At 66.5% G+C, this 57671-nt stretch carries 40 protein-coding genes and 1 pseudogene (1 of these 41 running past the window's edge); 15 read left to right on the forward strand and 26 right to left on the reverse strand.

Features of this window, described 5'->3' with window-relative positions; genetic code table 11:
- Together BLR33_RS33210 and BLR33_RS33215 are read right to left on the reverse strand one after the other, a co-directional pair.
- Entirely contained in the window at window positions 1-1089 is a 1089-nt protein-coding gene (locus BLR33_RS33210) for an IS630 family transposase (RefSeq protein WP_093788578.1), read from the reverse strand.
- 217 nt (window positions 1090-1306) lie between these two features.
- On the reverse strand, window positions 1307-5194 hold the full coding sequence (locus BLR33_RS33215; RefSeq protein WP_218136756.1) for a glycoside hydrolase family 3 C-terminal domain-containing protein: 3888 nt from the start codon (window positions 5192-5194) through the stop codon (window positions 1307-1309).
- Window positions 5195-5967: 773 nt separating this feature from the next.
- On the opposite strand from BLR33_RS33215, the gene BLR33_RS33220 reads away from it, so the two are divergent.
- Window positions 5968-6804, forward strand: coding sequence for a PrsW family intramembrane metalloprotease (locus BLR33_RS33220; protein ID WP_093788582.1), 837 nt, complete (start codon window positions 5968-5970; stop codon window positions 6802-6804).
- Between the two features lie 16 nt (window positions 6805-6820).
- On the opposite strand, the gene BLR33_RS33225 is transcribed toward BLR33_RS33220, so the two are convergent.
- Together BLR33_RS33225 and BLR33_RS35505 are read right to left on the reverse strand one after the other, a co-directional pair.
- A complete protein-coding gene (locus BLR33_RS33225) occupies window positions 6821-7405 on the reverse strand; it encodes a hypothetical protein (protein ID WP_245771839.1) in 585 nt (194 codons plus the stop codon).
- A 54-nt stretch (window positions 7406-7459) separates the two neighbouring features.
- Window positions 7460-7852 carry an SsgA family sporulation/cell division regulator gene (locus BLR33_RS35505; RefSeq protein ID WP_176930741.1) on the reverse strand — a complete coding sequence of 131 codons (393 nt, stop codon included), beginning with the start codon at window positions 7850-7852 and terminating at the stop codon, window positions 7460-7462.
- Window positions 7853-8277: 425 nt separating this feature from the next.
- Here BLR33_RS35505 and BLR33_RS37050 point away from each other — a divergent pair, with 425 nt between their 5' ends.
- From BLR33_RS37050 to BLR33_RS33255, 5 genes are all read left to right on the forward strand, one after another.
- Window positions 8278-10587: a helix-turn-helix transcriptional regulator gene (locus BLR33_RS37050; protein ID WP_176930744.1), complete on the forward strand. Its 2310-nt coding sequence runs from the start codon at window positions 8278-8280 to the stop codon at window positions 10585-10587.
- 233 nt (window positions 10588-10820) lie between these two features.
- Entirely contained in the window at window positions 10821-11018 is a 198-nt protein-coding gene (locus BLR33_RS35715; RefSeq protein ID WP_218136758.1) for an Lsr2 family protein, read from the forward strand.
- The gene (locus BLR33_RS37300) at window positions 11000-11473 is read left to right on the forward strand and encodes an Lsr2 family DNA-binding protein (RefSeq protein ID WP_093788590.1); all 474 of its coding nucleotides are present in this window, start codon (window positions 11000-11002) and stop codon (window positions 11471-11473) included. Before BLR33_RS35715 ends, BLR33_RS37300 begins: the two co-directional genes overlap by 19 nt.
- Before the next feature lie 166 nt (window positions 11474-11639).
- The gene (locus BLR33_RS33250; protein ID WP_218136757.1) at window positions 11640-12689 is read left to right on the forward strand and encodes a PAS domain-containing sensor histidine kinase; all 1050 of its coding nucleotides are present in this window, start codon (window positions 11640-11642) and stop codon (window positions 12687-12689) included.
- Between the two features lie 62 nt (window positions 12690-12751).
- Window positions 12752-13114, forward strand: a complete 363-nt coding sequence (locus tag BLR33_RS33255; protein ID WP_093788667.1) for a response regulator — start codon at window positions 12752-12754, stop codon at window positions 13112-13114.
- 30 nt (window positions 13115-13144) lie between these two features.
- Here BLR33_RS33255 and BLR33_RS33260 read toward each other — a convergent pair whose 3' ends face one another.
- Window positions 13145-13804 carry a response regulator transcription factor gene (locus BLR33_RS33260; protein ID WP_093788594.1) on the reverse strand — a complete coding sequence of 220 codons (660 nt, stop codon included), beginning with the start codon at window positions 13802-13804 and terminating at the stop codon, window positions 13145-13147.
- Window positions 13805-13928: 124 nt separating this feature from the next.
- Between BLR33_RS33260 and BLR33_RS37245 the strand changes: the two are divergent.
- Window positions 13929-14144 (forward strand): annotated as a pseudogene (locus tag BLR33_RS37245) (PAS domain-containing protein); the annotation flags it as partial.
- A 264-nt stretch (window positions 14145-14408) separates the two neighbouring features.
- Here the strand turns inward: BLR33_RS37245 and BLR33_RS36590 are convergent.
- The gene (locus tag BLR33_RS36590; protein WP_245771840.1) at window positions 14409-14750 is read right to left on the reverse strand and encodes a hypothetical protein; all 342 of its coding nucleotides are present in this window, start codon (window positions 14748-14750) and stop codon (window positions 14409-14411) included.
- Between the two features lie 342 nt (window positions 14751-15092).
- On the opposite strand from BLR33_RS36590, the gene BLR33_RS33270 reads away from it, so the two are divergent.
- Window positions 15093-17441 (forward strand): FdhF/YdeP family oxidoreductase, encoded by a 2349-nt coding sequence (locus BLR33_RS33270; RefSeq protein ID WP_093788598.1) that lies wholly within the window; start codon window positions 15093-15095, stop codon window positions 17439-17441.
- A gap of 141 nt (window positions 17442-17582) precedes the next feature.
- On the opposite strand, the gene BLR33_RS33275 is transcribed toward BLR33_RS33270, so the two are convergent.
- Together BLR33_RS33275 and BLR33_RS33280 are read right to left on the reverse strand one after the other, a co-directional pair.
- Window positions 17583-18866 carry an amidohydrolase gene (locus BLR33_RS33275; RefSeq protein ID WP_407639757.1) on the reverse strand — a complete coding sequence of 428 codons (1284 nt, stop codon included), beginning with the start codon at window positions 18864-18866 and terminating at the stop codon, window positions 17583-17585.
- An 84-nt stretch (window positions 18867-18950) separates the two neighbouring features.
- Window positions 18951-19808 (reverse strand): alpha/beta fold hydrolase, encoded by an 858-nt coding sequence (locus BLR33_RS33280; RefSeq protein WP_093788602.1) that lies wholly within the window; start codon window positions 19806-19808, stop codon window positions 18951-18953.
- 90 nt (window positions 19809-19898) lie between these two features.
- Between BLR33_RS33280 and BLR33_RS33285 the strand changes: the two genes are divergently transcribed.
- Together BLR33_RS33285 and BLR33_RS33290 are read left to right on the forward strand one after the other, a co-directional pair.
- The gene (locus tag BLR33_RS33285; RefSeq protein WP_093788604.1) at window positions 19899-20288 is read left to right on the forward strand and encodes a VOC family protein; all 390 of its coding nucleotides are present in this window, start codon (window positions 19899-19901) and stop codon (window positions 20286-20288) included.
- Between the two features lie 149 nt (window positions 20289-20437).
- On the forward strand, window positions 20438-21649 hold the full coding sequence (locus BLR33_RS33290; protein WP_093788606.1) for an IS701 family transposase: 1212 nt from the start codon (window positions 20438-20440) through the stop codon (window positions 21647-21649).
- A gap of 10 nt (window positions 21650-21659) precedes the next feature.
- Here the strand turns inward: BLR33_RS33290 and BLR33_RS33295 are convergent, their stop codons facing one another.
- The 11 genes from BLR33_RS33295 to eccD all read right to left on the reverse strand — a co-directional run bounded on the left by BLR33_RS33295 (window position 21660) and on the right by eccD (window position 40266).
- The gene (locus BLR33_RS33295) at window positions 21660-22427 is read right to left on the reverse strand and encodes an IS5 family transposase (RefSeq protein WP_093788610.1); all 768 of its coding nucleotides are present in this window, start codon (window positions 22425-22427) and stop codon (window positions 21660-21662) included.
- A gap of 382 nt (window positions 22428-22809) precedes the next feature.
- Window positions 22810-23211, reverse strand: coding sequence for a cupin domain-containing protein (locus BLR33_RS33300; protein ID WP_407639756.1), 402 nt, complete (start codon window positions 23209-23211; stop codon window positions 22810-22812).
- Window positions 23212-23460: 249 nt separating this feature from the next.
- Window positions 23461-32598 (reverse strand): WXG100-like domain-containing protein, encoded by a 9138-nt coding sequence (locus tag BLR33_RS34895; RefSeq protein ID WP_143031805.1) that lies wholly within the window; start codon window positions 32596-32598, stop codon window positions 23461-23463.
- A gap of 44 nt (window positions 32599-32642) precedes the next feature.
- Entirely contained in the window at window positions 32643-32951 is a 309-nt protein-coding gene (locus BLR33_RS33330; protein ID WP_093788623.1) for a hypothetical protein, read from the reverse strand.
- Window positions 32944-33339 carry a YbaB/EbfC family nucleoid-associated protein gene (locus BLR33_RS33335; protein WP_176930749.1) on the reverse strand — a complete coding sequence of 132 codons (396 nt, stop codon included), beginning with the start codon at window positions 33337-33339 and terminating at the stop codon, window positions 32944-32946. The genes BLR33_RS33330 and BLR33_RS33335 overlap by 8 nt, the downstream gene beginning before the upstream one ends.
- Before the next feature lie 73 nt (window positions 33340-33412).
- Window positions 33413-35938 (reverse strand): hypothetical protein, encoded by a 2526-nt coding sequence (locus BLR33_RS34900; RefSeq protein WP_143031806.1) that lies wholly within the window; start codon window positions 35936-35938, stop codon window positions 33413-33415.
- 70 nt (window positions 35939-36008) lie between these two features.
- Window positions 36009-36482: a hypothetical protein gene (locus BLR33_RS33345; RefSeq protein WP_093788629.1), complete on the reverse strand. Its 474-nt coding sequence runs from the start codon at window positions 36480-36482 to the stop codon at window positions 36009-36011.
- Between the two features lie 38 nt (window positions 36483-36520).
- The gene (locus BLR33_RS33350; RefSeq protein ID WP_093788631.1) at window positions 36521-36805 is read right to left on the reverse strand and encodes a WXG100 family type VII secretion target; all 285 of its coding nucleotides are present in this window, start codon (window positions 36803-36805) and stop codon (window positions 36521-36523) included.
- Between the two features lie 25 nt (window positions 36806-36830).
- Complete coding sequence (locus tag BLR33_RS33355) at window positions 36831-37202, reverse strand: hypothetical protein (RefSeq protein ID WP_093788633.1); 372 nt, start codon at window positions 37200-37202, stop codon at window positions 36831-36833.
- A gap of 163 nt (window positions 37203-37365) precedes the next feature.
- Window positions 37366-38829, reverse strand: coding sequence for a type VII secretion protein EccB (eccB, locus tag BLR33_RS33360; RefSeq protein WP_093788635.1), 1464 nt, complete (start codon window positions 38827-38829; stop codon window positions 37366-37368).
- 39 nt (window positions 38830-38868) lie between these two features.
- Window positions 38869-40266 carry a type VII secretion integral membrane protein EccD gene (gene eccD / locus BLR33_RS33365; protein ID WP_245771842.1) on the reverse strand — a complete coding sequence of 466 codons (1398 nt, stop codon included), beginning with the start codon at window positions 40264-40266 and terminating at the stop codon, window positions 38869-38871.
- 338 nt (window positions 40267-40604) lie between these two features.
- Between eccD and eccCa the strand changes: the two genes are divergently transcribed.
- Window positions 40605-44603: a type VII secretion protein EccCa gene (gene eccCa / locus BLR33_RS33370; RefSeq protein ID WP_093788637.1), complete on the forward strand. Its 3999-nt coding sequence runs from the start codon at window positions 40605-40607 to the stop codon at window positions 44601-44603.
- 79 nt (window positions 44604-44682) lie between these two features.
- Here the strand turns inward: eccCa and BLR33_RS33375 are convergent, their stop codons facing one another.
- Entirely contained in the window at window positions 44683-45525 is an 843-nt protein-coding gene (locus BLR33_RS33375; protein ID WP_093788639.1) for a fumarylacetoacetate hydrolase family protein, read from the reverse strand.
- A gap of 110 nt (window positions 45526-45635) precedes the next feature.
- Window positions 45636-46445 carry a FadR/GntR family transcriptional regulator gene (locus tag BLR33_RS33380; protein ID WP_093788641.1) on the reverse strand — a complete coding sequence of 270 codons (810 nt, stop codon included), beginning with the start codon at window positions 46443-46445 and terminating at the stop codon, window positions 45636-45638.
- Between the two features lie 276 nt (window positions 46446-46721).
- Between BLR33_RS33380 and BLR33_RS33385 the strand changes: the two genes are divergently transcribed.
- From BLR33_RS33385 to BLR33_RS33400, 4 genes are all read left to right on the forward strand, one after another.
- Entirely contained in the window at window positions 46722-47642 is a 921-nt protein-coding gene (locus tag BLR33_RS33385; RefSeq protein ID WP_093788643.1) for a VOC family protein, read from the forward strand.
- A gap of 49 nt (window positions 47643-47691) precedes the next feature.
- The gene (locus BLR33_RS33390) at window positions 47692-49131 is read left to right on the forward strand and encodes an amidohydrolase family protein (RefSeq protein WP_093788645.1); all 1440 of its coding nucleotides are present in this window, start codon (window positions 47692-47694) and stop codon (window positions 49129-49131) included.
- 55 nt (window positions 49132-49186) lie between these two features.
- A complete protein-coding gene (locus BLR33_RS33395) occupies window positions 49187-49672 on the forward strand; it encodes a pyridoxamine 5'-phosphate oxidase family protein (protein WP_176930751.1) in 486 nt (161 codons plus the stop codon).
- Window positions 49673-49855: 183 nt separating this feature from the next.
- Window positions 49856-51196 (forward strand): MFS transporter, encoded by a 1341-nt coding sequence (locus BLR33_RS33400; RefSeq protein WP_143031807.1) that lies wholly within the window; start codon window positions 49856-49858, stop codon window positions 51194-51196.
- 150 nt (window positions 51197-51346) lie between these two features.
- Here BLR33_RS33400 and BLR33_RS33405 read toward each other — a convergent pair whose 3' ends face one another.
- The 5 genes from BLR33_RS33405 to BLR33_RS33425 form a co-directional block, all read right to left on the reverse strand.
- Entirely contained in the window at window positions 51347-52318 is a 972-nt protein-coding gene (locus BLR33_RS33405; RefSeq protein WP_176930755.1) for a S8 family serine peptidase, read from the reverse strand.
- 218 nt (window positions 52319-52536) lie between these two features.
- Window positions 52537-55839 (reverse strand): right-handed parallel beta-helix repeat-containing protein, encoded by a 3303-nt coding sequence (locus BLR33_RS33410; protein WP_093788653.1) that lies wholly within the window; start codon window positions 55837-55839, stop codon window positions 52537-52539.
- Window positions 55840-56032: 193 nt separating this feature from the next.
- Window positions 56033-56740: a response regulator transcription factor gene (locus tag BLR33_RS33415; protein ID WP_176930759.1), complete on the reverse strand. Its 708-nt coding sequence runs from the start codon at window positions 56738-56740 to the stop codon at window positions 56033-56035.
- A gap of 28 nt (window positions 56741-56768) precedes the next feature.
- Window positions 56769-57437 (reverse strand): hypothetical protein, encoded by a 669-nt coding sequence (locus tag BLR33_RS33420; protein ID WP_143031808.1) that lies wholly within the window; start codon window positions 57435-57437, stop codon window positions 56769-56771.
- 72 nt (window positions 57438-57509) lie between these two features.
- Window positions 57510-57671: the 3' end of a hypothetical protein gene (locus tag BLR33_RS33425; protein WP_176930761.1), read on the reverse strand. The gene runs 1029 nt beyond the window's last position; 162 of the gene's 1191 nt are visible here — the last part of the coding sequence; the start codon falls outside the window, past its right edge; the stop codon is at window positions 57510-57512.

The raw sequence follows: 57671 nt of genomic DNA on the forward strand, positions 1-57671 counted from the left end.
CTAGTGTCCTGAGTCGTTAATTCGTGTGCAGTATGCGGCGAGGGTGTCGAGGATGTCGTCGGCGGTCTTCGTCCAGACGAACGGCCTTGGGTTCGTGTTCCACTCGTTGATCCAGCCGCGGATGTCCCGTTCGAGTTCGGTGACGCTGCGGTGGGCCGAGCGGCGGAGTTTGCGGCAGGTCAGCTCGGCGAACCAGCGTTCGACGAGGTTGAGCCAGGACGCTGAGGTGGGGGTGAAGTGCAGGTGGAAGCGGGGGTGGCGGAGCAGCCACTTCTTGACCGGCTCGGTCTTGTGGGTGGCGTAGTTGTCCAGGACCAGGTGGAGTTCGAGGTGCTGGGGAACGGCGGCGTCGATGACCTTCAGGAAGCGGAGGAACTCCTGGTGGCGGTGGCGGCGGTAGTGCTGGGCGATGACCGAGCCGGAGGCTATGTCCAGGGCGGCGAACAGGCTGGTCGTGCCGTGCCGGACGTAGTCGTGCGTCATCTTCGCCGGCACGGTGGGCGCCATCGGCAGCACGGGCTGGGTCCGGTCCAGGGCCTGTATCTGTGACTTCTCGTCCACCGCCAGGACCAAGGCGTTCTCGGGCGGGGCGAGGTAGATGCCGACCACGTCGCGGACCTTGGTCACGAACTGCGGGTCGGTCGAGAGCTTCCAGGTCTCCACGATGTGCGGTTTGAGGCCGAACGCCCGCCAGATCCGAGAGACAGCCGACTGCGACATCCCCGCCGCGCCGGCCATCGAACGCGTCGACCAGTGCGAATCACCCGCTGGCGGCGACTGGCCCAAAGTCCTGGCGACCAGGGCCTCGACCTGCTCGTCCGTGATCTTCCGCGGCGCCCCCGCACGCGGCCGGTCCACCAGACCCTCCACCCGGTCCGCGACGAACCGGGACCGCCACTTGCGCACCGTCTCCCTCGAGACACCCAGGTCATCCGCGACCTGCGCGTTCGACAGACCCTCCGCACACGCCAACACGATCCTCGACCGCAGCACCAGCGCCTGAGACGCCGACTGCTTCCGCAACCAGCCCCGCAACACCCTGCGTTCGTGATCGGACAACTCCAACAGCAACGGCTTCGGACCAGGCACCGACCCACCCTACAACCGCAAGCGAACTAATGACTCGGGACACTAGCGGGTGGGACCGGACACCGCCTACCTCCTGGGCGTCAGCACACGCCGCGTCGAGAGACCCGCACGATTGGCCGGCTCCCTCGGGCACGCAGCGGCGTCCGTCGTGCGGGCTCGCACAGCGGACGCCGTCCTTGCGTTCGGTCAGGGTGCCCCGCTCCGCGGGGCCGTGCAGCTATTGCACGACGGACCATATGAAGGTGGCCGTGCCAGAGACTCCCCTCGTGTCGGTGGCTGTGACCGTGACGGTGTAGGTGCCGAGTGTGTCACTGGTGCCGGAGAGGGTGCCGTTCGACGCAATCGTGATGCCCGGCGGCAGTCCGGCGGCGGTGAAAGTGAGAGTCTGCGCGGCGTCGGAGTCGACGGCCTGCACGGCGAAGGAGACGGCTTTGCCTTTCGGGCTGCTGTAGCCGAAGGGGTTGACGACGCCGACGGTCTCCGCGCCTGCCACACCCGAGTTCGGTGTCACATTCGCGCTGACCGCTGTGTTCGCCAGCGAGACTCCAGCCGCCGACGCTCCGGCGGCAACCTGGCCGGTCAGTTGGTGGGCCAGGCTGGTCGAGCCGGTCAGTGGCAGGCTGTTGGAGGAGTCCCCCACCTTGATGGAGTACGTGCCCGCCGGGGCTTCCCACTGGTTGTCGGTGGTCGACCAGGAAGCCAGGTCGTGGATGGTCAACGGGAAGGTGACGGTGGTGCTCTCCCCCGGGTCGAGGCTCACCCGCTGGAAGCCCCTCAACTGCTCCGGCGGGTCCTGGCCAGCCGCCGGGTCCCCGACGTACAACTGGGCCACGTCCGCGCCGGCAACCGTTCCGGTGTTGGTCACCGTCGCCGTTGCCGTGGCCTTTCCGTCCGCGTCGAAGGCGCTGACATTGAGGTTGGAGAAGGAGAACCGCGTGTAGGACAGTCCGAAACCGAACGGGAACGCGGGGGTGATGTCCTGTGACTGGTACCAGCGGTAGCCGATGTTCACGCCTTCGCTGAAGCTCACTCCGGAGGCGTTGCCGGGCCACTGGGCGGTGGTGCTCGCCGGTACCTGGCTCAGGCTGCTGGGAAAGCTCACCGGCAGCTTGCCCGATGGGTTGGCCTTGCCGAAGATCAGTGCGGCGATCGCCGCTCCGCTTTCCTGGCCGCCGTACCAGTTCTCGAACACGCCGGCGACGTTGTTCAGCCACGGCATCACCACGGGCGAGCCGCTGTTGATCACCACGACGGTGTTCGGGTTCGCCGCGGCCACGTTGGAGATCAGCGTCTCGTCGGTGCTGGACAGGTTGAGTGTGGTCAGGTCGGTCTCTTCGCCCTCGGGAGCGTTGACGAAGACCACTGCGTCGGTGGCGGCCCTCGCCGAGGCGACGGCCTGGGGGATGTTCGCGGTCCCGTTGTCGTTGCCCGCAGTGTAAGTGACGTGCACGTTCGGGCCGGCGGCGTTCTGGATGCCGGTGATCGGCCAGATCGTGTTGGAGCTGGTGACTGTGCCGCTGCCACCACCGGCCAGCTCGACCCCTGCGCCGCCGTCGGTGCCGATCACCGCGATCGATTCGTTGCCGTTCGGATTGAGCGGCAGCACGCCGTTGTCCTTCAGAAGGACCGTGCCCTCCTCGCTCAGTTGCAACGCTGTCTGCTGGTGCGCGGCGGAGGTAACGGTGGCGGACAGCGAGCCGGTCTGGGGGTTGTCGAACATGCCGAAAGCGAACATTTGGGTGAGGATCCTGGCAACGTTGGCGTTGAGCGTCTCCTGGTTCAAAGTGCCGGCAGACAGTGCCGAGGACAGCGCGTCGGCGTCGGAGAACGGCATGGCCACGTCCATGCCCGCGACTGTGGACGGGACGCTTGAGTAGTCAGCTCCCCAGTCAGAGGTGATGAAACCGCCGTAGTTGGCCTGCGCGTCGAGTCCCTTCAGCTGGATGTCGGCGTTCTGGCACGAGGCGGCGCCGTTGACCACGGCGTAGGAGCACATCATCGAGGCCGGGGCGGACGTCGCGACAGCGGACTGGAAGGGCGCCAGGTACAGTTCCTGGAGCGCTTTCTCACTGACCGACTCGTTGTTGCTGCCGTTCGGGTACTGCTCCTGGTCGTAGGCCGCGGTGTGCTTGACCATGGCCATCACCCCCTGGCTCTGCAGGCCCTGCACCTCGGCTGAGGTGATCCGCCCGGCCAGGTACGGGTCCTCGCCGTAGGTCTCGTAGGTTCGGCCCCAGCGCGGGTCGCGCACAAGATTGGCAGTCGGGCCGAGCGAGACATTCACGCCCTTGCCAGCGAACTCGTTCCCGATTGCCGCCCCTTCCTGCTGGATGAGCGCCGGGTCCCAGGTCGCAGCCGCGTTCTCGCCATCCGGGAACGCCGTGACACCGCCTGTTCCGTCACCGACCCCGTTGGGGCCATCCTGCAGGTTGGTCGAGGGGATGCACACATTGGGCACGGGCGGGATGTGGCCGATGTAGGGCGGTGCGCCGTCGCCGGCGACCACGCTGAGCTCCTCCGACTGGTCCATGGTGTCGAGAACCTGCTGCACACGCTGGGCGACCGGGGCGGTGGAGCCCACCCACGGGCAGTTTCCGTTGCCGCCGTTGCCATTGCCGCCGGTGACCGGAGCGGTGGTGGTCAGTCCGTGGACAGCGAACTCGAAGACGGAGTAACCGAACTGGGTCGCCCGCGCGGTGCCGTAGATTCGGACATAGCGCGCGGTCGCCGTGACCTGCAGCGACTGGTTCCCCCCGGTGCCGGTCGTGGTGGAGTAGACGGTCTTGCTCCAGTCCGCGTTGTCGTTGGACACCTGGATCTGGAACGCCGAAGCATAGGCGTCCTCCCACAGGATGTCGATGCCGCAGATCTGCTGCGGGGAGCCGAGATCGACCTCCAGCCACTGCGGGTCGCTGGCCGCGCTGGACCAGCGGGTGCCGGGGTCGCCGTCGGTGGCGTCGGCCGCCGGGTAGATGGCGGCCTGCGTCGAAGAGGCTGTCGTCGGCTGGTCCAGCGCGAGGTTCTGTGTGCCGCAGTATTCGGTCGGGCCACTGCCGCCATTACCGCCACCGTCACCGGTGCCCTGAGTGAGGGCCAAGTAGTGGAAGTTGAAGCCGGCGGAATCCTCATCGACGGTTAGCGTCTGCCGGCCGGCCGGCAGGGTGACACTGGCCGTGACCGTGGTCCAGGTCTGATAGCCGCCCGTGGCCGCAACGGCCACCGGCCCGGTCAGGTTCGTCCCCGAGGAACTTGCGATGTGCAGCGCGTCGGTGAGCGGGGCGGGAGAGGCAAGTCGCAACGAGACGGTGTAGATCCCCGCGGTTGCCACCTGGACGGTGTACTTGAACCACTGGCCCGGCGCGCTCCAGCCCACGTCGTAGGCGGCGCCAGCCGCGGTGGTGTCCTGGGTGTCGGCGGTGTTCTCCAGGTCCACACCATCGGTGCGGTACCCGTTGGCGGTCCCGTTGGCACCCGTGACGTTGTACCCCACCCCCTGGCCACCGGTGTCGTAATTGGCCGCCTGCACCGTACCGGGCACCGCAGCCGGCGTCCCGTTGAACGGCTGACTGCCACTGCCCCCGCCGCCGGGGCCCTGGGTGAAGGAGAAATAGTGGAAGTTGAAGCCATTGGAGTCCTGGTCGACGGTCAGCGTCTGCTGGCCGGCCGGCAGGGTGATGCTGGCCGTGACCGTGGTCCAGGTCTGGTAGCCACCGGTGTTCGCGACAGCGACCGGGCCGGTCAGATCGGCGCCGGAAGAGTTTGCTATGTGCAGCGCGTCGGTGATCCCGTACGGCGAGGCAAGGCGGAAAGCAACACTGTATGTCCCCGCAGTAGCGACGTTGACCGTGTACTTGAACCATTGCCCCGGTGCCGTCCACCCGATGTCGTAGGCGGCGCCAGCCGCTGTGGTGTCCTGGGTGTCAGCGGTGTTCTCCAGGTCCACACCATCGGTGCGGTACCCGTTGGCGGTCCCGTTGGCACCCGTGACGTTGTACCCCACCCCCTGGCCACCGGTGTCGTAATTGGCCGCCTGCACCGTACCGGGCACCGCAGCCGGCGTCCCGCCGAAAGCAGCATTGCTCGCGGCGAAGGCGGAACTGCGCACGCCTGCAAGCGAAAGGGAGAACAGGGCCCCGACTAACAGCAGAGCACGGAACGTCGGCCGGCGCCGGGACCGACGCCGTCTTCCACGCACGGGCGCCGGTGGCCGCAGGAGCGGGAAACGCTTCATTGCAGTCCCTTCGATTACCGATCTTGGCCTTGCACCGATCGACCCGGCCCGTCGGTGGGCCGTACCGGCCCGCGATCGGGCCGCGCCGACAAAGGACCCCGCTCGTCTCAGGTCCCCCGAGCCGGGCGCGGCGGTAACAAGCGGGTGCAGGGGTGGCTGAGGATGCGCGTCGACCACGCGGTCGCGGGTGATGGCTTGATGGACGGCCCCTGCCGCCTGGAAAGCGGCCCAGCACCCCGTCGGACCTTTCCCCAAGGCGTCGTCAAAACTGTGCGACGCAAAGCAAGAGAGCGCTCTCGGAGGAGAGGTTAGAGGGCACGCGCTCAGTCGTGTCAAGGGGCTGCCGTAGATCCACAGGTGCCAGGGCCGGCACCTCCTGGCCCGCCGCGATGACACCGATTCCTCGACGCCGCCGACCCGTGATCGTCTTCCCGTTCGTCACCAGCGCTGTTCCCTCATCGCGGATCCTGAGCCCTCGCGCCCTCGGCCGGCCATCGGCACCACCGCGGCAACGCGGACTTGCGGGCCGTTGCCACAAAAAGCGCGGGACCGTCCCGGCCCCCGCCACTGGTCACATGAATGTGTGATGTCCGCTGTCGCCCACGTGGGGCATCTTGATCTCTTCAACGGTGTCCAGGAGGCTTTCCATGTCCGTGCCCGTCACTCAAGACCCGGCTCGTGCCGAACAGAGCCGACTGCTCGACTTCGGTCGCCGTTGGGGATGGGCGGCCATCCTCCTCGTGGGCCTCCTGCTGTTCTGGCTCATCCACTGGGCCCTTCTGGCAACCCGCAACCCGAATCTGGTACCCGCACTCATCTTCTTCGGGGCAGCCGTGATCCCCGCCGGCTTCGTCTCATTCGTGTCGAGCCGACGGCTGGGGTACGGAGTGGGGATGGGCACCGTGGCAGCCACGGCACTGGCCGGGGGAGCAATCGGCGTCACCTGTGCCGGCGTGCTGGAGTACCGGACGCTGTTGCTGCTCGGCATTCTCCCGACGATGGCTGTCGGCCTGATCGAGGAGGCCGCAAAGCTCATCGTCCCGTTGTTCGTGATGCTGATCATCCGCGTCCGGCGGCCCAGCGACGGGCTACTGATCGGCGTTGCCTCCGGTGCCGGTTTCGCTGTTTTCGAGACCATGGGCTATGCGTTCGTCGAACTCATCGACTCGAATGGCGACCTGACTGCCGTCGACCATCTCCTGGTGCTGAGGGGGCTGCTGAGTCCCGCGGCACACATGGCGTGGACCGGCCTCACAGCAACCGCCCTGTGGTCCGCCGCCGCGCAGCACTACCGCAAGCGGGAGGTCAACCGCCTTGCCCTGACGTATGTGGTCGCCGTGGCGCTGCACACGGCCTGGGACAGCTTCAACAGCGACACGGCTTATGCAGTACTTGCAGCCCTCAGCTTGTTCTTCCTCGTCCTCACGACCCACCGGCTGGCCTCACCAGCCGTCGCCGTGCGCACTGCTGCGATCCTGGATTGACCTACGGCCGCTGCTGTCAGCTCCCGCTGACTTCTTCCGCTCCCGGCTTCCTCTCACAGCTCGCGTAGAACACGGAGTGACCCTGCTTGAGTCGCTCCGCCACGCCTCGGGCCACCAAGCTCTCCACTGTGGTGCGCACCACAGTCGTCTTGATCACCCGATCCGGGTGGGACTCGCTCAGTGCAGCGGTGATTTCCGCCGCCGAGCACGGTTCCGGCTGCTGCGAAAGAAACGAGCGGATTAGGGCCACGAGGGTCGGCGTCTGGGGCTTCTGCCTGGTGGCGCCTGACACAGCGGCGGGCACATTGCGGCCTGCTGGAGATGTGGACGCGGGACTCTGCTGCAGCGGGATACCGCTCTCCAGTGCCTGTTGCATTGTGACAAGGATGTCGTGGTCGTACTCCAGGGCTTGGAGCCGAACACGAAGTTCCTCGATCCGCCCCCTGACCTCTTCCTGCTCCCGCGCATTCCGCTCAAGATCGCTTGACAGTTGAGAACTGTACTGCGTCAGCACTTCGGTGGTGATCGCCTGCATCTCCGGCACGCCGCGGACCTCCTTGCTCGGCTCGTGGGCGAAATGCCCGCAGGCGAAGTGTGTCACACACCACCTGCTGGGACCCAAGTCGGCCAAGCCTTATGTCGAGGGGCACAAAGGTCACTGACTGAATTGTTGTAGTTCGCCCCAATCGACATGCTGCATTTCATGACCTCGGGGGACCAGGCCGTAGCAGCGGGCGAGCCACTTTCCCACCGCTGTCAACGGCAGCTTGAAGTGTGCCGCGCAGTGACCTTTCCGCACCTGGACGAGGAGTGAACCCTCTTCGTCACCCGGCCAGATCACGACATCGCCTTGTCCTGTTCGGGCAGTGAGCCCGTCGGCGAGCAGATCACGAGCGAACAGCCACCGCACCGGCCAGCGCCCCTCCACATCGAACACAATGGCCACAGCCAGGGGATCGGCGGTGGAGTACGACAGTTCGCACACCAGTGGCGCGGACAGTCCTCCCGCGAATATGCGGAGCCCCTGGACCGTCACGTTGCATTCCATCCCGTTCAGCCTCCAGTCACCGGGTCGAACCCGTCTCCGCCGCGTACCAGGGCCGCAAGGTCGGCAAGGGGCGGAGTCGCTGACCAGCGGACTTCCAGTGTGATGACCTGCCGACCTGATCGGCTGTAGTGCGGCCTCGACACCCTGTACGGGGGGATTCCGGCTCGGGGCCTGGGGTTTACCCCACACCCGGACCACCTGCTCGCGCAACCTGCGGCCGCCACAGGCCGCGATCTTCGCGGCGAAGCTGCGACGGGGAACGCCCGTGGGGTTTTCCCGAGTCATGCCATAGGGAAGGCCCGGAAACCTCATCGGGCGGTCTCGACAGCCAGGCGGCATGTCAGCCGCCCATCATGTCCATAACACGGATGCGGGTTGGCCCGCGGTCCTGCCTGCCGCGTCCCGGCCCCGACGATGGAGACGCCTTGGACCAGTTGATTGACAACGCGTCGATGTCCAGCCGCGCACAGGTGCCTTCCGTCCCCATCCGCGGACGTGAGGCCGAGCAAAAACTCCTCACCCAGTGGGTCCGCCGACATGTCCATCGCAACAGAGGGGGGGTGCTGTGGATGGAGGGACCGGCGGGCGTCGGGACGTCACGCATGCTCACCTGCGCTGCTGAGGAGGCGCTCCTCTCCGGGGCTCGGGTTCTCTCGGCATCAGAGGAGTCAGGGAGGACTGCGACCGGGCTGTCGCCGTTGCTGGCGGCCCTTGCAGACGACAGCGGGGACCTCCGCCATGCGTTGTGCCTCGACCCGCCGCGGCGGCACGTGGCCTGCCGGCTGCTCGACAGAATCGAGAGCCGGCTGCGTGCACTGGTCCTGGAACGGCCAGTGGTCCTGCTGCTCGACGATGTTCATGAGTACGACAAAACAACGCTGCTGGCAGTCTGTGCCCTCATGGCGCGACTCGCCGATCCTCCGCTGTTGTGGCTGCTTGCCTCACAGTCCCACCCGGATGTCCCAGAAGTCGAAGCGCTCCGCCGCCATCTGCTCACCAGGCGGGCCTCCCACCTTGAACTGCCTCCCCTCGCTCCTGACGCGACTCGGCAGATGATCCGCGACCTCCTTGGCGTGCGGGCCGCAGCGGCGGCTCCCTACTGTGCGTATCTCGACGGGCTGCCCGCAACTGTCCAGCACCTGTGCGCCCTTGTGAACAGTGGCGCTGCCGGTCCTTCCCAGGAGCGAGCCGAATTTCGTGCCATCATGGCGCTACTGGTGGCCCGCCGGTTGGACCGCCTCTCCGAACCCGCACGGGAACTCGTGACGATCGCTTCGGCACTGGGCGGGACGCCCAGCCTCCGGCATCTGTCACTGATCCTCGGACGGCCTGAATGGACCCTGCTGAGGCCTTTGCGCGAGGCTCTGTCCGCGCGACTGCTGCAGGCGGAAGCCGACGACCTCTCTTTCGTGCACGAGCCTGTGCGCGATGCCGTGGAGGCCACCCTCCCCCGCCCCCTGCGCGCTTCCATACGAAGGCGCCAAGCCGAGATCCGCGCCGGGGCCGCCGTATCGGCGCTGACGCCTGCCCACGGCAGGACAGATGCTGCCGGGCCCCGCCCCCCGCAGGCGCCACGGGAGGTGCGGGCGGCCGCGCGAGAGCCGGACCACGTAGCCTCAAGTCACACGGCGCGGCAGCCCGGCACCCAAGCCTCGGAACGTGCCACCGGAGACATTTTGAGCGCGGACCGCCTGACGGGGGCGGACACCGACGAGATGGAACCCTTCGGCCGGCGAGCCCTGCCCCCTGCGTGGGGCCTCACTCGCGCCCGGCTCCTCTTGGATGCCGGCCAATTGGACGCAGCGGAAGGGGAGCTGGCAGCGGCGGGTGCGGCCACGGACCTGAACTCTCCCGGAGAACCGTCCCTCATGTACGTTCGCGCGCACCTGGCCTGCCACCGGGGGGACACAGCAGCAATCGACGCGTGTCGCGCACGAGCGCGTGCGACCTTGTCCGGTGGAGACCCGTGCCACCGTTGGGCTGCTGCCTGGATCGAGCTCATCATCGCGGCCCACCGAGGCCGGAAGGTGCCCAAATCGCTGATGGAGTCCGCCGCCGAGCACTTTCGGCAGCCGCGCGCCTCCGCGACCGCCGTCGCCCCTGAGGACACCGTTCTGTTCGTACGCACGGCGGTGCGTTCGGGCCTGCGCGAACTCGCCGCAGCCGCGGTGGAGTTCAGCGAGTCGCGCGCGCTGCGTCATCCCCACTGCACGCTGTTCGGGGCAACAGCCGAGCATGCACGTGGACTGCTGGAGAGCACTCAGGAGAATCTGTGCCGCGCCGCAGACCAATACGGGCACACGCGCCTGCTTCTTCGGGCACACGCGTGGGAGGACATCGGAACGCTGGTGGCTGCCGCCAACCCCGGCGAGGCAGAAACGCATTACGAAAGGGCTCTGGAGGTGTACGACTCCTGCGGCGCGTTCGCGGACCGACGACGCGTCGCAAGACGGCTGCGCAACGCACGCCTCACGGCCAGGGCGGCGGCCTCGCCCGCGCAGGCGCCTGCTGCATCCGGTAGGTGGCGCGGACTGACTCCTGCGGAACTGGCCGTCGTGCGTCTCGTCGCCCAAGGCGCCACCAACCGCGAGGCCGCCGCACGCCTCTTCCTCTCCCCGCACACGGTCAACTCGCATCTGCGCCACGCTTTCGAGAAGCTGGGGGTCAGATCGCGTGTCCACATGGTCCGCCTCTACCTGCGTGAGCTGGACCGGCTGTCGGAACCGGTCCTTTGAACCGACAGCGCCGTGTGGTCATCACATCAATGGCTTTGGTGCTCCGGTGCTGAGCGCGCGAGTACGGTCGACGCGCCGGTGCTGCGGTCCGCCCGCCGGTCCACGACCGCAAGACCCAGCGCTACCAGCACCGCGACGATTCCGGCGCCGACCGACATGGCGACCGCGGCAGACGTGCTTGGTGCGCCCCTCCACCAGTGAGTACATGTTCCGGGTCCGATCAGGGTGTGCAGATGGCCAAGCTCAGGACAGTCACATACGTCGACGACGTGACGGGGGAGGAAACCCCCACGGCCTGGCTCTGCGTCCTGGAAGTCGACGGCGCCGTTGTCGAACTGCCCTTGGGGGACGCCAGCCGGGACCGGCTCCTGGCGGCGCTTGAACCGTTCCTCCACGCACAGGGTCCCGTCCATTGCCCCTGTTCGACGTAGGTCTGGCGCCCGCGCTTCGTGGAGCTGCGAGGTTTCGGGCCTGGGCCAGGTCGCACAACATCCCCGTACCCGCCCGGGGCCGCATACCGGCACCGGTGCGGACCGCCTACGCGATGGCCCGGCAGTCGGAATCGCCCGAATCCCCGCTCGCAGACGGCAGGAAGGTCAGGGTGAAGATCAAGAGCCGCCGGGTGGGCGGGGCCGTTCGGTGGCCCACCCCGTGCCCGTCTCGTCACCGCCGCCGACCGCTGACCCAACCTGTGGGCGGGACTCGGGAGATCCGTCCCCATGAAGCCGGCGGCCAAGTGACCCATCGAGCACGCCATCGCTACGGGTCCTGCCCTTGCGTCCGCTGCGCCACCGGCTGCGCACTGCTCCCGGCCGGAGGACTCATGGCGGTTGCTCTCTCCGCTGTGCCCCAGGGGGCGTTGCTCCGCTCTTGTGCCGTCCCATGAACACGCGCCTTGGCGGAGACGCGAACGACTCCCGGGTCAGGTGTCTCACACTATGGGTGCACACATGACACCATGGACATGGGCCCACATAGCATGTGACTCGGCAGGTGGTCTTTTTCGTCTCGTCGGTGTTCGCTCCATGGCGGGTGATCAGAGGAGTAGCAAAGTGTTCTCGATCGGCGAGGTCCTGCCGGTGATCCTTGACAGCGTGCCGCAAGTCATCTGGGTCGTCGATCACGAGGGAGGCATCCTGTACACGAACCCCGCGGGGGTGGCCGTCCTGGGGTACGACGACGCCGAAGAGCTCGTCGGTCTCTCGAGCCACGAAACCCTGCACCCCTACCGTCCGGACGGAACCCCGTTTCCTGCCTCGCAGTGCCCGATGCTCCGTCCGGCCAGTTCGGGGGTGCCTGCCCACGGCGACGACGAGTGGTTCAAACGACGGGACGGATCGTTCTTCCCCGCCTCCTGGTGGTCCGCCCCGGTGGAACTCCCGGGCGGCCGCGGCGTCGTCTACTCGTTCTTCGACGCCACCGAGAGCCGTGAACTCGAGCGGGCCAGGCTGGAGCGGGACGCGGCCCGGATCCGGGCTGGTGAGTCCCGGGCTGCGCAGCGGCGCATCATGCAGAGCATCGCGTCGGTGCGCCGGCAGACGGCACGCGATCTGCACGACGGCGCACAGCAGAGGCTGGTCAGCCTGCTGATAGGCCTGCGCCTCACCCGCGATACGTTGTCGGACTCCGCTGACACGGCAGGTCTCCTCGACGGCGCCATCGCCGACGCGCAGGCAGCAATCGATGAGCTGCGTGAGCTTGCTTATGGGGTCTACCCCTCGATCCTGACGGTCAAGGGCCTGATGGCAGCGGTGCAGTCACTTGCCGATCGCTGCCCGGTGCCGACGACCGTAACAGGAGACGCGAACGTGCACCTGCTGCCTGCGGAAGTACAGTCGAACGCCTACTTCGTCATTGCCGAAGCTGTGACCAATACCGTGAAGCATGCCAAGGCTTCACATATCCGGATCTCGATCAGCTTTCAGGACTCGCTGTGCATCGAAGTGGCTGATGACGGCGTAGGAGGGGTGTCCCAGAAGGCCGTCACCGGTGGTCTCGCAGGTCTTACCGACCGTGTCAGCGCCTTTGAAGGAGTGCTGGTCATCGACTCGCCCGCCGGCCGCGGCACACTTGTCCGGGCGGAGATCCCTGTGCCTCGGTGAGGACGAAAACGTGGGGCTATCCCTATGGTCTATGGCTCCCGCTGGCGGGCATCCTTGTTGATATGTCCGTCAGCATCGTGGTCGTCGATGACGACTCAGGGTTCCGCCGCATCGCCAGGACTCTGCTGACGGCGCGCGGTATGCGCGTCGTCGCCGAGTCGGAGGACGGCACCTCGGCCCTTGCTGCCGTTCGCGAGCACCGTCCCGATGGGCTCCTCCTGGATCTGCACCTGCCCGACCACGATGGGGTGGCCGTAGCGCGCATGCTGCGGAACCAGGACCCGCCGCCACGTATCGTGCTGACGTCCACGGAGCAGTCATTCTGGTCCACGGATGAGTTGCGGCAGGCAGGCATCGAGGCTTTCGTCGCCAAGGACCGGCTCTTCGATGCCGATTTGCAGGCGCTCTTCGGCAAGATGCCCTAGCGCCGCTCCGTTCCGTCCCCCGGTAACGTCCTATCGCTGCAGGTAGCGCAGCACAGCGAGGACGCGGCGGTGCTGGCCCGAGCCGGTCTGTTTGAGGTCGAGCTTCATGAAGATGCCGGTGACGTGGCGTTCCACCGCGGGTACGGTCACCACGAGCCGCCGTGCGATACCCGCGTTGGAGTGCCCTTCTGCCATCAGGGCCAGGACTTCCCGCTCTTTCGGGGTCAGCGCTCCCAACGGGTCGTCCTTGCGCTTGCGCCCGACGAGAAGGGAAATCACGTCCGGGTCGAGAGCGGAGCCGCCGGCCACCACCCGTTCCACGGCTTCGGTGAGGATCCGGGGGCTGGCCACTTTCTCCTTGAGAAGGTAACCAATACCGCTCGGGTCGTCTCCCACCAGGTCCAGAGCGTACGAGGCGTCCAGGAACTGGGAGAGCACGATGACTGGCGTTCCCGGCCGCCGGGCACGGATCTCCTGTGCCGCCCACAGCCCGTCCGCGGCGAGCTTCGGCGGCATCCGGATATCGGTGATCACGACGTCCGGCTTGTGATCCTCAGCGGAACGCACCAGGTCGACAGCGTTGTCCATGGCTGCGACCACATTGATCCCGGCCTTCCGCAGGATGCTCGCGATGCCCTCTCGCGCAATGGGCTGATCCTCTCCCAGCACCGCTCGCATGGGTTCGCTCATGGCAGCATACTAATGTGCCACTCATGTCGTGACGACCTACGGGGGCATGTGATGTCAATCCCCCTGCCCACACGTAACCGGCACCGTCGACGATGCCTCACCGCAGCCGCGGACCACACGTCAAATGACGGATGTACCGCACAGGACTGCGCTGCAAGGCTCATGGCGAGTAGTGCGCTGCCCCTTGGCGGGAAGGAGTACCACGGTGCCGTCTGTGTCCGAGGACGTGCAAGGCATCCTTGACGCCATCGGACAACCGGCATGGGTCGTGGACACCGCGCACCGTGTTCGCGGGGCGAACGCGGCTGTTGCAGCGCTCCTGGGCTACGCCTGCCGATCGGATCTGCTCGGCACCGACGGCCGACCGGCGGCACTCCACGATGTCGCACCGGCGGGTTCCGCACCCCCGGCCGAAGCAATCCCCGCCTCCGGCAGCGGGCAGGGACGGCTCAGCCACAAGAGCGGCCACCACCTCCAGGTGGGTTGGTCCCGGCTGCCCCTCGGCCCACCGGGAAGCGGGATGACCGTATATGTGTTCCGCCCCGGCAACTGGCAGCCAGCAGACCGGGATATGCCGTGGGCCGAGGACCCGGGCGTTCTCGGTTCACGGGTACTCGCTGATCGCCATCGCGCCGCCGCCGGCCGACTGCAGCACGGAGCCCAGGAGCGCTTGGTCTCGCTCATCCTTTCCCTTCGCCTTGTCCGTCACCTCGAACCTGATCGCCCACTGCCCCCGGCGGCGGCAGCGGAGTTGCTGGACGGGGCCCTCCATGACGCCGAGGAGGCGCTGGCGCACGTCCGGGACGTCACGGCCTCCCTGTACCCAGGCGTACTCCGGCTCCGCGGGCTGCCCGCGGCTCTCGACGATCTCGCGACCGGATGGCCCGCTCTCGTCACTGTGTCCGCGGACGTAGAGCATCGGCTGCCGGAGACAGTGGAGTTCCATGCCTACTCCATGGTGGCCGGCGCTCTCAGCAGAGCGGTCCACCGGGCTCGGGCCCGTAGAGTCCACATCGTCGCCACTGCGCACCACGATCTCACACTGACCGTCACGGACGATGGCGCGTCCGATCGCGACGAACAGGACACACTCACCTTTGCGGCCATCGCCGACCGGGCGCGATCCCTTCAGGGTGACTTCAGCCTGCGTCATCAGCCAGGGGCAGGAACAGTCGTCCGGCTGGTGCTGCCCATCGCGCATTCCGCGCCTGCCGACGTGAACGCAGGCGGATACCTAAGTAACATGAGTTGATCGTGGTAAGTCCGACCAATGAAGAAGGCGCGTGCCATGACGCCAAGCACTCCTGACCCCGATCGGCCGCGTCCGGAGGGAGCGGTCGGCCGCTCGCAGAGCGGTGGGGACGGCCCGGCCGACAGCAAGCGGCCCTCGCACCACCCCTACCACCATCCGGCCGCGGGCTGGGGGGCGGCCAGGAGCGTGGGCCGGGTCCTCATCAAGGAGCGGGCCCTGCTGGACGGGACGCGGGCCATGCTCAGCATGAACCAGGAGAACGGCGGCTTCGACTGCCCGGGGTGCGCCTGGCCCGACGACACCAAGGGCCTCAAGCTCGACATCTGCGAGAACGGCATCAAGCACGTCACCTGGGAGATGACCCCCAAGCGCGCCGGCGCCGACTTCTTCGCCCGCCACACCGTCGCGGAACTCTCGCAGTGGTCGGACTTCGCCCTGGAGGACCAGGGCCGCCTCACCGAGCCGCTCGTCTACGACGAGGCCACCGACCGCTACGTGCCGATCACCTGGCAGGACGCCTTCGCGCTGGTCGGACGCGAACTGCGCGCCCTGGAAAGCCCCGACCAGGCCGCCTTCTACACCTCCGGGCGGCTGGGCAACGAGGCCACGTTCCTGTACCAGCTGATGGCCCGCGAGTTCGGCACCAACAACCTTCCCGACTGCTCCAACATGTGCCACGAGGCCTCCGGCCGCGCCCTGCAGGCCTCCCTCGGCACCGGCAAGGGCACCGCCGACCTCAAGGACTGGGAGAGCGCCGACGCGCTGTTCATCATGGGCGTGAACGCGGCCTCAAACGCCCCCCGCATGCTCACCGCCCTCGCCGACGCCTACCGCCGCGGCGCGCAGATCGTCCACGTCAATCCCCTGGTCGAAGCGGCGGCGACCAGCACGATCGTCCCGCACGAGTTCACCGACATGGCCCGCTTCAAGGCCACCCGCACCAGCACCCTCGATCTGCAGGTGCGCTCCGGCGGCGACATGGCGCTCATGCGGGGCATCGCCAAGGCGGTACTGGAGGAGAGCCGCACCGACCCCAAGGCGCTGGACCGGGAGTTCATCGAGCGCCACACCCACGGCTTCGAGGAGTACCGCGCCCTGTGCGAGGCCACCACGTGGGAGGAACTGGAGCAGCAGTCCGGCCTCACCCGGGCGGACATCCTCAAGGCCGCCGACGTCTACTCGCGTGCGGACCGTACGCTGATCAGCTGGTGCCTGGGCGTCACCCAGCACGAGCACGGCGTCGACACCGTCCGCGAGATCGTCAACGTCCTGCTCCTGCGGGGCAACATCGGACGCGAGGGCGCCGGCCCCTCCCCCGTGCGCGGCCACAGCAACGTCCAGGGCAACCGCACCTGCGGCATCGACCACCGGCCCGGCACGGAGTTCCTGGAGCGCCTGGCCACCGCGTGCCGCATCGACCCGCCGTTCGCCCACGGCATGGACACCGTCGACACCATCAAGGCCATGAACGAGGACCGGGTCAAGGTGTTCGTCGGCATGGGCGGCAACTTCGTCCTGGCCGCGCCGGACACCGCGTACACCTCCCAGGGCCTGCGCCGCTGCGAGCTGACCGTGCACGTGAGCACCAAGCTCAACCGCAGCCACCTCGTGCACGGGAAGAAAGCGCTGATCCTGCCCTGCCTCGGACGCACCGAGAAGGACCACCAGCGACAAGGGCTCCAGGCCGTCTCCGTCGAGGACTCCATGAGCATGGTGCACCTCTCGGTCGGCAGGAGGAAGCCGGCGTCCCCGCAACTGCTGTCCGAGCCGGCGATCATCGCCGGCATGGCCCGCGCCACCCTCCCGGACAGCCGTACCCCCTGGGAGTCCTACGTCGAGGACTACGACCGCATCCGCGACACCATGGCCCAAGTGCTCGACGGCTTCGAGGACTTCAACCGCCGCGTGCGGCTCCCCCGCGGCTTCCGCATCAAGCAGCCCGCCCGCGAACTGGTCTTCCTCACCCCCTCCGGCCGCGCCGAGTTCTCCGCCGCTCCCCTGCCGGCGGCCGCCGTGCCGCAGGACGTGCTCATCCTGCAGACCATGCGCAGTCACGACCAGTGGAACACCACCATCTACTCCGACAACGACCGCTACCGGGGAATCCGCAACCTGCGCACCCTGATCCTCATGAACGGCGACGACATGCGCGCCCGCGGCATCGAGCCGGACAGCCTCGTGGACATCACCGCGACCGCCCGGGACGGCAGCGAGCGGTACCTCAAGCGCTACCGCGCCATCGCCTACGACCTGCCGCAGGGGTGTGCCGCCGGCTACATGCCCGAGATGAACGTCCTGGTCGCGGCAAGCGACTACAGCACCCAGAGCAACCAGCCCCTGATGAAGAACATCAAGGTCAGGGTCGCGCCGAGTTCCGGGGAGTGACGCGGCCGGAGGGTGGCGGGCGCCTGCGCCACCGCCACCCTCCGGCACCGTCCGGGGTGTTACACCGCGACGGGCGACCGGATCGGTCACGTCGCCGCTTCCTGTGTCCTCCTGCTCCTTCCTCTTCTTGGCTCGTCGGCGTCAGGAGGAGCGCGTGACCGGCGCCAGCCATGCCAGCGCGGCGGTGACGAGCGCGCGGACGCCTGTGTCGAGCGTCGGCTGGAGCACGGGAGCGAAGCGGGGGCTGTGGTTGACCGGGATGTCCTGGGCAACGGTTCCGGCCCGCTCGGCCGCCGCGTAGGCATCGGGGTCCGTCCCGCCGATCACCCAGAAGGTGGAGGGAGCGCCGAGCGCGCGCGGGATGTCGCTGAAGTCGTCGCTGGGGGTGAGGGAGTCGGCGGTCCCGGCCGCGTCGCCGAAGTGCCAGCCGAACGCGGCCGCGACCCGTTCGGTCACCTCGGAGTCGTTGACTGTCAGGGGGAAAGATGACAGACGCTCGATCTCCGGCTCGCGGGGCGCGCGCGAAGCCTGGCACTCGGCCCGCACCATCCGCCCGATCGCCTCGATGACACGGGTGCGTACATCCTCGTCGAAGGTCCACACGTTGATCAGCAACTCGGCGGCATCGGGGATGATGTTCGCTCCCTCACCGGCACGGATGCTGCCCACGGTGACCACGGCCCGGTCCGCAGCAGCGATTTCGCGTGCGACGATCGTCTGCAGCCGCAGGACGACCATGGCGGCCAGCACCACGGGGTCGACCGCCGCCTCGGGCTGTGAACCGTGAGCGCCGCGGCCGTGCAGCACCACCCGCAGGGTGTCCGCGGCCGCAAGGAAGAGTCCAGGTCGGATGCCCACGTAGCTGGCCGGAGCATGGAAGACGTGCTGGGCCAGCGCGACATCGGGCCTTGGTATCAGTTCGGCAAGCCCATCGGCGACCATGGCCCGTGCCCCGGCGCCGTTCTCCTCGGAGGGCTGGAACAACACGACAAGGGTGCCCTGCCAGACATCCGGCGTCTGCGCCAGCAGCCGAGCCGCTCCCAGCAGACACGCCATGTGGACGTCGTGACCACAGGCGTGCATCGCGGCCTGCGTGCCACCCTCGGAGCCGGTAACCCGTGACGCGTACGCCAGGCCGGTCTGCTCCCGGATCGGCAGCGCGTCGAGTTCCGCACGCAACAACACCACGTGGCCGTCGCCATTGGCAAGCACACCGACCACCCCCGTCCCACCGATTCCGCCGGTGACCGAGAAGCCCCACCCTCGCAGGTGCTCGGCGAGCAGCGACGACGTCCGCCGCTCCCCGAAGCCGAGTTCGGGATGGGAATGCAGGTCCCGGTACCAATCCTCCACGTCGCTGCGGATTCCCGAGAGGCCGGCAAGCACATCGGGGACGGTCGACGCTGCTTCGTCGGACACGGGGATACGCTCTCCTCTGCTCGCCGCCGCGCGGCGCCACCGTCTACAGGCGGCCGGGCGGCCGGGTTATCGGTTGGGCAGGCGGCCGGGCTACGGCAGATCGCGGACGAACGAGTCCAGCAGATCCGCGAGAGATTCGGGACGGTCGACCTGGATCGCGTGGCCGGCGCCAGGGACGACTTGGACCGCACCACGCCACAGGACCGGAACGGTCAGCGCGTCCAGGTAGGCGCGATTGACGAACTGCTCCTCTTCCCCATGCAGAACGGCCAAGGGGCGATCGAGGCTCGCGACGAGGGCTACCTCGTCCGCGAAGCGCCCCTCTGCGATGCTGCGGGCGATGCCGGCGCGGACAGCAGGGTCGGTGGCGAGAATGTCCTCGACCAGGGGATCCAGGGAAACCGCGGACCCCGGGGCCAAGAGGCCGGCGGCGTAGGTACGGGCTTCCTCGCGGGTGATCGTCTCCTGGAAACCGATACCGAGCGGCGAGTCTGCCAGGTACGCCTCCGCAAACGACGAGCCATCCCGCACGGGAGGGGTCCCGAACACGGCAAAGCCGACCGCCGCGTCACCGAGTGCGTCGGCGGCCTCCAGTATCGCGTGACCCCCCAGACTCAATCCGACCAGCACCACGTCCCGCAGGCCCTCCTCCCGGACGAATCCGGCCACTGCCGCGGCGAAGCCCGGCACCGAGTACGCGTCCGGCCCTGCCGCAGGCGGAGGAGTGTCGCCGTGGCCGGGCAGATCAAGGGCCAGGCACCGGTATCGCGCACCGAACGGACCGTCGATCAGTGCCTGCCAGACGCGCGACGACGAGGAGTTGCCGTGCACCAGCACCACCGGCCGGCCCTCACCTTCGCCGCGACGGACCGGACCCAGCGCCCTGCGCGAATTCAGTATGTGACTAATACTCCAGCTGTAGATCGCGATCTTGCTGTCTTGTGCCATCGCGCCTTGAGCGGATGCCGCAGACCTTGCATCATCGAAGTTTGATGTCCGCTGGTCACGGCCGCTGCTGAGTCCTGAGAGGATCGGGACATGGCGGACTCATCTATGCAGATCAATGCCCTCATCGTCGATGCCGCAGACCCCGAGCGGCTCGCTGCCTTCTGGTCCGAACTGCTCGGCAGGCCGGTCATGGGCCGTACGGGCCCATACGTCTGGCTTCGGCGGGAGAACGAGCTGGGTCTGGGCTTTCAGCGGACTGCCGAACCCAAGTCGGTTAAGAACCGGATGCACTTCGACGTGACCTCTCCCGATCCCGCCGCCGAGCAGCAACGGATCGAGACGCTCGGCGGGCGCAGGCTGGAGCAGTACGCCGACGGCGGGTTCCTGGTGATGGCGGACCCCGAGGGCAATGAGTTCTGCATCATCCCTGAGGGCCCCTTCGAGCTCGACGACGAGGGGCGCGCGAACTACCTCGGCTGATGGTCAAACTTCGATGGCGCAGGACGAGGCCCGGTCGGTGAACGGGCACGGCCGCCGTTGATCATCGGTGTGTGAAGACAGAAGATCAGACGGCGGCCGCGGGCCACACCATAGATCCCGGCCGCTGGCAGGATACGTTCGAGGTTCTGATGGGCCGCCTCGCGGGACGGTTCGTCCGGGTGGAACCACGGCGCCGGGCACGGGCATTCGTGCTCGGGTTGCTGTCCGACCTGCCACGCAAGAACTGCTGGACGCTCGCCGAGCACGTCGGAGACGCGAACCCGTACGGCTTGCAGCACCTGCTGTCGAGGGCCAAGTGGGACGCCGACGCGGTACGCGACGACATCCGCGGCTTCGTCGTCGGGCAACTGCACGACACCACGGCGGTGCTGGTCGTCGACGAGACCGGTGACCTCAAGAAGGGCGCCGCCACGGTCGGTGTGCAGCGCCAGTACACTGGAACCGCAGGACGCATCGAGAACAGCCAGGTCGCCGTCTATCTCGCCTACTCCACCCGGCGCGGACACGCGGCGATCGACCGGGAATTGTATGTCCCCCGTTCCTGGACCGAGGACCCGGCCCGCTGCCAGGCCGCCGGGATACCCGACACTGTCAGCTTTGCCACGAAGCCCGCACTCGCCGCTCGCATGATCGGCCGCGCCCTGGACGCTGGCGTTCCCGCATCCTGGGTAGCCGGCGACGAAGTCTACGGGGGCAACCCGCACCTGCGGACCGCACTCGAGCAACGGCAAGTCGGTTACGTACTCGCCGTTGCACGTGACCACCAGATCGCCACCCGCGCAGGCAAGTTCCGCGCCGACACCCTGGTCAAGAGGCTGCCGAGGCGGGCCTGGCAGAAACTCTCCGCCGGAGCAGGGACCAAGGGCCATCGCTATTACGACTGGGCCCTGGTCGACATCGCCGACGACCGGCCCGGCCACCACCAGCTGCTCGTGCGCCGCAACAGGCGCACCGGTGAACTGGCCTTCTATCGCTGCTATTCGGCCACCCAGGTATCGCTGTCCACTCTGGTGCAGGTCGCCGGACGCAGATGGACCGTTGAGGAGACCTTCCAGTCCGGCAAGGGCCTGGCCGGACTGGACGAACACCAGGTCAGACGCTGGACATCCTGGCACCGCTGGGTCACTCTCGCGATGCTCGCCCATGCCTTCCTCGCCGTCGTCCGCGCCGACGAACACGCGCGCCGCCCCGGACCGGACGAGCTGATACCGCTCACCTGCAACGAGATCCAGCGCCTGTTCAACGCACTTGTCGTCCGGCCCATGCACGACGTGGCGCACCGGCTCCGCTGGTCCGCCTGGCGACGCCGCCACCAGGCCCGAGCCCAGACCAGCCACTGAGCCTTTTCCATCATGGGTTTGAGCTGGCCAGGTGCAGGGTGAGGACGGCTTGGACGATGCTGGTGATCCGGGTGGTGGAGCAGCGGAGTTTGCGCAAGAGTCGCCAGTTCTTGAGGGTCGCCATGGCCTGCTCGACGAGGGCGCGGATCTTCGCGTGGGACCGGTTCACCGCCTGCTGACCGGCAGAGAGGGTCTCCCATCGTCCCCAGTACGGGATGCGGACGGTTCCGCCGGCGCCGCGGTAGCCCTTGTCGGCCCAGCAGGGGATGTCGGCCTGGGTGAGGGCGTCGATGATGCCGTGTTCGCGGGCTGCCCGGATGTCGTGGACGGCGCCGGGCAGGGCCGGTGAGGCCCACAGCAGTCGGCCGGACGGATCGGTGAGGACCTGCACGTTCATGCCGTGTTTCTTGTGCTTCCCGGAGTAGAAGGGCCGGTCCGTGGCGACGCGGTCGATGGGCAGGAGCGTGCCGTCCAGGAGGACGAACGCCTTCGTCGAGGCGGCGCGGACGGCATCGGCCAGGGTGGGTCCCAGGGCGGCCAGGAGGTCCACGGCCTCGGTGACGTAGCGGTATGCCGTCGTGGTCCCGACTTCGAACCCGGCCGCGAGCTGGGCATACGGATGGCCGTTGCGGAGATGGACGAGAGTGAGCAGAGCCTGGCGGCCCGCGCTCAGACGCCGCCAGCGGGTACCGAGCTCCCGACGGCGCTGACGAAGCTTGGCGGACAGGAAGCGCAGGGCAGAACTGGACACATCGACACCCGACGGGTAGACAAGCACACGAAGCCTCTGGTGGAGACGGATTTCTTGGTCGAAAACCCATCTACCAGGGGCTTCGCCACGTTGTCACCCCAACTGCACACCGACACGGGCAGGTTGGAAAACGCTCACTACCAGCAACAAGCCGCTCAGGCATGAAGATCGCAATCTACAGCTGGAGTACTAAACTCCATTCGGATACAGCGCACAGGTACTGCTGCAAACGTTGGCGGCGATTTCCCACTCTGCGCGGCCGCGTCAAGCTGTGCGGCCGCAATGGCGCGATGGGTCTGCCGGCGCTCGGGAACCCGTCGGTCGCGCCCGGTCCGGCGCCGTCCGCGAACGGAGCTCGCTCGAGCGGCAGTGGCGAGGGCCGGGGCCCGGCTCGTCGTCCGTGAGCGGACTACTGGAAGTCGCAGCCCGGGTTGGGGGCGTCCTCCGACAGCGGCGCGCCGTGCGGCAGGACGTACAGCACGTCCAGGACGACCGGCACTGTGCCGAGGTTGCGGCCGATGTGGACGTGGTTGTCCCCGGACGGCTCGGTCAGCGTACTGCTGGCCCGGTACACGCCGTCCGACTGGCACGCAGAGTCGAAGTGGCTCAGCGTGCCCTTGGCGACGAACCCGTAAAGGGTGCCGTCGTGGAAGTGCCAGCCTGTGCTCTGCCCCGGCGGAATCGTGATCTCCCGCAGAATGTAATCCACACCGCCGACAGTCGTCTGGCTGAGGATCGTGCCGCTCACTCCCGGTCCGGCCGGTGTCGCCGCCGCGGTGCCGACACCGATCATGGCTGCAGCAGCCGTCATGGCAGCCATGACGCCTATACGCCGGTGCTTCCGACCGATAACCATTTGAACCCCTTACAACGAACGACAATGAACGATAGTGGTCCACTCCGCCGGCAGGCGATCGAACGGACCGGATATTCTGATGGCAAACGCAACCGACGCGCCTGCCGCCAGACCGACCAGTGCGAAGGCGACAGCACCACCAACTGCGATCGTTCCTATCCTGATTAGCAAATCGCGAAACCATCTGGTTTTTACCACTCGCCATCAGAATGGGCGATACGTACCCCATGCCGGATTTATCGATTGGCCACGCTCCCTCCCCTGCTGAATCCCCTCCGGAGAGGCCACGACCACCCCCCCTGAGTTTATACCCCAAGGGGTGCCAGGAGTGCCGGTAGCACTGGAGGAAGGGATCCCCTCAAAAGGCGGAAGATAGATGCTTCCCCGCTCAGAATGAAGTTGCGCTCGGTGTCGGTGAACCACATCTTTCGCTCTCAAATTATCCATGGACTGCCGCTCCACATGGTTGACGAGAATCTTTTCGATCCCTTGCGCCATCAATCGATTGATTTCCGTCATCATGGCCTCATGACTATTCAGCAACGCTTGCGTATTTTTCGACTCGTCATCCGATGGCATCCTTCTGATGGAATCGACGGTGTTCTGCCTGTGGGCCGGAATAATCTCTCGCTCAAAGAACCTCTCCCCGTTCCACTCCCATACGTGAAATACCACCTCTCGAACCAGACCACTTTCAATATTCCGGCGTATGATCGGCCATTCGAGCGTCGTCAGTACACTTTTGTCGTTGATTCCGCTCAAAATATCCGCCCTCACCGTTCCGCGCAAATTCCCCACGTAACGACTCGAAAGCTTCTCCCACAAATGCCATAGGGCAGGATTCGGGCGCCCTGCCGCCAAACTCAGGCCATTAAAAAGGTAGCCGCCTATTGTGCCTTCCAAGTAGGTGCCATCGTGGATTATCGAATCCTTCTCGGTATGCCAGGTGTTGAGTTTCGACCAGATGTGTCCATGACGGACCGCCCTGCCGGCCTCGGTACCGAGCCTGGACCACCAGGCATTCGTTCCATCAAACGGGTTCCTGGCATACCATCTGTACGATACTTCCATTCCCCGGAAAACATCAATCCGATCGAGCATCTTGTCGATAGCATATTCATTGACCTTCACGCGGCGGAGATTGACAAATTCCTCCATGTTGACCAGGACATCATTCAAAGCCAGTCGGAACTGCTCATCCTGCCGCAAGAACGGGAATTCTCTGACGCGATTGCGGAGCGATTCTCGCGCGCGGTGGAAGGTCGCCTGCGCTTCGGCTCCAGGATTTCCACCCATGGGCCCGGCATACTTTCTTCCTGCAAGAACCGTATTTTCAACGAGTTTCTTCTGGTCTTCCAGCGATCTCGTTCGCTCCTTTTCACTCAAACCGGAATATGCGAGTTTGATAACCCCGTCCATGGTTCCAAGTTCTTCCGGAATCTCACGCCTTACCAGGAAGAGCAGCTGCTGAGCGTCGGCCGGGGCATCGCGCTCAAACTTCTGCCATTCCTCGAACAGTGGGTGCTCCGGATCGTCCTGTGTCATGGCCTGTAGTGCTTCGGAGCGCCTACTGCCAGGAATATTCGCCAGCCACTCCAATACTGTCGCCGGGTCCTGTCGACCTGGATACGGCATGTCCACCGTGGTAGGGGGCGTCACATCATCCGCCCCCGCCATGACGCGGGCGATCAAGTCGCTCAAATCAGGGCCGGTATCAGGGCGCGATGAGGCGTGGTCCGATTCGGACTCGGCTCGGAGCGAAGCTGTTCGGTCCCCCTCTGAGGAGTGGAGTTCGCGGTAGAGGCCATCACCGGGAACGCGGAAATAGCGAGCAAGGTCGACGGCGAGATGAAATCCCTGGGCTTCGTCCGACGTGCTCATCACGTCGGCAACAAGGTGGATCATGGTGTTAAGGGCGTCCTGCTGGTCTCGCGGAAGCTCCGGAAATATTCTCCTCAGGTCGTTGTGCACCGTTGTTGCAGCGACCGCATCAGTGGCGCGCGAGACATGGAAGTCACGGTCACCTGCGTCCATTGACTGCAGTCGGTCGTTTGCGTCCTTGGTCTGGCTTAGCCAATAGGATGATTCCCATGGCCGCTCGGGGCGGGAGAACGCCGAATGGCTGGCGACGCTCCAGGCAATCCGGTTTATTCGCTGCGGACGTGTCAGGGCACCGTCTACATCCCATTCATCCATCACAGCTGTGACAGCGTCCCGCGCACGGCTGAAGGGTGTGTCCGAAGCCTTCTCCCGTCGACGTTCCCTCGATTCGTCAACGTTCATCCCGCCATTTATCGACTCCCTCGACTGCGGGTCATCCTGTCCCCTTTCTGCCGCTGCCGACCGATCGGCCGACGTGTCGTGGTACGAGTTGGGATGCGCCGTCTCGTCCGCTGCCGTCGTGGTGGATGGATCAGGATCAATCAAAATCCTTTGAGCGTCGGACAGGTGATCATCAGAATTTCTGATTTCGTGCACGTCTTCGGCAATTTCCGTCGACTGCCGATCCTCTGCTGCATCGGGCACCTCGAAGACGGTTTGCAGCCCGGTCCTGTCGCCGGCTTGCGAACGAGGTCCGCCAGGACGCCTACGTCCGGCTCCTGCGGGAACGGCAGCGGTCTCAGCATCCCTGGTGACACCCGTAGGACGCCGAGGACGAGGGCCATTGGGGGCAGAACGACGCAGTCGGCCCGTGGCGTGTAGATCTTCGACGCCACGCCCGGCTTCGCTCGGACCACCATCAGCGTCCTTTCCGCCCAGGACACCGCTCCCGCGTCCCGCTCCGGGGTGACCGCCCGGAGGACCGTCTGCCGGTCGGCCGGGCGACGGGAGCGTAGTACTGGGATCGGTCTGGACGGAGTCTGCCGCAGCGACTTCGGAGTCTTCTCCGAGCGGGTCTGCGATGTCCGCGTCCGCCCGGCTCAACATGTCCTTGAACTTGTCCGGAGTGATTCCTTGACGGCGGCTGCGCCGCAGGGCGGCCGCCTCGGGATCCGGGCGTATGTGCAGGATGTAATCCGGATTACGCTGGCCGAACTCGGCGGCTACCTGCATATCGGCGTCCGCTACCCCCAGCCGGCGCTGTTCCTCGGGTGTCATGGGTCGAGGATCCGCCCAATGGATACCGGTGCCGGAATACCTCTCGGGCAGCGAGTCCTGGATGGTTCGGCTCGCCCTGGTCGGAAGGCTGTCGCCAGAAGAATGCGGGAGCGTCCGGGGATCATACACAATACGTACGTTGATGTCCGTGTCGGACCTGTCGCGCAGACTGGTCAATTCCTGAACAACACGTGGGACGTCGCGACGCCAGTCGGTGCTGTCCATTTGTATGGCACGGGTCCGCACCAGATACTGCGGGTTATCGTCTTCTCGCGAGGCAGCGGGATCCGGCGTCAAGGCGGGTTTCACAGTCTCTTCGTCGGCCCGACGTCCAGGACGTGCGCGGGGGCCTGCCACCTTGTTCCGGCCGCTGTCCGACCGGGGATCACGCGCGGGTCGTGACGCCGCCCGCCTGGCAGAAGCAGCCTCTGCCCCGCTGGCTTGCCCGCTCGGGCGGCCCTGCGGCACCGGGGAATCGCGCTCGTCGGTCGTCAGCTGTTCGGGCACGCGCTGCTCCACCCGCCGCGGGGGGCTGGCGTAAGGGGTGAAGACGTCAGCGATCTGACGCAGATGGTCATCGGTGAGTACGAGGGGGTGCTCCAGACTTTCCGGGGTGAAAGCGCCCATGAGGCTGGCGGTGCCGGGGTCTGTGTGCGGGTCGGGTCTGCCGCCGGGGACGAGCAGCACCCGAGGATTGACGTGGTCGTCTCGAACGCCGAGGCCGTGGATGAGCTCGTGCACGTGCGCCTCGGAACGGGCATTGGCGTACCAGACGTTCTGCACCATGTCGCGCCTCTCAGGGACGCCCGGCCTGAGGGTAACCGTGCCGCCGGCGGAGGCTGTGGCGGGTTCGTCGACGAACTCGACCTGCACGTGGAGTACCGGACCGTCGTCTACCCTGAAGCCCGGCAGAGGCAGGCGGTACCCCGGACGATTGATCAGCGCGTCCACCGTCCGACGCATGCCTTCCTTGAACGCGTCCACTTCAGAGCCCGTCGTCCCGTCGGGGACGAGGTGAATCCGGCGGTTGAGGTACAGGTGACCTGCCGGATCCGTGTCACTGCTTTGCCAATGCCACGCGTAGCCGACCTGGATGCGCTCACCCGAACCGGGCTGGCGCCTCATCGAGGGCGCTGCGTCCGTACGCGGCTCCAGACGGTAGGCCTCGCGTGATGGATCGTCACCGCCGCCGTAGGGCAGCCAACGATCGGCCTCCACCTCACCCGACGACAGGTGAACCGGAGGACTGCTGGGGTCGGCGGACGGCGGACGCAATGACAGGCCACGAGTCGGTGCCGCTTGCTCGGCCGACGGGCTCACATCGTGGGTAACGGCCGGCGCGTCGTCGAACCCCTCGTCCGCGTCCTCTTGGGCCCGCTCCTCAGCTCCTGACTGATGGTCTCCGGGCTCCCAGCGCACGGCGCCCGCAGCTGCATCCCATACCCCTGTCCGCTGATGCTGAGCGTCGTAGACGCTGACCACCACAGCAGGTGGGAGGGCCCCGGTGAAGGCAACTTCGGATTCATGCCAGGACCACTCACCCGCCGGCTCGATTTGTTCAAGACTCGCGTTGACGTCCACGCCAGTCCGCCCGCTGCCCACTGGATTACGCGCCGGCCTGACCTCATAGCGATATCGAGCACCGTTGAACCACAGATCTGCATCATACGTAGTAGAAACGTACCGCCCGCTACCTTTGCTCACCTTCCTCGCGTATTCGTACAGTGTCGTCAGCCTGCCATTGCCGCCCGGCAACAGGCCACCCGAAAAAATGACCGCCGGATCCGCACTGCTGAAATGCCAGAGGACGTCGTCGGGCTTGCTTTCACGTATGCCGCCGTCCGCGATGTCGTCCGGATGGACAAGCGAGTAGTCGACGGCAGGAGGATCGTCAGCTCGGTAGAGATCACTCCCGTGGCCGGCCCCGGGTACGTTCTCGCCCGACGGCGGCCGCTCCACCACCGAGACACTCCGAACGGTGACGGGCCGTTCCTGTTCTTCCGTGACGTCGGTGGCCGATGGTTCCGTCCGTTCGACACGAGCGGGCTGACCCGCTGACAGTGCCGGGGTTACTTCGTCGGAAGACGGAGAGGACAGAGATGACTGAACGCGGTCCGGCGACGCCGAATCGGCGGCTCCCTGATCACGGGAAGCAGAGGAGTTGGAAGCCAGGACATCGGCCACGTGGCGGGCGACGTCATTTCGCGCGAGGACGTGGTCATCTGCGGTGCTGTGGGATTCCTCGGCGCTCCTGGGGGCGAAACGGCCTCCTCGGTCGGCCTCGTGGTCGAGCCAAGCGGCAGTACGGAGATCCTCGGGGCCGAATCGCTCGTGGAAGGAGGTGAACCAGTCCTCACGGGTGCTGTCGCCAATGCGCGTGGCATCGTCCTCGGAGAGTTCCTCGCGGGCTGCGGCCTCGTGGAAGAGCTCGGCCCAACGGCTGACGCCGCTGGTGGCGTGGGCCTCGAAGGCGAGGTGTCGGGCAAGGTCGGCGTCAGCGGCATCCGACGTCTCGTGCTGCCACTGCTCGGTCGCCTGGTCAAGACCCTCGGAGCCGCCCCCGCTCTCCCCTCCTGCCGAGTCGGCGAAGATGTCGTCGAACCGGGCGGCGATGCGGTCGTGATGGCCGGTGACGAATCTGTCCACTGCGTCTGCCGGCAGGCCCGGGGCGTGTTCGGCAGCGTATCGGCGGGCGGCATCGGCTGCCCTGTCCAGAACGACCGTGCGTGCGACACTCATTGCGATCCGGTGGCGAACCGCCTCTTCGGACAGCACCTGGGCGGTTGCCTGTTCGGCGCCCTCCGATGTACCGCCGTCCCGTGACCACGCGTCAAGGCGACGGTGTGCTTCATCTCCCAGTGCACGAGCGGCCTCCCGCTGGGCAGCGAGGCCGGCATCGCGCCCAGGCAGCCCGAACTCCTCACCGAACCGGTCGCCAAGCCCGCCGAGCGCCTCCCGCCAGCCGCCCTCAGCCTGTGCATGTACGGCGTCCACAGCCTGACGGGCGGCACCCTCTTTGGCCAGTTGCAACGGAACCGCTCGGCGCAAAGCCTCCAACCGCAACGCACGGCGCTCCTCCCAGGAGCCGGTGCCCTCCGGGTGAACACCAGCCGCAGAGGAATCCGCGAAGTCCGCGGATCGATCTGCCGAGCCATCGGAGTCGGGCGCTGATCGGACTGCTGGATCTGCGGCCTCGTGTGGCGCACGCCCCGCATCGACAGGAACACTGCTCGTGGCAGGCCGGTGGGTGCCGGACAGGTCGCCGAAGACCGCTTCGTGGTCGCGGGCGAACTCCCTTTCCCACTGAGCCCTCAGCCGCTCCCGCCCGCCAGGGGAAAGAACGCCTTCGGCGCCTGCCGGATCGACTGCGGCCTGTGCCGACAGGCTCACCGCGGACTCGGTGGCCACGGCATGCTCCCCGGCAGGCGCAGCCACATGGTCGAAGACGACCATGGCCTCGGCACGGCGGATCTCGGCATGCGCAGCACGATCGAAGAGACGGCCCAGTTCGGGAAGAGCCCGGTCCATCGCCGTGTCGGCAACCCGCTGCAACACCTCGGCGCTGGGTACCGGCTGCGAACGGTCGAACCGCTCCCCCAACGCACGCACCCTCCGCGCGAACTCATCCCACGAAGCCTGATACGTCCGCCCCGATAGCTCGGGATCTGCTGCCACAACCTCGTGCGATGCCCGCTCTCCCACCCCATGCGGTGCAGGCGACCCACCGGGTTTGCCCCAAGACGCGAACAGATCGTCGAACTGCTCGCGCACATGCTGCAGACTCACCTCGACAGCTGCCCGCACCTCGAAATCACGGCTCATCTCCGCAACCGTCGGCCTGACCGTACCCCCGGAGCTACCGAAGGCACGGTGCGCATCGGCAGCCTGCGCACGCACCTGCGCGCGCACTTCCTCCGACAGATCGCCGCGCCCAGCGGACCAATCACGGAAGGCGTCGCCGAACTCCCGTCTGCCGGTGAAGTTCTCCGCGGCATCGGCCAACATGTCGTCCCGCCGGCCGGCCGCTTCCTGCTGAACACGGTGCCATCCCTCGTTCCCGCCCCTTCCATCACGCGCCGCCCACCCGGGGGACGGTACGAACGCCTGTTCCACGCTCCCCAACGCGAACTCGTTCCCGCGTGGCTCGCCACCCGCAGTACCTTCCCCCACGTGCTGCGCAACGGCATCGTGCCGCCCGGAACTCCCGCCAGAAGTCCGCACCCCGGCGGGCACAGCCGGGCCGCTACCGGGCAATGCGTCCGCGTCAGTCTGCGCGTCGACCGTGCGTACTCGCCCGCTCTCCGTCTCGGGCCGTTGTTCCCTGGACGGCACAGGCTCTCCGCGTCCGGCAGCGCCACGGACACCGTCATCCCCCGCCACGGTCAATGGCCTGCCGGCCGACGGCAGGACACTCTCATCCGCCTCGGCAGCCCGCCTGCTGCCCGGATCTCCCTCAAACCCTCTCGAAGTCCCTGCATCGGCGGACGCCCCGGCAGGCACACCCCCTTCAGTCCGCGGCACAGCGCCCGGACCCGAACCTGCGGATTCTCCCGAATTCTCCGGCACCGCCGCCGTCCGGGCACCAGAGATCTCCTCGGCGTCCGGTCGTCGGCCAAGAAGAGAACCCAGCGACGGCACCGTCACATCGATCTTGCCGCCCAAACGCTCTGAGAGAGCATCCAACCCCGCTCGCCCCAGATGGCCCGCGACGCCCATTCCAGCGCCACCCATAAACGAATCGAACCCCGTCTCAAACTTATGATTCGGGCCGAAGATCAAATTGTAGAACCCGGTGGTCAGCGTCATATTCGCACCGCCGGACACTGCAGTCGTCAATACCGCCGCGGCCTGCTCACCCCAATCGATCCCTGCCGACTTGGCCATCTGTGTGACCACCCGATCCGGCAACCCGTGCGACAACGCACGCACCGCTTCCTCACCCCCCAATTCCGCAGCAAAGGGACGAAGGACCGCCGACAATTCACCCTTCAACTCATCGAATCCCTTACGTCCCCAGCCCTCTGCGAACACCTTGCCGAAATCCCTGCCCACCCTTCGCGCCACATCATCACCCAACACCGGTCCCAGATGCCGCGCAAAATCCTCACCCACTGACGTTTCCACCGCATGCACCGAACCCATCAGCCCACTGCCCAACCGCACCCGCGGATCCGGCACCTCATCGTCCTCACGCACCGACTTGCCGAGACCCTCCTCCCTCAACTCCCCCTTCCCCCCACCCCCGTCCACCAACGTCCCCTCCTCCGACACCACCCTCACGTCGTCCCGCACACCCTCCTTCAGGGCCCCACCACCAGGAATCTCCTCACGAGCAACCACCTCCGGCTCCCGCACCGCAGCCTCGGCCTCCGACCCCGCCGTCTCCCCGACATCGTGTCCGAACCCATTGGTCAGCCCACGCGTGTCGCCGAGCGACTTACCCAGATCCCGACCCAGATCCCGACCCACATCCCCACCCGAACCACCCAGATCCCGACCCAGATCCCGACCCAGATCCCGACCCAGATCCCGACCCAGATCCCGACCCAGATCCCGACCCATAACCCTACCCAACCACGCGCCGAACTTACTGCCCAACGGACCCAGCACACCCCCCACCACAGCACTGATCGCCCCGAACTCGATCGCCTGCAACGTACTCCCGAAATTGAACTTCTTCCCGTCCCTGGCATGCTGAATCCCCTGAATCAAGAGATCCATCGCCACACCCGTCATCACACCCAGCACCACGTGCCGCGCCAAAGACTTAAGAAACTGCTCGATGATCAGCCGCAGGGTGATCCGTGCCACCGCCTCCGCAGCCGCAGCCTCAGCCGGAGCAGCCCAATTGAAGAACGCCGTCGCCGCGTAATACGCCAACTCCGCCACCAATTGCACCAACGTACCGATGATCATCCACTTCATGTACTCCAGCTGATCACCGGTATCCCGCGCAAACTTCGCAAGCTCTTGCGCCCCCTCCTTCGCTACCCCCAAATAATTCTTCCCCGTAACAAAATCCGCCATCCCCGCCAAAAAAGCATCCGCCGCCTCACCCTGAAAATCATCCTTGATCGCCCGGGTCAACGACGTGACCAAATCCGCCAACTGGTCAAAATCGTCCGCCGACGCCTGGTACAGATCCGACACATGTCGCAGCACATCCTCATTCCCCTGCGGCCACTCCATACCAGTCAACACCTTGAAGAGACCGGCAAGCCCAGAAGGAAGCTCAATCGCCACGACAAACCACCCCTACAGCACTACGACGCGAACGAACGAACGAACTACCATTGCGACGCGACCGTAGCCGCCTCATCCTCGGTCTTGGAAAACTGATCAGATGCATTCTTGCCACTGTCCGCAGTGTTGGCAAAGAACTCACGGACGCGATCGACCAAGTCGCTGAGATTCTGCGTCGCGTCGTCTACCTGCTTGTGGTAGGCTTTCGCATACTCGTCACTCTCACCGCCGCCCTTTTTGTTCTGATCATTGATTTCCTCGATCTTCGACTGCAGATCTCCTGTCACGTTGGCGATGTCGTCGAACTGCGTGAACCGCTTCTTGAGATTGTCATCGACCACCAGGTCAGCCATCGATCCACTCCTCTTCGTCGTCGGTATCGGTTCCTGCCTGCGGAGCAAGCAATTCGCGCAACGGGCCGACCATCCGGTCGAGATCCGAGCCCCCGGTCAATACCGACCGGAGCGCTGAACCGCCATTTTCCAGCGGAGAAAACAGCCCGCGAATCTTCTCCGACAGTTCTTTGCGCGCAGAATTGATGGTCTCCACCAGCACGGCCGACAGCTGAGCCGGGGCCATAGCCGCGTAGTCGGTGGAGTGGAACTGTATGTCCTTGAGTTCGCCTTGCCCCGTCACCGTCACCGTCAGAATGCGGTCCTTAGACCGGACAGACATCGTCGCGGCAATCGCTTCAGTCCGGGCCGCATCAAGTTTCTCCGCGTATCCACGCATCTCAGTCATGACCTCAGCCAGGCCGTCAGGATTCCCCGATGTCATTTCCGGATACGCCTCTCTGCCGACAGTACGTCCACGTTCACCGTCCGATCACCCCCGGAGTGGCAGTGCTCGTGCCCCAGGTCTCCTCGTCCTCGGTCACCCATGTCTTACGGGCACCGGCGCCGCCCCCCGTGCCGCCCATACCCCCCGTCATCGGCGGGATCATCGGCGGTTCGCTCTCCGTTCCCGCGCCCCCCACGGTGGCGACGCGGCCGAGCATCGACTCCTCCTGTGCGGCCTCCTCCAGAGGTAGAGCCGAGTTCTCGGCTCCCGGCTCATCCAAGACCGCCGGGTGCGCGTCGTCCAGGACTCCCTCCGGGTCCAACAGCGGCTTGTACTCGTCACTGGTGCCGAAGCCTCTGGTCAGCTGCCGCAGTCGATCGGGATCCATGCCATTGGTGCCGCCGGAAACGACCGTTCCCCCGGACCGCAACAACCGGCCCAGGTCAGCCGGTTTCAGAGACTCACCACCATGGCTGACGACTACGCTGCTCCCTGGATCGAAGGCGCCCGAGCCACCAACAGCAAGTGGCTTGGGCATTCGTATGTCCCCACCTGTGTCCAGGTATCCGTCGGAGTCATTGCTTGAATCCCCAGGAAACAGTTGCTCAGCACCAGGTTGAACGAGCGAAGATCCCACAGGTACCTTCAGCGGCTCACCGTTTGGGCCCAAAACCGGCTTCCCGTCCGGACCCACCACGGACCCATCCGGACGGACCGTTGAACCCGCCGGCACAGTCACCTGAAGGCCGTCTGGTCCTACGATCGGCATCCCGTTCGGGCCGACCACCGCATCGGACTCCGGTACGTAGAGGGAACTGTCCGAGGTGATTTTTGAACCCGGCGGGAACTTGAGCGGTTTCCCGTCCGGACCCAGAACCGGCTTCCCATCCGGACCGACCACCGACCCATCCGGCCGAATCACCGAACCTGCCGGCACATCCACCGGCTCACCATCCGGACCCAGAACCGGCTTCCCATCCGGACCCAGAACCATTGCGCCAGGTGCCGAAGAAGGATCAAGACCATCCGAGGTGATTTTTGAACCCGGCGGGAACTTGAGCGGTTTCCCGTCCGGACCCAGAACCGGCTTCCCATCCGGACCGACCACCGACCCATCCGGCCGAATCACCGAACCTGCCGGCACATCCACCGGCTCACCATCCGGACCCAGAACCGGCTTCCCATCCGGACCCAGAACCATTGCGCCCTCGGAGCCACCGAAATCGCTGGGCGCCAGACCACCGCCGTCACCAGTGAACAAGGAGCCGGGCTGAAGAGGACCCGACTCGCTCCCGGGAACGAACCCGCCCTGGCCGTCGTCCGAACCATTGCCACCTGGAGTGTCACCCGGGGCATTAAATGCGTAGGATCCGGGCACGCTTGGAAATCCAGGATCACTGGAATCTGTCGGATAACCAAGGCTGCCAATGTCTGGTATATTTCTTGTCTCTGGAATATTCTCCGATGGATCTCCTTCGTTGCCAGGGTCCGGCAAATCAACGTGATCCGGGACCTGTACCGGGCCCTGTCCCGGTCCATCAGGTGTCTGCTGTCCCAGATCAGAGCTCGATGTTTTCTCGGGCGGATCATGGAACTCTGTCGGCAACTCCATGCTGGCCGACGTGTAACTGGTGTCCAACTTCGACAAAAAAGCCTTCGCGGCATCGTCCAGCGGAGCAAGGTTGTCGATCCACTGTTTCTTCGCGTCCGCCTCGAGACTGTCCCAAAATTCTGTAGTAGAAGGGTCCCCATACTTCGTCATCTTCGTAATGATGTGCTGATCATTCCTATTGTTAATATAGTTCTTACCCTTCCATATGCGCGTGACACCAGAGTTCACAGCATTCATGAACGAGTCGAATAGAATTATTCGTGGATCACTGATCGTAGCGTCGTTGCACCAGTTAAACCAGGCCTGCCCAAGGTTTTGGGCGGCACTCTTCATATCCTCGCCAGTCGCATTGAGTTGGCCGGAAGTGTCCTTCTCGGTCAACTGGTCTCGAATGCCCTGCATGTCATGACACATGGCAATTATCTTTGATTGGAATATTCCAGCCGCCGTACCCTGAAAATCACTGTCCGCAACGTCGATAGCATTGGCCCAGCCGGTGAATGCTTGTATCCAATCGGCCAACATCGTACGGATTCCGTCAACCATATCGGCCGCATACTTCAGACTGTTCGGACTAAAAACATCATTCTCAAATGATCCGCCCATCAAATTGGGAAATATTTTTGCGGGAATATCGCGGAATTCAGTCCAAGGCTTGGTCTCGTCCCTGAAGTCCGCAGAAAAATTTGCCCCGATGACGTACCACCATGTGTGGTGATGCATTTTGTCAAAGCCACTAACGTAACTGGTACTCCAGTACAGATCACGGAAGATATTGACGCCATGCCAAACGCCGGCGTAGTAACGGGAATCCGGGTCCAACCACGAACTACCCGTCACGGCATCTCGGCTAGGCATGCCTGACGAGTCCGATCCGGAACCGTCGCCCCCGCCGTCGGCCGAGTTCGGGTCCACGAGCCTGACTGCCTGTTCGTACTCACCTGCCAACGGATGCTCCCCATTTTCGAGTTCCGTTCTTCGCTCCAGGCCGCACTGCGGCCTGGAGCGAAGAACGAGATCACTGCGATATGCTTACGTTCGACGTTGACTGGTTACCGGAGCCGTCAAGCGAAAAATTTGCAAGATCAGCGTTCATTTCGCTTGCGGTAATGTTCGCACTATCCTCCCCTTTGTCGAGCGTGTTGTCCACGTATTTGCAGTCCTGTGAAAGGATCTGACCTCCCGAGAGAAGCCCCTGGATCTTCTCGGACAACGCCCCGGTGAAAGTCGCGAAGTCTTTCTGGAACGTAGCAATCGGCGCCTGCTTACTGTTGGGGTTGCCCAGGAGCAACTGGTTGTAGTTCCAGTTCTCGTCGTGGCCCAACTGTGGTGATCCGGAGAGATAGGCTGCGAGTTCGGCTACGAACCGGTTGTGCTGAACGTCCCGGACGAACGGATCGAGTTTATTGGCGGCGAAGTCCTTCAGGTAAGTGTCGGTGATTTTGAGGGTTTTTCCGCTGGACGACGAGTCGCCTGATTTTTCCTTTGCCATGCCGTGTCCTGTCTCGAATTGTCGGCCGGCCGACAGGCTCAGAACTGATTGGCCGCGGCGGCGTCCGACTTCTGGTGGCCCTCGATCATCTCCGACAGCACCTGTGAACCCTGCGCCAGGCTGGCACGCATCTGTGCCTCCAGTTGATTCACCTGTCCCTGGAACTGCTGATAGGAGTGCGCCGCCTGACCGACGAACTGCTGTGCGAATGGAGCCAGCTGCTGCTGCAGATCTTCGAGCTGACCGTCGATCTTGGTGCTTGCCGCCTGCATGTCCTCGATGGCGCGGATGGCGCCGTCGTACTTGAGGTTGATGTCCGCCATGGGAATTCTTCCGTTCTTTTGTGGGTCAGCCGCGCAGGGCCTGGAAGACGGCATCGTCACCAGAGGTGCTCTGCCATGCCGCCGCGTTCTGGTGGAGTTCCTCTTCCGCGCGGCCGATGGTGCCGTGGGCCGTTTCGAGATTGGTCCGAAGCTGCTGGACTGCGGCGCTCACCCCTTGATAGGCGCTGATCCAGTCGTTGATCTTTCCCTGGAACGTGGTGCTGGACTGGGCTTGGTAAGAGCTCGCGATGTCCGAGCGAATCTGGTCCACCGTGCTGCCCATGTTCTTCATGAACGCGGTGTGGTCGTCCAGCAAGGAAAGTGCGTGCTGGACGGCCTGGTCATCGGTCCGCAGTGTCTGCGCTGCTTCGGATGCACTGTTGATGGGAGTCGTCATGGCGTTCTTCCTTCCGGGACCGCCGCCCCTCGGACGGGGGACGGATGCGGGTGGTGCGGCGTAGCGCGTCGCCTGCCGTTGAGGCTAGGCCGCGCTCACGCGCTTCGTGTGGTGCCGAGGAATGTGCTGCCCTTTTGGTTTGGAGACTCCGCCCCTCCACTCCTCAGCTGACGCAGGGAACAGGTGTGGTCCGTGGGGGCACCACACCGCCATTGGCCAGCAGTTCGGGGTCAAGGCTCGGGCCGGTGGGCAGCAACCCCAGCACGTTCGTCGGCAACGTCATTTCGTCATCCGTGGAGTAGCCCAGGCGAGTCACCACGACGGCTGAGGGGATCGGGTACTTCACCCCGTCGTCCGTCACCAGATAGGGCGTCACCGCCTTACCGCCCGACGATGCGACGGCCGTGACCAGCGCACCCGACCCCGGTTGCACCGCAACAAGGTCGGCCGGGCGGCAACTGGCCACCACACCTGGGCCCTGCCCGGGCGCCATGGTGTCCTTTTCCACCGGGGCCTGCCTGACTACTCCGATCCTGCTGCTCAACTCGTTCTGGTGGGCGTCCAGTTCGACGCAGACTGTGTGTCCCGACGGCACCGCCACCACCTCCGGCGGTTTCGCAGGCAGAAGGGACGCCAGGTTCGCGAGCGGCTCGGGCGCGGGTCCGGGCACCGCCGCGCGGGCCAAATCGGCGGGCCCGATCCGTCCCACTGTGACGGCAGCGCCGCCATAGGCGCCACTCTGTACCCGGGGGTCGCCCAGGTACAACGCCGTGAGCGTCGCCGTCAGCGGTGCGAGACCCTCCCGGGTCAGCAGGTAGTGGTGCCCGGATGCGTCCGCGAACACCTGCCCTACCCGGGTGGCCCGCCCGGCCAGCGGCGGACCGCTCGAGCCGAGTCCTGGCACCTCCGGAGTGGCCAGGTCGGGGCCGGCCGGCACTGCGTCCAGGAAATCCTCCGACACGGGCACCGGCGTCAAAGCGGTGTAGCCCAGCGCACGCGCCTCGGCATGGCGGCTTCCCACCGCCAGTCTCCGCCCCTGCCAGAGCAGCCACAGGGCACCGTCCGGGGTCTGCACCAGCACTCCCTGTGCATCCGATGGCCCCGGTCCGGCGACCGGCAGACCGACTCTCAGCACCACTCTGCTGGGTCCACCGGCAGTGGTCGGCGGGAGGACACATGTTGTCCAGCCCCGGCGCTCCAGCGCTCCCGGCCGAGGCAGGGCGTCCGGCGCACCGACGATCCCGACGGGCGCACCGACCGGCGCGCCGCGCAGCGACGCCGACTTCACTGCCTCGAGCTTCATGGAGTCGCCGGCAACCAGCCGCGCCGACGCCTCGTTGAGGACAGGGTGCAACTCGCCCTCGACGTAGAGGTAGCGGGCCCCCGAGTCCTCGGCGAGCACAAAGGCACCGTCCTTGCGCCATGCGGTGTTGCCGCCTGGCACGACGAAGCCGTAGATGCCGACGACCATCACACCGACCAACCCGAGGACGAATCCGAGCGCCATGCCGCGGTTCGTCCGACTCACCGGTTGATCAGGATGGGAAGGATCCACCCGCAGAACTCCTGCGCTCAGACGCCCCATCACAAAGGAGTACGCCTGAATCTGGTCACGTCGCGACTGCAACGATCGCCTCCTGTTTCCGCGTCGGACTGTCGGCGGAACTCAGCCGCCCAGACCCCGCGCGTAGTGGTAGAGCCCGAACACCCATAGCGACACCGGCAGCAGGCTGACGGCGGCCACCGAGTGCAGCACGTTGGTCAGGTGCGCCCAGTGCGGCAGGAGGCGCCGGCCCGGCACGGTCCACGACGCCACCATCAGGCAGCCCGCGACCGCCATCACGACGGCGAACTCCACCAGCCGCCCCGACGTCGGAAGGGCCGTTCCCAGCCGCACGGTGAAGAGCGCGGCGCCGTAGAGCCCAGGTGCCACCAGGGCGAGCCGTGGCCAGATTCCACCGAGTCGGCCACCGTGGAGGAGTCCCAGGAGACTCACAACGGCCATCAAGGCCAATGTCGACGTCTCAAATCCGCGCAGCATGCAGGTAAGACTGACCGCGACCAATACGCCGACTGCGGCATAGAACGCCTTCGCGTAGGCGTCGACGGCTTCGCTGCGCGCCTCCACCTCCGTCGCGTTGTACGGTTCGATGCCTTCCTGGAGCTGGTCGGCGTTGGCAGGCAACGGTGGCAGGCGCAAACCGGACAATCGAAAGGCCACCGCGGGCACGAACGCCGCCATGACGACCGCCAGCATACAGACCAGAGCCGCGGCGTGGGCCAGCGGAATATCGAGGGCCAGCACCATCACTCCTTCGACAGCCAGCACCACGTCCGCAACGGCCGACGCAAGGAAGAGAGGCGCGCTGGAGCCCACTGCGGCAAGTGCCAGCGCGGAGGTCCCCGCGGCGGCGGCCCCCGCCGCGAGTAGCCGCGGGCCCGTCATATCGGCGCCGGCGCTCGTGGGTGGCACGAGAGCGCCTGCCAGCGCCACGAAAGGCACCGCTGCGGCTCCCAACGCGGTGCCCACGACGGCGTCGCCCATTGCCCTCGACGCTGCGGCCGCACCAGCCAACAGCATCAGCGCGCTCACCGCCGCGGCGACAACTCGCACCTGATGCGGACCGCTCACACACAAAAGTCCCAAGCCGGCCGACACGAACATGAGCAACGCCGCGATCAGCGTCCTTCGTGACAGGTCCGCGTTCCAGGTACCCGAGCGTCCGGCGAGATTCTCCGCGAGTCCATCCACCAAATCGTCCAGGTGAACCGGCGGGAGTGCCGCACGCCGCGGCCGTAGGTACAACGTCTCACCATCGCGCACTCCCAGCGCGTCCAGGGTGGACTGCTCGTCCAGGGGTGCGCCGCCCAGCCGTTGCACCACCCAGCCCCCGTGCACCACCCCGGTCTCATCGAGTCCGTCACCCGCGTAACCCACGAGCGACGGCAGCACGTCCATCAACTGCAGGTCAGAGGGCACCGCGAGTTCCACCGTCCGCGCCGGGGCACGAACGGTGAGTCGGCACAGGTCGCCCATCGCGGTCGGCGGAACGGCGTTCGCCATTTTCGGCTCCTTAAAGACCCATCAGCGCGGCTGAAATGCAGCCGGGCGCCGCGGTCATTGTTCAACGCCGCAACCGCCTGGCAGGGCGTCCTTCCTGATCCGGGGCAGCGCGCTGCCCGAACGGTTCGCGATCCGTGAACCTTTGGCTCCGGAACCGCATCGACGGCTGCTGGTTCGTCCCGTTGCCCGCTCCGTTCGGGAACACTGGCCGCACCACCCGACCGCGACCGCTGCGGCGGACCACCGGTTGCGGCACGTCCATGCGCACCTCAGCATTCCGCTCTGCCGGTCCCTATCCGGTCTTCCGCGCGACGCCAGAACGAAGCGAGGGCGCAGCGTTGAGCGTCACCCTGTTCCGTCGGCCGCCGCGCCGCCCCGGGCCGGAGATGCCGGAGGGCGAGCTGCAACTGCAAGAGCCTCCCGACCTGCCCGAGCCCCAAGGGGGCATGTCGGGCATGCTCAGTTATGCTCCGACTGCGCTTGGCTCACTGTCCATGGTGCTGGTCTTCCTGCGGCCCGGTTCCAGCGGTGCCCTGACCTATGTGGCGATCGGCATGATGGCCGTCTCCGCGATCGGAATGGTCGTCAGCCAGACCATGCGAGCCTCCAGCGACCGCAAACGCAAAGTGCAGAGCGAACGGCGCGACTACCTGCGTTATCTTGCCGGCGTCCGCAAACAGGTACGCCGTTCGATCGACGCGCAGCGCACCGCTCAGGCGTGGCATCACCCCGAACCCGTCGCTCTGTGGTCGTTGGTGCGTACGTCCCGGCTGTGGGAACGCCGCGCCTCCCACCCGGACTTCGGGGAGTTGCGCCTCGGCAGCGGTGAGCAGGCCCTCGCGTTGAAGCTCTCGCCTCTCACCACCAAGCCGGTCGAAGATCTCGAACCGCTCAGTGCTCACGCGCTGCGCCGGTTCATCCGCGCATACGGCACCGTCCCCGATCAGCCGGTCGCCGCCTACGTCCGCGCCTACGCCCGCGTCCTGCTGGACGGCGAAGGCGAGACCGTTCGGGCCATGATCCGCTCGGTACTCTGCCAGGCTGCCGTATTCCATGCACCGGGGGACCTGCGGATCGCAGTCGTCACCGACGCGGACGGACAGGGGGCATGGGAGTGGGTCAAATGGCTGCCGCACGTCCTGCACCCTTCCGAGAGCGATGGAGCAGGCCCCATCCGTCTGGTCACCGACAGCGCGGCCAAACTGGAGACGCTGCTCGGTGCCGATTTCGCCGGCCGTCCCCCGTTCGACCCGGACGCCGCGCCCAGCCGCGATGAGCCGTATTTCCTGCTCGTCCTCGACGTCAATTCCGTTCCCGCCTCCAGCCGCATCGCCACCGATGGCTACCGCAATGCCACAGTCTTCGACACGCGCGGGGCGCTGGCATGGAAAGCCGAACGGCGAGGGCTGAGGCTGCGCGTGACGCCGGAGAACGTGGACATGGTCACAGACGACCGGCAGGGACACGAGGCCACTGTCACCCTCGGTCGGCCGGACGTCATCACGACTGCCGCAGCGGGGAGCCTGGCCAGGCTCATCGCCCCGTTCAGGCTGACCGCCTCCGCGGAGAGCGCCGAACCGCTCTCGGCGGATGTCGAGCTCAGCTCGATGCTCGGGATACCCGACATGCGCCGCCATGACGTGCGGCAGTTGTGGACCCGATACGAACGATCCGCCCAGGACCGGCTGCGTGTCCCGCTCGGTTTCGCCTCCGACCGGACCCCGCTCGTGCTGGACATCAAGGAGTCCGCCGAGGGCGGCAACGGCCCGCACGGCCTGCTCATCGGCGCCACCGGATCGGGTAAGTCCGAACTGCTGCGGACGCTCGTTCTGGCCCTGGCGCTCACCCACTCCTCGGAGACCTTGAACTTCGTCCTGGTCGACTTCAAGGGCGGTGCGACGTTCCTCGGCCTTGACCGGCTGCCGCACACCTCCGCGGTCATCACCAACCTTGCCGACGAGGCCTCCCTCGTGGCCCGCATGCAGGACGCGCTCCAGGGAGAGCTGGTGCGTCGTCAGGAGTTGCTCAGGTCCGCCGGAAACCACCGTTCCGCGCTCGACTATGAACAGGCCCGCGCCAAGGGTGCTGACCTTGCACCGCTCCCGAGCCTTCTCGTCGTCGTCGACGAGTTCAGCGAACTGCTCTCGGCGCACCGCGAATTCATGGACCTGTTCATCATGATCGGCCGGCTGGGGCGATCACTCGGGGTGCATTTGCTGCTGGCCTCCCAGCGGCTCGACGAAGGCCGTATGGGCCAGTTGGAGTCCCACCTGTCGTACCGCATCGGTCTGCGGACATTCTCCGCGATGGAGAGCCGAGGTGTTCTCGGCGTGCCTGACGCTTACCAGCTCCCGTCGTCTCCGGGCAACGGGTTCCTGCGGACCGACACCGCCACCTTGACCAGGTTCAAGTCCGCATACGTGTCCGGCCCGTACCGGATGCGCGACCGCGAGGCCGAACAGGCTGTCGCCGCAGGTCAGATCGTTGGCTACACCACTGAGTACGTCGCCCCCCGTCTCCCGATCTCCTTGCCGCCGGAGCCGGTGGGAGAGGAGGCCGACGAGGACGCACCGACACTCCTGGCCGTGGCGACCGAGAGGATCTGCGCGGTGGGAAGTCCGCCCGCCCGCCAGGTCTGGCTGCCGCCGCTGAACGTGCCCCCCACTCTCGACGAGCTGCTGCCCCGGCTCTCGCGTTCCGGGCACGGGCTCCTGGCCGAAGAGCGCAGCCGTGTGTTGACCGTGCCTGTGGGCATTGTGGACCGTCCTTTTGAACAGCGCAGGGACCCGCTCGTCGCCGACCTGTCCGGCGCCGGGGGCCATCTCGCGGTGGCGGGAGGTCCGCAGAGCGGGAAGAGCACCCTGCTGCGTACCGCCATCTCAGCCCTCGCCCTGACCCACTCGCCACGCGAAGTGCAGTTCTACTGTCTGGACTTCGGCGGCGGCACGCTCGCCGGCATGGCGGGGCTGCCCCACGTGGGAGGTGTGACGGGGCGCTTGGACCCTGAGAGGGTAGGCCGCACCCTGATCGAGATCAGTGCGCTGATCTCGCGCCGTGAGCGGGAATTCGCGGCGCACGGCGTCGATTCGATGACCACGTACCGGGCGCTGCGTGCGGCGGGCGACCACGATGATCCGTACGGTGACGTCTTTCTCGTTATCGACGGCTGGGCCACCGTCCGCCAGGACTTCCCGGACGCCTTGCCGCTTGTAGCCCTTGTCGCCGCGCGTGGCCTCAACTACGGCGTCCACCTCATGATCTCGGCCAACCGTTGGGGTGAATTGCAGTCGTCGGTCCGTGACCAACTCGGTTCCCGGTTCGAACTACGCCTCGGCGACCCGGTGGACTCATTGATCAACATGCGAGCAGCTACGGGGGTCCCCCACATCCCCGGCCGCGGGCTCACCGCCGAACGCGCCCACTTCCTCACCGCCCTGCCTCGCATCGATGGCAGCGGTGACGCGGCCACGCTTTCCACCGGGCTGGCCGACCTCGTCGAGGCCGTCAGTACGGCCTGGCCCGGTCGCAAGGCCCCACCTGTGCGTATGCTCCCGCTGGCCTACCCCGCCTCGGACCTGCCGGCCCCCGACGGTGACATGCGTGTGCCGTTGGGTATCGAGGAGAACGAACTCACCCCGTACTGGCATGACTTCGAGTATGCGCCGCATCTCGTGGTGATCGGTGACGCCGAGACCGGCAAGACCAATCTATTGCGGCTCATCGGGCAAGCCATCGCCCGGCGCTACACCCCTGCGGAGGCCCGGGTAGCCCTCGTGGATTTCCGCCGCGAGATGTACGAAGCGCTTCCGGAAGCCCAGCGGCTGGGATACGCGGTCTCGGTGGACGTCATCCGGGACATTGTGCGAGGTGCAGCCCGCGCCATGGAGTCCCGCCGCCCTGGGCCGGACATCTCGCCTGCGCAGATGCGACGGCGAGACTGGTGGAGCGGACCGCAACTGTTCTTGATCATCGACGACTACGAAATGGTCGGCGGCTCCTCCTCGGACAGCCCGTTCGCGCCACTCCTCGATTTCCTGCAGCAGGGCACCGAACTCGGCCTGCATGTGGTTGTCGCCCGCAGTGCCAACGGTGCCGGCCGCGCCATGCTGAGCGACCCGTTGCTGCGGCGGCTGATGGAGGTCAACACCCCGGCAATCCAGCTGTCCTGCCCTCCTGCCGAAGGGCAGATCATCAATGGTGTGAAGCCTCGTCAGTTCCCGCCGGGCCGCGCTCTTTACATCACCCGCCGAGGCACGCTGCAGCTCCAGACGGCCCTCGTCGACGATCCTGCCGCCGATCCCGGGCTCGTTACCGAGCCCAGCGGACGGGGCCAATGATGGCAGCGGGTCGCAAGAACGGTACCGAGGAGGACGGTGGGCGTGCCCTTGACTTCTCGGTGCCGCTGCCGGACGAAGGTCAGGCCCTGCACCGCTGGCGCAGCTCGCCGATGCCCTCGACTGAGCTGACCAGTACATCGCCCGGGGACAGCCAGCGCTGCGGGGTGCGGCCCATGCCTACTCCCGCCGGCGTCCCTGTGAAGAGCACGTCGCCGGGGAGCAAGGGCAGCACTGCGGACAAGCCGGCGATGAGAGCGGGCACCGAGAACAGCAGGTCGCGCGTTCGGCTCTTCTGCACGTCCTCCCCATTGAGGGTGCACCGAAGTTCCAGGTCGTCCGGATCGGCGAATTCGTCGGGCGTCACCAGCCACGGGCCCATGGGTGTAAAGCCTGGATACGACTTGGCGAGTCCGAACTGGGGTGCAGGGCCGGAGAGTTGGCTGATCCGCTCGGAAAGGTCCTGTCCTGCGCAGAGACCCGCCACGTGCGCCCAGGCGGCGGCCTCCGACACGCGGAACGCGCGTGCCCCGATCACCGCGACCAGTTCGACCTCCCAGTCGACGTGGCCGCCGCGTGGCAAAGTGACGTCGGTGATGGGCCCGGTGATACTGCTGACGTACTTTGTGAACACCGGCGGCAGGCCTTGAGGGCGGGCGAAGCCGGATTCATCGGCGTGGTCCCGGTAGTTCAGCCCCGCGGCGAACACCTGTCGGGGCGTGGGTACCGGAGAGCCGAGCCGAGCGGGGTCGAAGGGTGCTCCGGCCGGCAGGTCGGTGCCCGCGGCCCACTCCCTGAACCGCTCCCACCGTGTGTAGACGGCCTGGACATCTGGCGCAAACTCTCCTTCGCTGGCCTCTTCGACATCGACAGCCCTGTCGCCGGAGATGACAACGAGCCGATCCGAAAGGTTGGCAATACGCACGAGGACTCCCGAAACACGGTGGGCTGCGGTGGCATGGGCCGGCAAAGTGCAGGGGCCTGCACCATGACACATATTGATTATGATGATTCTGGGAGTGAGACAAGCCGTCGTCAAGCGGTAGGGCCTCGGCGGCGCATGGTTTGCGCAGCGGGGTCGTCTCCTGTGTCGCGGGGAGGGCCGCTGGTGTTGTGCAGGCCGACCAGCCACATGGCTTCCTCGCGCCTGTGGTCCGCAATGGCATCGACGAGGTCACAGTGCAAACGGTGGCGTTCACGCAGGTACTGGGGCAGCGGTCGGCCGGCCATCGGCAGAACGGCGAGCGTGTGTGACTCGATGATCTCCAGCAGCCCGAGATACAGCTGCTTGAGCAGCTTGCTGGGGCTGAGATCCGCGATGCGCGCGTGCAGTTGCCAGTTGGCATGGACGAAGGCGACCGGATCGGGCACCTCCGCCGCTTTACGCATGGCCGCAAGCGACTGGCGCAGACGGACCACATCGGCCAACGAGGCGTGCCAGACGGCGTCCGCGACGAGCAGCGGATCGAGGGCGTCCCTCATCCGAATGGCCTCCGCCACATCGGCACCCTCGGCGTCAAGGGCCAATACCGAGTTGCCGAGCCGGACGAGTGCGGATTGCTCAGCCGCGAAGAGACCACCCCCCGGTCCCGGCCGGACAGCGACCAGCCCACGGGAGTGCGCCAGCCGCAGTGCCTCGTTGAAAGTTCCGACGGACACGCCGCACGCGGCACGCAGCTCCTCCTTGGTCCCCAGCCGACTTCCGGGCTCCGCGGCAGCGGCCAGTTCCGCGATCCGCTGGGCGGCGCTCTCGGCACGTTTGACGCTCGCCTGCGGTGCGCCCCCATGACCAGCACGGCGGCCGGTGTCGGCTCCGCCCCCCGGCGTGCGCCGCGAGTCGTCCATGCCTACCTCCTCAGGTGTCCACCAAATCATCACACTGATTTGCAGCCGCAGTGGCAAACCCACGGATCCTCCTGACGATCCGCACGCGCATACAGTGCCGGTTCGCGCGCTGCGACAACACGCGGTCGGCAGGGTTGACGGAGGGCCCTGTTACCTGGAAGCGTTATTCATCATAATCATCATGGTCGTTAGGACCCAGATGCCATCAGGGCGGCGAACCCCCATGGCCCTCTTCGGCGGCGCCTGTCCCGTCCCTTCACCCCTCCCGGAGACACGATGTCCCTTCACCGGCTCATCTCGATCATCATGGGTGTCCCCGACGTTGCCGGGACAACGGAGTACTACGCTGACTTCGGTCTGACCCGTGAGGCAGGCAACTGGTTCACCAGTCAGGACGGCGGACGCCAGCTGCAACTCGTTTCAGCCCCATCCAGGCGGCTTCTGGAGATCCGCATCGGTGTCGACGATGCCGACGACCTGGGTTCAGCAGCATCAAGGCTCCGCAGGCTCGGCGTGCGTTACCGATTGACCGAGCGGGAGTTGACGGCCGAGGAGGCTGTCACCGGGGTCCGGGCCGTCCTCGAGGTCGCGCCTCGCCTGGTTCAGCCGGAGGTCCGGCCAACCCCGTACAACCTTCCCGGGCACACCGATCGGGCCGGACGCGCCCCTGTCCTGCTCAGGGATGCCTCTGTCCGTCCGCGCAAGCTCGGTCACGCCGTAGTCGCGACCACCGACTTCGATGCCACGACCGCGTTCTTCCGTGACGGTCTCGGCTTCAAGGCAAGTGACTACATCAAAGGCGAGGGCGCGTTTTTGAGGTGCTCGCCCGAGCACCACAACCTCCTGGTACTGGCTTTCCCGGTCGTCTTCCTGCACCACACCTCCTGGCAGGTCGACGACGTGGACGAGGTCGGCCGGGGCGCATTCGCCATGCTGGAGCACCACCCGGAACGGCACGTCTGGGGGCTCGGGCGCCACTACGCGGGGTCCAACTTCTTCTGGTACCTGAAGGATCCCTCGGGCACCTTCAGTGAGTACTACGCCGACATGGACTGCATCGTGGACGACCAGATGTGGAAGCCCGAGGTCCTCGAAGGCGCCCGCGGGCTGTTCAGCTGGGGCCCGCCGCCGCCACCGTCCTTCCTGCGCCCCGACGACCTCGCCGCCCTGATGACCGGCAGTCACAGCGCGCGTTGAGCATTCATCACTCCGTTTCGCCCCTCCTCCCCCTCATGTGAGAGCCGCCATGAACCATCTCAACGAGCCGGACGCACCACCCGCGCCGGGTCGCCCTGTCGTCTTTCGAGGAGCCTCCGTCGTCACGGTCGATCCCTCACTGGGCACACTTGACACCGCCGACGTCCTCGTCCGCGACGGTCGTGTCGCCGGCATCGGGCCTCACCTCGATGCGCCGGCCGACGCCTTCGACATCGACGCGCACGGCGGCATCCTCATGCCGGGCATGATCGACACTCATCGGCACATGTGGCAGACCGTCCTTCGCGGCTACGGCGCCGACTGGACGCTCACCAACTACCTCCGCTTCTTCTACGCCGGTTACGCGCACATGTTCCGGCCGCAGGACATCTACGCCGGCAATTTGCTCGCCGCTCTGGAGGGGCTGGACGCGGGCGTGACGACCAGCGTCGACTGGTCCCACAACCTGCAGACCCTCGACCACGCAGAGGCCGCGGTCGACGCTTTGGAAGGGACCGGGGGGCGATTCTTCCTCGCTTACGGGAACATCCACGAGAACCCAGCCGAATGGTCGGCCGCGCCCGGATTCCGAGACTTCGTTCGACGTCGCATCGACGGCCGCTCGGACCGGCTGGGCCTCCAGTTGGCCATCGACCTCAGCGGCGACGCCTCCTTCCCTGAGAAGGCAGCCTTCGACGTGGCCCGGGACCTGGGTGCCGCGGTCACCATGCACACCGGGGTCCGCGACGTCGCGGGAGACGAGAACATCACCATGCTGGCCGACCACGGATACCTGTTCCAGGGCTCGGTCTACGTCCATGCAGCCACCTTGTCCGCGGAGTCCTACCGACGGATCGCCGACACTGGCGGATACGTATCGGTGGCGAGTGAAAGCGAGTGCAATGCCGGCCAGGGCTACCCACCCACCTGGCAGTTGCGCGAGCACGGCGTCCCCGTCTGCCTCTCCACGGACAGCAGTGCCTGGTGGAGCGGTGACATGTTCAACGCGATGCGAGCGACGCTGAACGCCACCCGGGCCCGGGAGCACCTCGAGTCCCACGACCATGGCGAGTCCCTGATCGACTGCCACCTCCGCGCGGCCGATGTCGTCGCGTACGCCACGCGCGGTGGAGCGGCGGCCCTCGGTCTCGACGACCGGCTGGGCAGCATCACGGTCGGGCGTGAGGCCGACCTCGTCCTCCTGCACAGCCGAACCTCCCCCGCCATGTTCCCGGTCCTGAATCCGGCCGGCCACATCGTCTTCCAGGCAGGCCGCGGTGATGTCCACACCGTGATGGTCGGCGGGCGCTTCGTGAAGTACGGCGGGGTGTTCCTCCTCACGGACCGCCTCAACGCCGCCAAGGCGGCAGTCTCAGAAACCCTCGACCACCTTCGCGGCTGCATGGGTGCGCCGGCCTGGAAGGCGTACATGTCTCCGGACGCGCCGCGCGTGCCACTGCCTCCTTTCCGTGCGCGCACCGGCTTCTGACCACCAGTCCGATCGATCCCCCACCCACGTGCGATCCTCACCAAGGGAGCAGCCAGTGAAGAACGCTGAAGAGCGGCGCGCTTTCGTCCGGCAGCACCGGACGGCAATCTTCGGATACGGCCGGAAGAACGACGGGCCCGCGATGACCACGCTCTACTATGTATGCGAAGGCGACGAGATCCTCGTCTCCACGATGAACGCGCGCGCGAAGGCCAAGGCGGTAAGGCGCAACCCCAAAGTCTCCCTCTGTGTGCTCGACGAGCACTGGCCGCCGACCTACCTGAATGTCTACTGCGACGCCGCAGTGGACGACGATCCTGAGTTCGCCGCGGACGTCTTCTTCCGCATCATGGGGGTCATGGCCGGGCGTCCCCTCGATGAGGCCAGGCGGGCTGATGTCGCCGCGCTCGCCCGCGAGGAAGAACGTGTAGTGGTGCGCCTGCGCCCCTATGCCACCTTCGCAACACCGCCTCGACATGTCTACGACGAAAGCGACATCCACGGTCTGACCCACACCGTCAGCGCCAGCATGCCGTGGTGAACCGGACCCGATCACGCGGTTCCTTTCGTCCAGGTCAAAGGCCCATGGCCCGCTGACGCCCCTTCCCTTCACTTCCCATTCCCTCGGCAAAACAGGAGACCATACGTGACAACCCGCACCTCTGCACCCGGGGAGGCGGCTTCCTCCGCCCTCACATGGGCAGTGACGGTCGGCGCTGTGTTCATGACGACGCTCGACACCTACGTCGTGACCGTAGCCGTACCGGATCTGAGTTCCGACTTCAATCATGCGTCGGTATCCCACGTCTCCTGGGTTCTCAACGCGTATGCCATCGCAATGACCGCCATCCTGATCGTCGCCGGCCGGCAAGGCGACAGATATGGGAGCAAGTCCGTATTCCTCCTGGGTACCGTCCTGTTCACGCTCGCCTCGGCGGCGTGCGCGCTGGCTCCCGGGCTCGCCTTCCTCATCATCGCGCGCGCGGTGCAGGGAGTGGGGGCAGCAGCTCAGCTTCCGGCGTCGCTGGCTCTGCTGCTGGCCGCTGTACCGGCGGAGCGACGTCAGCACGCGGCACGGTTGTGGACCGGCTTTGCGGCCATGGGGGCGGTCTTCGGACCCCTGGTCGGCGGCCTCCTGGTGGAGGCGAGCTGGCGCTATGTCTTCGCCATCAACCTCCCCCTCGGCATTGCCACTTTCCTCGTCGGCCGACGCGTTCTGCCCGACACCCGCGTCAGGAAAGACGCCGCCGCGCCCGACATGACAGGCAGCCTGTTGCTGATCGTGTCCGTCGCCACGCTGACGGGAGCCCTCGTCCAGGCACCGGACTGGGGCTGGAGCGCCGTGCAGACCGTGGCACTGCTCGTCGTGGCCGCTGTCAGCGGTGCCGGATTCGTGTGGCGCTGCAGGACGCATCCCGCGCCGCTCATCGAACCGTCGATGATGAGGAACCGCACGTACACGATATCGAACGTCGCCAACCTGCTCTTCTCCGTTGCCTACGGCATCATGCTGCTCTCCGTCACACTGTGGTGCCAGCAAGTGTGGCACTACTCCGCCCTGCGGACCGGGTTCGCTCTTGCGCCGGCTCCCTTTGTCGTACTACCCGCGGCAGTGGTTTCCGCAGGTCTCATCCGCCGGCTCGGCCTCGGGCCGGTGGCAGCACTCGGCGGCGTGGTCTACGCGGCCTCAGCCCTCTGGCTCGTACTCGGCGTGCACGACACACCCGACTACGCATTCGGCATGCTCCCCACGATGGTTGCCTCCGGAGTCGGTTTCGCTCTCGGATCCGCCACACTGACCGGCGGAGCCGTGAGCGCGCTCCCCCCCGCCCAAGCGGGCACGGCGACATCCATCGTCAACGCGGGACGGCAGGTTTCCGGTTGCCTCGGAGTCGCCGTCCTGGTCACGGTGATCGGCACCGCGCCCGCGCCCTCCGACATCCACCATCTCTTCAACGTCGGTTGGTGTGTGGCAACCGGCCTGGCGCTGCTCTCGGCCGTCGTTGCGCTGAGCCTGAAGAAGCCCGCGCGGGTCGAACAGCCCGAGCTCCTCTCCGCGGCATGATGACCGCGCAAGGGCTCACCCCGGCCACGTCGGCGGCACACGGCCACGCCACCACCAGCCGTGGCACCTGCGGACGGTGAACCGGCGAGGGTCCTGTGCCTGGAGGTGAGGTCACTCTCCTATGGCACAGGACCCCTCACGACGTCAATGTCAGGTTCCCGGGCGCCAGTTTCGGCGGCGGCCGCGGGGGAGGACAACGGCGCTCACAGCTACGAGCGCCACGAGCACCAGCCCGGCGGCCCCGACGGCCAAACCCGCGGTCTGGGACGTCGTCCTGGGCGGTGGCGGCACCGTCAGGGCGTGTTTTCTCACCGAGAACGGCGGTGTCGCCGAAGGCACAAGGCCGTCGCCTTCCTCCGGCAGCAGCGTCGTCATCGCCGCGTACGGGTCCACCAGGCCGTAACCCGCGCCGGGGTCCGGCATCCGTGTGCCCGGATGGACGGCCGTCGTTTCAAGACGGTGGGTCAGTGCTTCCGGGGACATGGCACCGCGATAGGAATCGATCAGCGCCGCCGTTGCGGCCACGTAGGCGGCGGCATAGCTTGCGCCGGTACCCGTGAAGTCCCCGCCGGAGACACCGGGTCCGACGACTGAGTCGCCGGGCGCCACCAAGTCCACCGGAGCGCCCTGCGCAGGCCCGGCGGGCATCGTGCTGTCCTTGCCCGAAGCCGCCACAGCCAGAACACCGGGGTAAGCAGCCGGGTACACCGGCGCTTGCTGGGTCTGACCGTCGGCCATGGCCGGGGCCACTACAAGCGCCCCGGCGGCGATGGCTCGTTGCACCGCAGCACGCAGTACGGCGGCTGGCTGGGGCGTCACCACCGAGACGAGGACGATGCGCGCGCCCGCCGCGACCGCACGGTTTATGCCTGCCGCAATGACATCAGGGGCTGTATTTCCCGCCGCGTCGGTGACCGCCAGGGCGTACAACCTGGTCGCGGGCGCCAGCCCGGTGAATCCCTTGCCCGCCGCACCGCTGATGAGCGAAGCGATGAAGGTGCCGTGGCCGACACAGTCCTGGCCAGCGGGCGCCGCCGGAAGCAGCCGGGGACCGTCGACGACTCGCCCGGCGAGTTGTGGCGTCCCGGTACGCACCCCGGTGTCGAGCAACCCGACAGTCACAGATGCACCTTGGGACAGTCCCGCGTCGCGGTCGGCGCCCAGGGCCGCCAACTGCCAAGGCGGGCTACCGGTCGCTGCGCGCCCGGCGCGCGCGCAGGCCTGCTGCCCGGTCAGTTGCTGGGCAACCGGCGGGAGAGCGTCGGCCGAAGCGGGCACTGCCGTCAGCAGCGCCGCAAGTGCCCCCGAGATCAGACCGGTCCGAACGTACCTCATTGCCTTCAGCTCCGGTCCGCCGGAATGTCCTCGACGCGCAGCGTACGGAGGTCGTCCAAGCCGGGATTGCTCATCCGGTTCAGCCGTCCGGCCTGCTCTGTCATCATCGACTCCAGGAGCTGCCGGGCGTAGCGGGCATTACCGAAGCTGCGCCCGCGCGGCACCGAGGTGAAGTGCTTGAGCAACGCTTCCCTGGTGTCTTCGGGCAGTTCGTAACCGCTGGTGGTCGCGTTCGCCGTGATGATCTCCAGCAACTCGGCCGGCGTGTAGTCCGCGAAATTGATCTGCCGGGGGAAGCGGGAGGCCAGGCCCGGGTTGGACGCGAGGAAGCCCTCCATCTCGTCGGAGTAGCCGGCGACGATCACCACACACTCGTCGCGATGGTCCTCCATCAGCTTCAGCAATGTGTCCACGGCCTCCTGGCCGAAGTCCCCGTTGGCGCCTCGCGGCGTGAGCGTGTACGCCTCGTCGATGAAGAGGACCCCACCGCGTGACCGCTCGAATGCGTCCTTGGTCAACTGCGCGGTATGCCCGATGTACCGGCCGACCAAGTCGGCACGGGCGACCTCAACAAGCTGCCCACGCGACAACACGCCCAGCGCGGCGAGCAGTTCGCCATAGACCCGGGCCACTGTGGTCTTGCCGGTTCCCGGCGGGCCGGCGAAGACGAGGTGGTGGCTGATCGCCGGAACGGGCAGTCCCGCCGCCTCCCTGCGGCGTGCCGCGGCCAGCAGGTTGACCAGGTTCTCCACCTGCGTCTTGACCTCGGGGAGGCCCGTCATCCGGCGCAGTTCCGACAGCAGCGCCTCCAATCGCGCGCCCGGAGCCTGGGACTCGTCCTCCTGCTCCCCGAGATCCGCCGGAAGCAGGCGCATCAGGTCCTTCGACCCGACCTCTTGCAGCTCCGAAAGCCGGGATGCCTGCCGGTCGATCATCTCTTCGAAGGTCTTCCTGGCTGCACGCCCGTTGCCGAAGGCGGCGTCCCGCTGCATCCGGTCGAAGTGACGGGTGAGCGCGGCCACCGTGCCCTCCGCCAGCTCGTACTGGTGCGCGGCGGCCATGTTCGAGACGATCTGGACCAGTTCTGGCGAGGAGTAGTTCTCGAACTCGATCGTGCGGCTGAACCGCGACGCCAGGCCGGCGTTGGTCCGCAGGAACTGGCGCATCTCCTCCGAGTACCCGGCCACGATCACCACGATCTCGTCCCGGTGGTCCTCCATCAACTTGACGAGAGTGTCGACCGCCTCCCGCCCGAAGTCCGGACCTGAGCCCTTCTCCCCGGTGAGGGTGTACGCCTCGTCGATGAACAAGACGCCGCCCAATGCCGAGTTGAAGACCTCGGTGGTCTTGATCGCCGTGCCTCCGACGATCTGTGCCACCAGCTCGGCGCGCGCCACTTCCACCAGGTGGCCGCGCGGCAATGCCCCCAGATCCGCCAGGATCCGCCCGTACAGCCGTGCCACCGTCGTCTTGCCGGTACCTGGGGGGCCGGCGAAGATCAGGTGGCGTCCCATCGACAGCACCGGCATACCCATCTGCGCACGGCGGCGAGCGAGCTTGTCGAGATTGACCTGGCGTGTCACCTGCTCTTTGACTCCTTCGAGTCCGACCAGCGCCCGGAGTTCGGCCAGCGGCCCTTTTGCCTGATCCGCAGCCTCGTCAACCGGGCCGGCCAGCAGGTTCCCCGGCACCGTCCCGGCAACCGCCTCTCCATAGGCATCGCGAAGGCCGTTGCCGTGGCTCTCCAGGTCCTCCGCGGACAGCCGTTCACCTGGTTGTGTCTGCCGCAGCCCGGAACCGGTGTTGTCCCGGACCGTGGTGCCGGTGACCGACACGACCTCCGTCGAGTCCACGCGGATACCGTCTCCCCCGTTGCCGGTCAACTCGCAACTGCTGACGACGGCTCGCCCCCCGGCGGAGACGTGCAGGCCATGGCCGCGCGAGGACCGCACCCGGCTGCGCGACAGGTTCAGTTCGCCGCCGTCCTCGACCAGGATGCCGTCGGCCCCGGCTCCGAGGATGTCGCTGTCCCGGAACGTTCCCAGGCCCTCATGTCCCACCGAAACACCTGGGGCATGTCCGGCAGTGTCACGGACCGTGGTCCGGCCGATGTGCGGACGCCCTCCGTCGACGATCCTTATCGACGCCAAGGCGCAGTGGGCCATCACGGACTCCTCGACCCGCCCGCGTCCGCCGCTGGTGACCTCCAGTCCGTGCCCACCGGTCTTCTCGATCTCGGCGAACCGCACCAACGGGTTCGCTCCTGCCCGCACACTCAGCCCGGGGCCTTCGGTGGACCGGATCTCCAGCCGGGTGAACTCCGCGGCGCTCTCCTCGTCCACCAGCACCCCGATGCCGGGGCAGTTGCGGACCACCGTTCCTGTGAATACCGGGCTTGACCCGCCGCCCACCCACACGCCTGCGTCAGATGCCCTCGAAATCTCGCAATCCTCGAAGGTGCCGCGCGAGCGCGTTTTGACGTGGACGCCGTGGCCACCCGATGTGTCCACCCGGCACCGGCGCACCACCGGGTCGGTGCCGTTGTCCAGCACTATCCCGTACCCGGACATTCCATGGAAGGTGCAGTCTTCAAGCACCGTGCGTGCGGTACTCGAGACGAACAGCCCTGCCTCCGCGTCGTGCACGGCGGTCCCGCTGATGGTGGTGGCGGCCTCATCCTCAAGGGCGATCGCGGGCTTGTCGGTGTGCGAGATGTCGCAGTCCTGTATGGTCCCGCGTCCTTGAGCGTTGACACACACGCCGTTACCGCGAGCGTCCCGCAATGTGCAATCGCGCACCACGGGATCCGCCCGCTCGCTGATCACCACTGCCGAGGTGCCCAAATGCTCGATCACGCAACTCTCGACAACACTGCCGACCCGCGAGGCATCCACGATGCCCGCGCCCGCAGGATTGCTGACCCGGCAGTCCCGCATCGCCAGCGAACCCTGCTCACGGGAGAAGACGGCCGCCCAGGAGGACGCCGTGATCTCACAGTCCTCGAGCGCGGCCTGCCCGCGCGGGACGTCGACGGCGGGGAGGTTTTCGTCAGCACCTTGCAGCAGCAGTCCGTTGACCTTGACCGCTTCGGTGAGCAACCGCAGGACGCTGCCGCGCCGGGGCGTCACCCGAACGCTGCCGCGGCCCTCCTCGGCGGTGATCGTGACGACTTTGGAGATCACGAGGTTCTCCTCGTAGCGGCCGGGACGCACGGTGATCACCGCGCCGCTGTGCGCCCGCTCCAAGGCCTGTCCGATGGTGTCGAACGCGCCTCGCTCGCCAGGAGCCACCAGGAACAGCCCGCTCACACCGAACCCCTTCGATCCATCCGACGATCCCGGTGCCGACACAGAAGCCACGACGCCACCCCGGTCGATCCTCTCGCAGGTCGAGGGCAGGTCACGTCCGGCGGCTGCCGCCACGGCAGGCCGGAGCGGCCCCACCGCACAGGTCTGCCCTTCTGCTCCCCGGCTTGCTGCCCCATCAGCCCCCGCCCGCATGTCATATGAGTCCGGCGCGTATCGCGTAGGCGACCGCGTGCACCCGGTTGCGGAACCTCAGCCGCGTCATCATGTCGTGCAAGATGTTCTTGATGGTCCGCTCGGAATACGACAATTGCTCACCGATCTCCCGCAGCGCCAGGCCCCGCGCCAGCAACCGCAGCACGTCGACCTCCCGACTGTCCAAGCCATGGGCGGTCAAACCGCGCGGCTGCAGCACCTCGCGCTGCACATAACGGATCTGTTCATGCAGCCGCTCCTGCTGTTCCGACGCCAGGTACGCGCCACCGCGAACGACCGCCGCGAGTGCTTCGCGCAGCCGGCCGACGTCGATTCGGTCCCGTGGCACGACCGCCGCCATTCCGTAGTCAACGGCTGTGAACAGGTCGACATCGCACGGCGCATCAGTGAGCACGACGAACCGGACCCCTCGGTGCCGAAGTGCCAGCTTGTGCAGCTTTTCGAGCAGCTTGCTCGCGGTAACGTCCACTACGAGAACGTCCAGTGACCCGGCGTCTGCCGGAACGACGACGTAACCCGCCGCCGAACCCAGAATCGCTGCCACTCCGGCGTTCACCAGGGCGTCGTCGGAGGAAATCGCCACCCGCGCCCGTGCGCCGGTCCTCCTGGGGTCTTCGAGCGGGCAAGGCACCGCGCGAATCATCCGCGATCGGTCCTCGAAATCGACATTCAGGGATTTCTGGTTCATGATTTCGCCTTTCCGCCTTTTCCGACCATCACTTGAGCCGCGATTCAAGTGGACGATCATCGGGGCCGGACACACGGGGCCGAGCCTCCGGAACAGCCGCGCCAATACGGTCGAACCTGCCGGCCACCTCACGTTCGGCCCGTTTCCCTGCCGACAACGCGTGCAGCCGTGCGCGGACAAACCGGCGCAGCTTGTCTCCTTCGGCGCCGCCACCTGCCCGCAGAAGCCGTAGCAGCGGCCGCGCCATCTCCTCGGCCAGCGCCAGGTCCACCACACGGCCCCAGCAGTCGCAGGCCCTGCAGAGGTTCTCCCAGTACTCTTCGTCGCCCCACACCTGCGCCACAGCCATGTACTCCTCGGCCGCCGCAGCCGGATCACCGTGCTCCATCAAGGCATGCGCGTACAGTTCCCTGGCCCGCAGCGCATAGGGGTGGCTCGCGTCGTGCTCCCGCTCGACCCGTCGCACCAGATCTCGCGCGACGCGCGTCGCGTATGCGGTGTCGTGAACGTGCAACGCCCGGGACACTGCAAGTGCGTCACGCCGATAAGGGGCAGCGACCTGCCGAGCCTTGGGATCAGCCTGCTCGCGTTGCCCTGCCCAATGGGCGTGCCGCTCATCACGCGAATATTCCGGATCACCGGGCTCGCTGCGGAACCGCCACCACTGTCCATCGGTGCCATCCGCTTCCAACCGCATCTTGCACTACCACTCACTTCTGCCGGGGCGGGCCGCTCCTGCGGAACCGCCCGCCCCGGAGTTACGGACCTGTCAGTGTTGCGTGCCGGCAGACCAGAGCGTCGCGCCGGACGTGGAGGTGATGACTACGTTGCCATCGTCCTGAATGACCAGTTGGGCGCCCGGATTGCCTGCCGTCCCGGATTGCCACACCGGTTGCATGTCCCGGGTGTAGACGACGAAATGTCCGTCAGC

Origin of the sequence: Actinacidiphila guanduensis (genome assembly GCF_900103985.1) — a bacterium.
Taxonomy (GTDB): domain Bacteria; phylum Actinomycetota; class Actinomycetes; order Streptomycetales; family Streptomycetaceae; genus Actinacidiphila; species Actinacidiphila guanduensis.

Bases quoted from the DNA above. Each gene is read 5' to 3' on its own strand.
- BLR33_RS33415 (WP_176930759.1), bottom strand. From the start codon at position 56,740: ATGAACCAGAAATCCCTGAATGTCGATTTCGAGGACCGATCGCGGATG.
- BLR33_RS36590 (WP_245771840.1), bottom strand. From the start codon at position 14,750: ATGGAACTCCACTGTCTCCGGCAGCCGATGCTCTACGTCCGCGGACAC.
- BLR33_RS33335 (WP_176930749.1), bottom strand. From the start codon at position 33,339: ATGACTGAGATGCGTGGATACGCGGAGAAACTTGATGCGGCCCGGACT.
- BLR33_RS33270 (WP_093788598.1), top strand. From the start codon at position 15,093: ATGACGCCAAGCACTCCTGACCCCGATCGGCCGCGTCCGGAGGGAGCG.
- BLR33_RS33385 (WP_093788643.1), top strand. From the start codon at position 46,722: ATGTCCCTTCACCGGCTCATCTCGATCATCATGGGTGTCCCCGACGTT.
- BLR33_RS33285 (WP_093788604.1), top strand. From the start codon at position 19,899: ATGGCGGACTCATCTATGCAGATCAATGCCCTCATCGTCGATGCCGCA.
- BLR33_RS33300 (WP_407639756.1), bottom strand. From the start codon at position 23,211: ATGACGGCTGCTGCAGCCATGATCGGTGTCGGCACCGCGGCGGCGACA.
- BLR33_RS33380 (WP_093788641.1), bottom strand. From the start codon at position 46,445: ATGGACGACTCGCGGCGCACGCCGGGGGGCGGAGCCGACACCGGCCGC.
- BLR33_RS35715 (WP_218136758.1), top strand. From the start codon at position 10,821: ATGGCCAAGCTCAGGACAGTCACATACGTCGACGACGTGACGGGGGAG.
- BLR33_RS33330 (WP_093788623.1), bottom strand. From the start codon at position 32,951: ATGGCTGACCTGGTGGTCGATGACAATCTCAAGAAGCGGTTCACGCAG.
- BLR33_RS33290 (WP_093788606.1), top strand. From the start codon at position 20,438: ATGGGCCGCCTCGCGGGACGGTTCGTCCGGGTGGAACCACGGCGCCGG.
- BLR33_RS33220 (WP_093788582.1), top strand. From the start codon at position 5,968: ATGTCCGTGCCCGTCACTCAAGACCCGGCTCGTGCCGAACAGAGCCGA.
- BLR33_RS35505 (WP_176930741.1), bottom strand. From the start codon at position 7,852: ATGGAATGCAACGTGACGGTCCAGGGGCTCCGCATATTCGCGGGAGGA.
- BLR33_RS33255 (WP_093788667.1), top strand. From the start codon at position 12,752: ATGTCCGTCAGCATCGTGGTCGTCGATGACGACTCAGGGTTCCGCCGC.
- BLR33_RS33355 (WP_093788633.1), bottom strand. From the start codon at position 37,202: ATGACGACTCCCATCAACAGTGCATCCGAAGCAGCGCAGACACTGCGG.
- BLR33_RS33345 (WP_093788629.1), bottom strand. From the start codon at position 36,482: ATGGCAAAGGAAAAATCAGGCGACTCGTCGTCCAGCGGAAAAACCCTC.
- eccD (WP_245771842.1), bottom strand. From the start codon at position 40,266: ATGGCGAACGCCGTTCCGCCGACCGCGATGGGCGACCTGTGCCGACTC.
- BLR33_RS33400 (WP_143031807.1), top strand. From the start codon at position 49,856: ATGACGACGCTCGACACCTACGTCGTGACCGTAGCCGTACCGGATCTG.
- BLR33_RS33420 (WP_143031808.1), bottom strand. From the start codon at position 57,437: ATGCGGTTGGAAGCGGATGGCACCGATGGACAGTGGTGGCGGTTCCGC.
- BLR33_RS33390 (WP_093788645.1), top strand. From the start codon at position 47,692: ATGAACCATCTCAACGAGCCGGACGCACCACCCGCGCCGGGTCGCCCT.
- BLR33_RS33280 (WP_093788602.1), bottom strand. From the start codon at position 19,808: ATGGCACAAGACAGCAAGATCGCGATCTACAGCTGGAGTATTAGTCAC.
- BLR33_RS33260 (WP_093788594.1), bottom strand. From the start codon at position 13,804: ATGAGCGAACCCATGCGAGCGGTGCTGGGAGAGGATCAGCCCATTGCG.
- BLR33_RS33350 (WP_093788631.1), bottom strand. From the start codon at position 36,805: ATGGCGGACATCAACCTCAAGTACGACGGCGCCATCCGCGCCATCGAG.